This window comes from Acinetobacter sichuanensis (genome assembly GCF_003024515.2).
GTDB lineage: Bacteria > Pseudomonadota > Gammaproteobacteria > Pseudomonadales > Moraxellaceae > Acinetobacter > Acinetobacter sichuanensis.
This window is the reverse complement of the sequence record NZ_PYIX02000021.1, coordinates 1-57,671: the sequence shown is the minus strand read 5'-3', so window position 1 is coordinate 57,671 and position 57,671 is coordinate 1. Positions and strand designations below refer to the sequence as shown.

The 57,671-nt window shown below is 36.8% G+C and carries 52 protein-coding genes and 1 pseudogene; 32 read left to right on the top strand and 21 right to left on the bottom strand.

The genetic code is table 11. The annotated features are described in order from the left end of the window. The first annotated feature begins 229 nt into the window (after positions 1-229). From C9E89_RS12930 to C9E89_RS12920, 3 genes are all read left to right on the top strand, one after another. Positions 230-994: a glutathione S-transferase family protein gene (locus tag C9E89_RS12930; RefSeq protein WP_107008756.1), complete on the top strand. Its 765-nt coding sequence runs from the start codon at positions 230-232 to the stop codon at positions 992-994. 3 nt (positions 995-997) lie between these two features. Beyond that, positions 998-1,384: a hypothetical protein gene (locus C9E89_RS12925; protein ID WP_107008755.1), complete on the top strand. Its 387-nt coding sequence runs from the start codon at positions 998-1,000 to the stop codon at positions 1,382-1,384. Positions 1,385-1,585: 201 nt separating this feature from the next. After that, on the top strand, positions 1,586-2,056 hold the full coding sequence (locus tag C9E89_RS12920) for an Lrp/AsnC family transcriptional regulator (RefSeq protein WP_107008754.1): 471 nt from the start codon (positions 1,586-1,588) through the stop codon (positions 2,054-2,056). A 124-nt stretch (positions 2,057-2,180) separates the two neighbouring features. Here C9E89_RS12920 and C9E89_RS12915 read toward each other — a convergent pair whose 3' ends face one another. From C9E89_RS12915 to purT, 5 genes are all read right to left on the bottom strand, one after another. Beyond that, the gene (locus tag C9E89_RS12915; protein ID WP_107008753.1) at positions 2,181-5,297 is read right to left on the bottom strand and encodes an efflux RND transporter permease subunit; all 3,117 of its coding nucleotides are present in this window, start codon (positions 5,295-5,297) and stop codon (positions 2,181-2,183) included. A gap of 1 nt (position 5,298) precedes the next feature. Continuing rightward, on the bottom strand, positions 5,299-6,489 hold the full coding sequence (locus C9E89_RS12910; protein WP_107008752.1) for an efflux RND transporter periplasmic adaptor subunit: 1,191 nt from the start codon (positions 6,487-6,489) through the stop codon (positions 5,299-5,301). Between the two features lie 198 nt (positions 6,490-6,687). After that, positions 6,688-7,857, bottom strand: a complete 1,170-nt coding sequence (gene dapC, locus C9E89_RS12905) for a succinyldiaminopimelate transaminase (RefSeq protein ID WP_107008751.1) — start codon at positions 7,855-7,857, stop codon at positions 6,688-6,690. A gap of 42 nt (positions 7,858-7,899) precedes the next feature. Further along, positions 7,900-10,566 (bottom strand): [protein-PII] uridylyltransferase, encoded by a 2,667-nt coding sequence (gene glnD / locus C9E89_RS12900; RefSeq protein ID WP_107008750.1) that lies wholly within the window; start codon positions 10,564-10,566, stop codon positions 7,900-7,902. 26 nt (positions 10,567-10,592) lie between these two features. Beyond that, positions 10,593-11,810, bottom strand: a complete 1,218-nt coding sequence (gene purT / locus C9E89_RS12895; protein WP_171405130.1) for a formate-dependent phosphoribosylglycinamide formyltransferase — start codon at positions 11,808-11,810, stop codon at positions 10,593-10,595. A gap of 553 nt (positions 11,811-12,363) precedes the next feature. On the opposite strand from purT, the gene C9E89_RS12885 reads away from it, so the two are divergent. Further along, positions 12,364-12,894, top strand: a complete 531-nt coding sequence (locus tag C9E89_RS12885; RefSeq protein ID WP_107008747.1) for a GNAT family N-acetyltransferase — start codon at positions 12,364-12,366, stop codon at positions 12,892-12,894. A gap of 9 nt (positions 12,895-12,903) precedes the next feature. Next, the gene (locus C9E89_RS12880) at positions 12,904-13,227 is read left to right on the top strand and encodes a hypothetical protein (RefSeq protein WP_107008746.1); all 324 of its coding nucleotides are present in this window, start codon (positions 12,904-12,906) and stop codon (positions 13,225-13,227) included. Between the two features lie 126 nt (positions 13,228-13,353). On the opposite strand, the gene C9E89_RS12875 is transcribed toward C9E89_RS12880, so the two are convergent. The 8 genes from C9E89_RS12875 to C9E89_RS12840 form a co-directional block, all read right to left on the bottom strand. Then, positions 13,354-13,650: a cyd operon YbgE family protein gene (locus C9E89_RS12875; protein WP_107008745.1), complete on the bottom strand. Its 297-nt coding sequence runs from the start codon at positions 13,648-13,650 to the stop codon at positions 13,354-13,356. 4 nt (positions 13,651-13,654) lie between these two features. Next, the gene (gene cydX, locus C9E89_RS12870) at positions 13,655-13,756 is read right to left on the bottom strand and encodes a cytochrome bd-I oxidase subunit CydX (protein WP_002120988.1); all 102 of its coding nucleotides are present in this window, start codon (positions 13,754-13,756) and stop codon (positions 13,655-13,657) included. A gap of 30 nt (positions 13,757-13,786) precedes the next feature. Continuing rightward, complete coding sequence (gene cydB / locus C9E89_RS12865) at positions 13,787-14,932, bottom strand: cytochrome d ubiquinol oxidase subunit II (RefSeq protein WP_107008744.1); 1,146 nt, start codon at positions 14,930-14,932, stop codon at positions 13,787-13,789. Then, complete coding sequence (locus C9E89_RS12860) at positions 14,929-16,515, bottom strand: cytochrome ubiquinol oxidase subunit I (protein ID WP_107008743.1); 1,587 nt, start codon at positions 16,513-16,515, stop codon at positions 14,929-14,931. The genes cydB and C9E89_RS12860 overlap by 4 nt, the downstream gene beginning before the upstream one ends. Then, complete coding sequence (gene cydP / locus C9E89_RS12855; RefSeq protein WP_107008742.1) at positions 16,515-16,706, bottom strand: cytochrome oxidase putative small subunit CydP; 192 nt, start codon at positions 16,704-16,706, stop codon at positions 16,515-16,517. The genes C9E89_RS12860 and cydP overlap by 1 nt, the downstream gene beginning before the upstream one ends. Before the next feature lie 638 nt (positions 16,707-17,344). Further along, positions 17,345-17,953, bottom strand: coding sequence for an OB-fold-containig protein (locus C9E89_RS12850; RefSeq protein ID WP_107008741.1), 609 nt, complete (start codon positions 17,951-17,953; stop codon positions 17,345-17,347). A gap of 19 nt (positions 17,954-17,972) precedes the next feature. Beyond that, positions 17,973-18,284 (bottom strand): Rieske (2Fe-2S) protein, encoded by a 312-nt coding sequence (locus C9E89_RS12845; protein ID WP_107008776.1) that lies wholly within the window; start codon positions 18,282-18,284, stop codon positions 17,973-17,975. A 19-nt stretch (positions 18,285-18,303) separates the two neighbouring features. Next, the gene (locus C9E89_RS12840; protein WP_107008740.1) at positions 18,304-19,308 is read right to left on the bottom strand and encodes an adenosine kinase; all 1,005 of its coding nucleotides are present in this window, start codon (positions 19,306-19,308) and stop codon (positions 18,304-18,306) included. Positions 19,309-19,468: 160 nt separating this feature from the next. Here C9E89_RS12840 and C9E89_RS12835 point away from each other — a divergent pair, with 160 nt between their 5' ends. The 4 genes from C9E89_RS12835 (at position 19,469) to C9E89_RS12820 (ending at position 25,200) form a co-directional block, all read left to right on the top strand. Then, positions 19,469-19,939 (top strand): nucleotide triphosphate diphosphatase NUDT15, encoded by a 471-nt coding sequence (locus C9E89_RS12835; RefSeq protein ID WP_107008739.1) that lies wholly within the window; start codon positions 19,469-19,471, stop codon positions 19,937-19,939. Positions 19,940-20,048: 109 nt separating this feature from the next. Beyond that, positions 20,049-20,813: a COG4705 family protein gene (locus tag C9E89_RS12830; RefSeq protein WP_107008738.1), complete on the top strand. Its 765-nt coding sequence runs from the start codon at positions 20,049-20,051 to the stop codon at positions 20,811-20,813. A 265-nt stretch (positions 20,814-21,078) separates the two neighbouring features. Next, positions 21,079-24,018 carry an insulinase family protein gene (locus C9E89_RS12825; RefSeq protein WP_107008737.1) on the top strand — a complete coding sequence of 980 codons (2,940 nt, stop codon included), beginning with the start codon at positions 21,079-21,081 and terminating at the stop codon, positions 24,016-24,018. 24 nt (positions 24,019-24,042) lie between these two features. After that, complete coding sequence (locus C9E89_RS12820) at positions 24,043-25,200, top strand: phospholipase A (protein ID WP_107008736.1); 1,158 nt, start codon at positions 24,043-24,045, stop codon at positions 25,198-25,200. 50 nt (positions 25,201-25,250) lie between these two features. On the opposite strand, the gene C9E89_RS12815 is transcribed toward C9E89_RS12820, so the two are convergent. Beyond that, a complete protein-coding gene (locus C9E89_RS12815; RefSeq protein ID WP_107008735.1) occupies positions 25,251-26,603 on the bottom strand; it encodes a TrkH family potassium uptake protein in 1,353 nt (450 codons plus the stop codon). A gap of 1 nt (position 26,604) precedes the next feature. Next, positions 26,605-27,258 carry a potassium channel family protein gene (locus C9E89_RS12810; protein WP_107008734.1) on the bottom strand — a complete coding sequence of 218 codons (654 nt, stop codon included), beginning with the start codon at positions 27,256-27,258 and terminating at the stop codon, positions 26,605-26,607. Between the two features lie 378 nt (positions 27,259-27,636). Between C9E89_RS12810 and C9E89_RS12805 the strand changes: the two genes are divergently transcribed. The 18 genes from C9E89_RS12805 (at position 27,637) to C9E89_RS12720 (ending at position 48,319) form a co-directional block, all read left to right on the top strand. After that, the gene (locus tag C9E89_RS12805; protein WP_107008733.1) at positions 27,637-28,176 is read left to right on the top strand and encodes a hypothetical protein; all 540 of its coding nucleotides are present in this window, start codon (positions 27,637-27,639) and stop codon (positions 28,174-28,176) included. Between the two features lie 98 nt (positions 28,177-28,274). Then, entirely contained in the window at positions 28,275-28,757 is a 483-nt protein-coding gene (locus C9E89_RS12800; protein WP_107008732.1) for a hypothetical protein, read from the top strand. 60 nt (positions 28,758-28,817) lie between these two features. Then, entirely contained in the window at positions 28,818-29,318 is a 501-nt protein-coding gene (locus C9E89_RS12795; RefSeq protein ID WP_107008731.1) for a hypothetical protein, read from the top strand. A 103-nt stretch (positions 29,319-29,421) separates the two neighbouring features. Continuing rightward, positions 29,422-30,159, top strand: a complete 738-nt coding sequence (locus C9E89_RS12790; RefSeq protein ID WP_107008730.1) for a UTRA domain-containing protein — start codon at positions 29,422-29,424, stop codon at positions 30,157-30,159. A 151-nt stretch (positions 30,160-30,310) separates the two neighbouring features. Beyond that, on the top strand, positions 30,311-31,306 hold the full coding sequence (locus C9E89_RS12785; protein WP_378227309.1) for a putative 2-aminoethylphosphonate ABC transporter substrate-binding protein: 996 nt from the start codon (positions 30,311-30,313) through the stop codon (positions 31,304-31,306). 44 nt (positions 31,307-31,350) lie between these two features. After that, positions 31,351-32,562, top strand: coding sequence for an ABC transporter ATP-binding protein (locus C9E89_RS12780; protein ID WP_107008728.1), 1,212 nt, complete (start codon positions 31,351-31,353; stop codon positions 32,560-32,562). Further along, a complete protein-coding gene (locus tag C9E89_RS12775) occupies positions 32,556-34,268 on the top strand; it encodes a putative 2-aminoethylphosphonate ABC transporter permease subunit (RefSeq protein ID WP_107008727.1) in 1,713 nt (570 codons plus the stop codon). The genes C9E89_RS12780 and C9E89_RS12775 overlap by 7 nt, the downstream gene beginning before the upstream one ends. Positions 34,269-34,417: 149 nt before the next feature. Continuing rightward, positions 34,418-35,572, top strand: coding sequence for a TIGR03364 family FAD-dependent oxidoreductase (locus C9E89_RS12770; protein WP_107008726.1), 1,155 nt, complete (start codon positions 34,418-34,420; stop codon positions 35,570-35,572). A 56-nt stretch (positions 35,573-35,628) separates the two neighbouring features. Then, entirely contained in the window at positions 35,629-36,741 is a 1,113-nt protein-coding gene (phnW, locus tag C9E89_RS12765) for a 2-aminoethylphosphonate--pyruvate transaminase (protein WP_107008725.1), read from the top strand. A 57-nt stretch (positions 36,742-36,798) separates the two neighbouring features. Beyond that, the gene (gene phnX, locus C9E89_RS12760) at positions 36,799-37,614 is read left to right on the top strand and encodes a phosphonoacetaldehyde hydrolase (RefSeq protein WP_107008724.1); all 816 of its coding nucleotides are present in this window, start codon (positions 36,799-36,801) and stop codon (positions 37,612-37,614) included. Between the two features lie 298 nt (positions 37,615-37,912). Continuing rightward, the gene (locus C9E89_RS12755) at positions 37,913-38,920 is read left to right on the top strand and encodes a DUF6396 domain-containing protein (protein WP_107008723.1); all 1,008 of its coding nucleotides are present in this window, start codon (positions 37,913-37,915) and stop codon (positions 38,918-38,920) included. Between the two features lie 178 nt (positions 38,921-39,098). After that, positions 39,099-39,506 carry a cation efflux protein, CzcI-like gene (locus C9E89_RS12750; RefSeq protein ID WP_107008722.1) on the top strand — a complete coding sequence of 136 codons (408 nt, stop codon included), beginning with the start codon at positions 39,099-39,101 and terminating at the stop codon, positions 39,504-39,506. Between the two features lie 50 nt (positions 39,507-39,556). Beyond that, positions 39,557-40,915 carry a TolC family protein gene (locus C9E89_RS12745; protein ID WP_107008721.1) on the top strand — a complete coding sequence of 453 codons (1,359 nt, stop codon included), beginning with the start codon at positions 39,557-39,559 and terminating at the stop codon, positions 40,913-40,915. A gap of 1 nt (position 40,916) precedes the next feature. Next, positions 40,917-42,176 carry an efflux RND transporter periplasmic adaptor subunit gene (locus C9E89_RS12740; protein WP_107008720.1) on the top strand — a complete coding sequence of 420 codons (1,260 nt, stop codon included), beginning with the start codon at positions 40,917-40,919 and terminating at the stop codon, positions 42,174-42,176. Next, on the top strand, positions 42,166-45,324 hold the full coding sequence (locus C9E89_RS12735; protein WP_107008719.1) for an efflux RND transporter permease subunit: 3,159 nt from the start codon (positions 42,166-42,168) through the stop codon (positions 45,322-45,324). The genes C9E89_RS12740 and C9E89_RS12735 overlap by 11 nt, the downstream gene beginning before the upstream one ends. A 192-nt stretch (positions 45,325-45,516) precedes the next feature. Further along, a complete protein-coding gene (locus C9E89_RS12730; RefSeq protein WP_107008775.1) occupies positions 45,517-47,295 on the top strand; it encodes an amidohydrolase in 1,779 nt (592 codons plus the stop codon). Positions 47,296-47,362: 67 nt separating this feature from the next. Further along, complete coding sequence (locus tag C9E89_RS12725; protein ID WP_107008718.1) at positions 47,363-48,094, top strand: SMI1/KNR4 family protein; 732 nt, start codon at positions 47,363-47,365, stop codon at positions 48,092-48,094. A gap of 111 nt (positions 48,095-48,205) precedes the next feature. Continuing rightward, a complete protein-coding gene (locus C9E89_RS12720) occupies positions 48,206-48,319 on the top strand; it encodes a hypothetical protein (RefSeq protein WP_107008717.1) in 114 nt (37 codons plus the stop codon). 182 nt (positions 48,320-48,501) lie between these two features. On the opposite strand, the gene ilvA is transcribed toward C9E89_RS12720, so the two are convergent. Further along, positions 48,502-50,040: a threonine ammonia-lyase, biosynthetic gene (ilvA, locus tag C9E89_RS12715; protein ID WP_107008716.1), complete on the bottom strand. Its 1,539-nt coding sequence runs from the start codon at positions 50,038-50,040 to the stop codon at positions 48,502-48,504. Between the two features lie 115 nt (positions 50,041-50,155). Between ilvA and rpiA the strand changes: the two genes are divergently transcribed. The 3 genes from rpiA (at position 50,156) to C9E89_RS12700 (ending at position 52,828) form a co-directional block, all read left to right on the top strand. Further along, positions 50,156-50,827, top strand: coding sequence for a ribose-5-phosphate isomerase RpiA (rpiA, locus tag C9E89_RS12710; protein ID WP_107008774.1), 672 nt, complete (start codon positions 50,156-50,158; stop codon positions 50,825-50,827). Positions 50,828-50,992: 165 nt separating this feature from the next. Beyond that, on the top strand, positions 50,993-51,667 hold the full coding sequence (locus C9E89_RS12705; protein ID WP_107008715.1) for a M48 family metallopeptidase: 675 nt from the start codon (positions 50,993-50,995) through the stop codon (positions 51,665-51,667). A gap of 51 nt (positions 51,668-51,718) precedes the next feature. Then, the gene (locus C9E89_RS12700) at positions 51,719-52,828 is read left to right on the top strand and encodes a hypothetical protein (RefSeq protein ID WP_107008714.1); all 1,110 of its coding nucleotides are present in this window, start codon (positions 51,719-51,721) and stop codon (positions 52,826-52,828) included. On the opposite strand, the gene C9E89_RS23300 is transcribed toward C9E89_RS12700, so the two are convergent. After that, on the bottom strand, positions 52,806-52,958 hold the full coding sequence (locus C9E89_RS23300) for a hypothetical protein (RefSeq protein WP_171405128.1): 153 nt from the start codon (positions 52,956-52,958) through the stop codon (positions 52,806-52,808). The genes C9E89_RS12700 and C9E89_RS23300 overlap by 23 nt on opposite strands. A gap of 47 nt (positions 52,959-53,005) precedes the next feature. On the opposite strand from C9E89_RS23300, the pseudogene C9E89_RS12695 reads away from it, so the two are divergent. Continuing rightward, a pseudogene (locus tag C9E89_RS12695) lies at positions 53,006-53,315 on the top strand (YgjP-like metallopeptidase domain-containing protein); the annotation flags it as partial. Positions 53,316-53,524: 209 nt separating this feature from the next. Next, positions 53,525-54,775, top strand: coding sequence for a tetratricopeptide repeat protein (locus C9E89_RS12690; RefSeq protein WP_107008713.1), 1,251 nt, complete (start codon positions 53,525-53,527; stop codon positions 54,773-54,775). Positions 54,776-54,899: 124 nt separating this feature from the next. Here C9E89_RS12690 and C9E89_RS12685 read toward each other — a convergent pair whose 3' ends face one another. The 4 genes from C9E89_RS12685 to C9E89_RS23295 form a co-directional block, all read right to left on the bottom strand. Then, a complete protein-coding gene (locus C9E89_RS12685; protein WP_107008712.1) occupies positions 54,900-55,370 on the bottom strand; it encodes a hypothetical protein in 471 nt (156 codons plus the stop codon). 54 nt (positions 55,371-55,424) lie between these two features. After that, complete coding sequence (locus C9E89_RS12680; RefSeq protein ID WP_107008711.1) at positions 55,425-56,156, bottom strand: NAD-dependent epimerase/dehydratase family protein; 732 nt, start codon at positions 56,154-56,156, stop codon at positions 55,425-55,427. A 63-nt stretch (positions 56,157-56,219) separates the two neighbouring features. Further along, on the bottom strand, positions 56,220-57,140 hold the full coding sequence (gene argF, locus C9E89_RS12675) for an ornithine carbamoyltransferase (protein WP_107008710.1): 921 nt from the start codon (positions 57,138-57,140) through the stop codon (positions 56,220-56,222). 126 nt (positions 57,141-57,266) lie between these two features. Beyond that, on the bottom strand, positions 57,267-57,671 hold a 405-nt coding region (locus tag C9E89_RS23295; RefSeq protein ID WP_171405127.1), incomplete at its 5' end, for a TetR/AcrR family transcriptional regulator C-terminal domain-containing protein.

Here is a 57,671-nt window from a genome sequence, read left to right as displayed (position 1 = left end):
TATTCTGCTTATAAAAATAAAGATGACTGAATTAAAAGTGATTAACTTAATCACATTATTTATCAAATAAAATACAAATGGGCTTCAATAATAAATGAGACAGAATTGACTATTTACCAAAATTTTTGAACAAAAAGTACATTGTAATTTTTAAAGTGAAAAGTTAAAGTAGATGTAATCACTTGGATTTATCCTAAAGCTTTGATTAGAAAAATAATTTGGAGATTATATGCGCATTCTTTACCAATTTCCTTTATCGCATTATTGTGAAAAAGCACGTTGGTTACTTGATCATAAAGAACTAGATTTTGTAGCGCAAAATTTAATCCCTGGCGTACATCGTGCTTTTGCTCAACTGAAAACAGGGCAAAATAAGCTGCCTATTCTTAAGGACAGTGAACGTTGGATCGCTGATTCAACTGAGATCGCTTTATATTTGGATGATACTTATCCTGAACATGCTTTATTGCGTTTAGATCCACATTTGCGTCAACAAGCGTTGGAAATTAATACACTTTCTAATGAGTTAGGTGCACATGTGCGCCGTTGGGGGTTGGCACAAGCATTGTCAACCAGTGACGAGCCTTTAGAGATTATGTTGGGTGAAAAAGGTTATTTACGCCAATTTGAAAAAATATCTAAACCAATTTTAAAAACTTTAGTTTCAAAGAGTTATCAGTTAGATATTGAGAAAGTTTCTGAATCTAAGTCTAAAATGGATGAAATGATTCAACAGTTGAATGCAAAATTGATCGAAAATCATTGTCGATATTTGGTTGGAGATCGTTTGGGTTTAGCGGATATCGCCGTCTGTTCAATGCTCGCACCTTTATTGTATTTAAATGGGACGCCGTGGGAAGTGGAAAGTGAGTTACATGTTTCTGATGAGGTAAAACAGTACAAACAAAGTTTGTTAAATTTACCGATTGGACAGTATGTACAGCGTATTTATAATTCTGAGCGTAATGCTCGTGTTGACTGGCGTGGTATATAAGGTATGTCTGTAAGTTACCAATGTGCATTCTATTGTGAAACTCATCTTGTGCAATTGGTGGGGTATTTAAATGAGATTTTAGCGCTAAATTTAAAGGAAAACGAAAATAAAAACGCTTACTTTGGTATTTTAAATTTAAAAGAATTTGATTATGACTTTTTTTTAACTTATCAAGATCATCTAGAAAATGATCGTGATTTAGATTTTGAAAACTATAATGTCCTATTGAATATCACTTTGCTCAATAAATATGATTTGGAAAAACAAAAAGTATTAATGGTCGAGTTTTTTATGGAACTGCTTGAGCATTTAGTACAAAAAGATCAAACTTTAACACGCGCAATGACCGTTTATGATGTACAAGCAGTTTTGTTTAAATGGCATCGATAAAACGATTCGTTTTGGAAAAATTTACCAAAAAAATAAAATAATAAGAAAAAATTTCTCAAATATACTACGCTATACTTAACGAGAAAGAAGTCTTTCAATCCTTATTAAAACGCTTATTGTATTATAAGCAAAAGAATTGATCTATTTAGGTCAAGTTATGGATTTTATTATAAATATTGAATAGTTGTAGAGGAGCAGATAATGGAGCTTGACCGTTATGACAAACAAATTCTTGAAATTTTGACACATGAAGATATTAATCTTAATGAGTTGTCAGAACGGATCAATTTATCAGTGAGTTCTGTGCATCGACGTATTAAGCATCTTATTGAAACTAATATCATGACGAATTTAAAACGTGATATTAATTACGAAAAATTGGGCTTTAAACTGCATGTTATTTTACAAGTTTCTCTAAGTAAACATGATACGGATACTTTTGCAAAATTTTTAGAAGAATTGGAAAATATTCCCGAAGTGATCAATGCTTTTTTGGTGACAGGTCAGTCTGCCGACTTTTTAGTTGAAGTTGTAGCTAAAGATATGGAAAATTATAGTGAAATTTTGCTCAAACGTATTGGTAAAATAGAGTTTGTTGTGGCTTTACATTCAAGCTTTGTGATTAAAGAATATAATGTTTTTAATTGTAGTGGTTTATTGAGTCGAGTTTAGTTTTTGAAAATAAAACAAAGTTAAAAAATGCAATCTGTAAGAAAAAAAGAGAAGCGAACTTCTCTTTAAGGCGATGATGAGTGATCTTATAAACATGATTTTTAATGTTTATTACAGATAGTTTTTATCTTTTTAGACCTCGAATTTTACGATTGATATCGTCAATAAAGGTATAAACAACAGGAACTACCAGTAAAGATAAGAATGTACTGGTAATTAATCCCCCAATGACCGAAATTGCCATAGGTGCTCTAAAGCTTGGATCCGTGCCGATACCCAAAGCAATGGGCAACATACCTGCACCCATTGCCAATGTAGTCATGATGATTGGACGTGCGCGTTTATGACAAGCATCCAAAAGGGCATTGATTCTTGAATAGGACTTTTCATCTTTGGCAATAATGGCATAGTCCACCAACAATATAGAGTTTTTACTGGCGATTCCCATCAGCATAATTAAGCCAATTAAACTTGGCATTGAAAAACTGCTGTTCGCTAGAAGAAGTAGAACAAATGCGCCACCTAAAGCCAAAGGCAGTGCAACCAAAATGGTGATCGGTTGTAAAAAGTCTTTAAATAACAATACTAAAACTACATAGATACATAGGATACCAGTCAGCATCGCTAAACCAAAGCTTGCAAAAAGTTCCTGCATGACTTCTGCATCACCAATATTGGTATGTTTCACTGTAGGTGGTAAATTTTTCATCGTAGGGAGTTGGTCAACTGCTGCTGCAATATCCCCCAAGGGTTGATTGTTCAACTCAATGTTGAAGTTGATATTACGCAAGCGGTTGAAACGATCAATTTGTGATGGACCACTTTCAATATTGACATCGGCGATATTACCTAACATGATAGGACCTTTGCTACCTGTGATAATTAAGCGTTTAATCAAGTCTTGGTCTTGACGTGCAGAAAGTGGTAGCTGAATGACAATCGGAATTTGACGTTGTGATAAATTGAGTTTTGCCAAGTTTTGATCAAAATCACCTGCTGTTGCAATGCGAACAGTTTCAGCAATATTTTGTGTGGTAATGCCTAAGTCTGCAGCTTTGGCAAAGTCAGGACGAATCACCAATTCAGGACGTACCAGTGCTGCACTGGATGTAATACTGCCAATATTTGGAATGGTACGAATTTCACGTTCAAGTTGGCGTGCTGTACTAACTAAAGTCTCTGGGTCATCACCTGATAATGCAATTTGATATTGGCTATTATTACCCGCAATACCAACCTGAACGCGCGCTCCCGGTAAAGGTTCTAGGCGTTTACGTATATCGAGTTCAATGTCTTGTAGGCTTGTATCACGATCAGCACGCGCTGTTGTTTGAATGGTTAAAGTTGCTTTACGAGGTTCAGAGGCTGAACCTGCAAAAGGATCACTTCCTGCTGCACCGCCACCAATGGTGGTATAGACACTTTTAATATCAGGATTGTCTTTGATTAATTGGCGTGCGTATTCGGCTGTTTTTAAAGTTTCAATAAATTGTGAACCAGGTGCAAGTTCTAAACGTACTTGTGTTTGCCCAGTATCAGGGGGAGGTACAAAGCCTGTAGGAAGTAATGGAATGAGCATTAAAGAGCAAATGAAAAAGACAATAGCGCTTGAAATAGTCATCCAACGATGGTTTAAACACCAAGTGACCATACGCATATAAAGCTGCATGACACGTCCATCTTGGGCACGGTCTTGTGCTAATGCCTGATCACCGCCATCTTGTTGTGGTGTATCTGCAAGATGTGCATGTGTTTCAACTTTGCCAACCCAAGGTTTGAGTATATAAGCAGACATCATTGGTGTGAGTAATCGTGCAACCAAAAGTGATGTAAAAATAGCCAGTGCGGCAGTCCAGCCAAATTGTACGAAAAATTTTCCAGCAATACCGCTCATAAACGCAGTGGGAAGAAAAACTGCAATCAGCGTAAAGGTTGTGGCGATTACTGCTAAACCAATTTCATCGGCTGCTTCCATCGCAGCTTCATACGGCGTTTTCCCCATCCTGAGATGCCGTATGATATTTTCAATCTCGACAATTGCGTCATCGACTAAAATCCCAACCACTAAAGAGAGTGCAAGTAGGGTGACCATATTTAGGGTGAAACCCAGATAGTACATCCCAATCAAAGCAGGTAAGATCGATAAAGGCAGTGCAGTCGCTGCAATCAGCGTTGCTCGCCAGTCACGTAAAAATAGCCAGACCACTAAAATAGCTAAAATGGCACCTTCATATAGCAAAGACATTGAACCTTTATAGTTTTCTTCTACAGGTTTAACAAAGTTAAATGCTTCGGTAATTTTGATATCAGGATGATTGGCTTTGAGTTTATCTAAAGCTTGTATGACACCTTTTTCTACATCAACTTCACTGGCACCTTTGCTACGGGTAATTTCAAAACCAATTACCGATTGTCCGTTCAATAAAGCTGCTGAACGTCGCTCAGCGATTCCATCATGAATCGTAGCAACTTGATCGAGGCGAATATGACGACCATCACTCAGTGCGATATCCATCGCTGCAATTTCAGCAGCTGTTTGTACTGTTGCAATGGTGCGAATAGATTGTTCACTGCCTCCAATTTTGGTTTGACCACCAGATGCTTCTTGTTGGGTCAAACGCAGTTGACGAGTAATATCTGTAGCAGTTGCATTGAGTGCCAAGAGCTTTTCAGGGTCGAGTTCCACATCAATTTGGCGTGTTACACCGCCGACACGTGAAACAGCACCGACGCCTTTGACCTGTAACATGGCACGGCTAATGTCATAGTCAACAAACCATGACAATGCCTCTTCATCCATTTTTGGAGATTGAATGGTATAAGTCAGAATAGGAGAACCAGAAAGATTGATTTTACTGACAATCGGATCACGTAAGTCCGCAGGCAGATCGGAACGAATTTGTGAAACTGCATTACGTACATCATCGACGGCTTCTTGTAGCGGTTTTTCTAGTTGAAACTCTGCGGTAACAGTGACGACACCATCACGGATACTCGCATATTGATTTTTTAAACCTTGAATATTGGCAATCGAGTTTTCAATTTTGCGTGCTACTTCTGTTTCAAGCTGAGGTGGGGCAGCCCCCGGAAGAGATGCAGTCACAGTCACCATAGGCAGTTCAATATCTGGAAACTGCTGAACTTTCATCCAGTGGAAACAGAGAAATCCTGCCAAACCCAACATGATGAATAATAAAATACTGGGAATTGGATTGCGGATCGACCATGCGGAGAAATTCATCTTATTTCTCCTGATTTGGCATGAGTTGTTGTGTAAGTGGTGTATCAGGAATTGCTTGTCCAATTTTGACCAAATCACCATCGGCTAAGAAACTCGTTCCTGAAGCAACCAATTTGACATTATCAGCTAAATCTAATACTTCGATGCGATCATTCAAACGACGTGCTGTGGTGATTTTTTTCTGAGTGACACGATTGTTTTGATCAACAATAAAGACATAAGCAAAACCATCACGGAGTAACACAGCAGACTGAGGTACAGTGAGTGCAAGTTTTTCACCTAAATCAAATTCACCTTTAACAAACATGCCCATACGAACTGCATCTGTATTTGGTAAATCAACATAAACTAAGCCATAACGTGTTTGTGGGTCGATGACAGGCGCAATCATACGCACTGTTCCAACAACCTTCGCTTGATTCGGGTCAGGTGAGGTGATTTGTGCGGTCATACCTTGTTTAAGTTTATATAAGTCAGTGGCTGTGATTTCGGCACGCCACTCTAAACGATCATCACGAATCATACGAAACAGTTCTTGTCCTGTTTGTGCGAGAGAACCGACAGTTGCAGTACGTGCTGAAATTACCCCATGATCAGGTGCGACCACATGTGTTTGTGTTAGTCGTAATTGATTACTTTCAATCTGGGCTTTTGCTGCATCTAAACGTGCTTGTGCAGTATTTTGTGAAGTTTGGTATTGCATCACCTCACGTGCAGAGATTGCACCCGTGTCTTTTAGTTGTTGGAAACGTTTGTTATTGCTACTTGCCTCAGCCAGTGTGGCTTGTGCTTCAGCATAATTGGCTTGGGCAGAAGCCAAATCTGCACGAATACTCTCATTGTTAATTTCAGCCAGTACTTGCCCGCGTTTTACGCTGTCACCAACATTGACATAAACTTTGCTGATCCGTTGCCCTGAAAGTTCACTGCCGATAACAACTTCTTGCCATGCCGCTATATTTCCATTTGCAGTGAGTGTCTGTTTCCAATTTTGTCGTTCAGGTTGGATCACACTCACGGTAAGAGCAGCTTTTGTTTCAGTTGTTGAGGTTTTTTCTTGTGTAACTTTTTCTTTTTTCGCTACAGTCTTAAACAATAAAAAAGCGACAACCAAAATGAGTAATATGGCAGCAATGATAAACCAGTATTTTGAAGTGAAGCTTTTACGCTGCAAAGGGTCATGCGATTTCATTTTTATTTATAAATTCCTTGAGATGATTCAGTATGTCTAAGCCAACAATCATTGGCAAGATAGAAAATACATTCCCAAGTTATTTTCCATAAAATAAAGCCCATACAGTCAGCATGGGCTTTATATTGGATTTTATGTATTGCGATAGTTATTGCAGGTTATTTTGAAGAAAAATAACGGAATTAACTGCGTTACAATTTAGAGAATCGCTTTTAAGCGTTGAATTGCTTGTTCACATTGTGAAATATCTGCAACCAATGCCATACGAACATGTCCTGCACCAGGATTACCTTGCGCAGTATCACGAGATAAATATCGTCCCGGCAGTACTTTAATGTGTGCTTTTTCCATTAACATTTTGGCAAATTCTTCATCATGATCTACCTTTAACCAGTAATAAAAACCTGCATCTGGTTTTTGTAAAGGGAGAAGATGACCTAATTCACTTTGAAATAATTCAAATTTAGCACGATATAATTTACGATTTTCTTCAACGTGACTTTCGTCATTCCAAGCGGCGATTGAAGCCAATTGGTGTTGTACAGGCATCGCCGCGCCATGATAAGTACGGAATTTTAAATACGGTTTTAGTAGATTTGCATCACCCGCGACAAAGCCAGAACGCATGCCTGGTAGGTTTGAACGTTTTGAAAGTGAGTGAAATACGACACAATTTTTGTAATCATCACGTCCCATTTCGGCACAAACTTCGAGTAATCCGACCGGCGCTTCATCAAACCAAAGTTCTGAGTAACATTCATCTGAGGCGATGACGAAATTATATTGATCCGAAAGGGCAATCAGTTTTTTAAATTGTGCTTTAGATAAAACCGTACCTGTAGGGTTGCCCGGTGTACAGACAAAAAGTAATGCCGTTTTTTCCCAGACTTCGGCAGGAACTGCATCAAAATCGCCAAGATAGCCATTTTCTTCAGTGCAATTGATAAAGTAAGGTTTTGCGCCTGCCAGTAATGTTGCGCCCTCATAAATTTGATAAAAAGGGTTTGGCATGACGACATAAGGTGCATCATCACGATTAATCAAGGCTTGAACAAAAGAGAAAATACCTTCACGTGTGCCAGTCACAGGTAAAACTTGTTCTTCTGCGCTGATGGTGTTGAGTTGAAAGCGTTGTGTTAACCAATTTGCAATGCTTTGGCGCAGTTCAGGCAGGCCTTTACTGTTTGGATAAGTTGATAAGTGTTGAAAATTATCAATGATCGCTTGTTTCACAAACTCTGGTGCAGGATGCTTGGGTTCCCCAATGGATAGTGGAATTAAAGGGAAATCAGCAGGTTTTACATCCTTAAAAAGTTGAGCTAACTTCTCAAACGGGTATGGATGTAATAAAGACAAACTAGAGTTCATGAAACAATTACCATGATATAAAAATTAAGTTAAAACAAAGTATTAATGCTGGATAGAAATTTGATTTGAAGCTTCATCCAAAGCAGCTTTGAGTTGTGTGACAAAAATTTCTGATTCTGCATCATTTAAAGGCGTACCATCTTTTTTGGTCACAAAGAAAATATCTTCTGCTTTTTCACCTAATGTAGCGATACGTGCAGAATGAATATCTAAGCCTTGCATCATAAATAGACCACCCACACGTGCTAGTAAACCGGGTTGATCGAGTGTGGAGATTTCCACCATATTTTGTTGTAAAGCTTCATTCAAAGTGATATCTACAGTATTTTCAATATCAAAATGACGCAGTTGACGAGGAATGCGACGTTGCATTAAGCCCGGATATTTATCTGAATTACTGAGTGCGTTGATCAATGCCTGTTTTACAGTTTCTTCACGCTCAGGATCTGTAAGCAGTGTGCCGAAACGGTCAAGAACAACATAAGTATCCAAACTAAACGCTTTAGTTGCAGTGATAATACGAGCATCTTGAACATCTAAATTCATACGATCCAAAATAGCGACTGTCGTTGCAAATAAGTTCGGCTTATCTTGGGTATAAATAAAGATTTGCACAGCATCTTGTGCTGCTTTACGGTGCGCACGCATGAGCACTAATGGTGCAGGGTTGTCACCATGCTGCAAAATGGCGCGCGTGTGCCATGCAATTTCATCGGCGGATTCTTTTAAGAAATACTCATCCCCGAGTTCTTGCCAGACTTGTTCAACTTGATCGAGTGGAAATTCATCCACCAGTACTTCACTGGCTGAAAACTTTGTGTCCTCAATCAGCATTTGATAGTCAACGGGTCTTCCTAAACCAGAACGAATCACATCACGTGCATGCGTATACAATTGACGCATCAAAGACGCGCGCCAAGTATTCCAAAGTTTAGGATTGGTTGCATTAATATCAGCCACAGTCAGCGTGTAGAGATAATCTAAATGCTCCATGTCGCCCAGTTTTTCAGCAAACTCTTTCACTACATCTGGGTCGGAAATATCTTTTTTCTGCGCTGTAATCGACATCAATAAATGATTTTGAATCAGCCAAGCAACTAAATTACATTCACGTTCCGTAAAACCATGTGCACGACAGAATACAATCGCATCTTCAGCACCTAATTCACTGTGATCACCGCCACGACCTTTCGCGATGTCATGGAACAAAGCAGCAAGGAAAACAATATCTCGGCGTACTAAACGCTGAAATACAGAACTGACCACAGGATAGTCTTTTGCAAACTCTGGTGCTTTAAAACGATTTAAATTGCGGATGAGTAAAAGTGTATGTGCATCAACGGTATAGATGTGAAATAAGTCATATTGCATCAAGCCCATGATTTGACCAAATGCAGGAATGTAATTACCCAGTACACCATAACGTTTCATTGCCACCATGGTGTCGTAAAGACGATGTGGTGAACGAATAATTGCCATAAATAAGGCTTGGTGTGCAGGGTTATCACGGAAATTTTGATTAATACGTTTTGCTGCTAAAGTCAGTAAGCGTAAGGTACGGGCACGTATGCCTTCGATTTCAGGACGATTTGCCAATAAATAGAAAATTTCTAAAATTGCACTTGGTTTCTCTGCAAAAATTTTATGGTGTTGTACAGCAAGTTTGCCATCCACCAGTTTAAAATTCTCATTAATATTTTCAATTTTACGTTCGTAGTTTGGTAAACGTGGGGTAATGACCGACTCATTAAAATACGACAACAACATTTCATTCAGTGTAGAAACTTGTTGAGCTGTACGATAATAACGTTTCATAAATTGTTCAATCGGGTAATTGATGTGTTTACCTTCTTGTTTTTTATAACCAAAAATGTTGGCTATTTCACGTTGATAGTCAAATAATAGGCGGTTTTCATCTCGTTTGGTTAAACGATGTAAATGATGGCGAATCTCCCAAAGAAAATTTTCTGCATTTTCTAAAACAGCGAGTTCAAACTCAGAAATAAAACCCAAATGTACTAGGTCATAAATACGATTGACTCGAAAATGTCGTTTAGCAATCCAACCGATTTGATTAATATCTCGGATGCCTCCGGGTGCATTTTTAATGTCTGGCTCTAGGTTGCTTTCAGTATGATTATGTTGTGCATAACGGCGAGCTTGTTCGTCCATTTTTGCATCAAAAAAGGTTTTATCTGTCCATGTTTGTGAGACCACGCGGCGTGGCCATTTGGTCAATTGGGTATTGCCTGTAATCAAGCGAGCTTCAATCAAGGCTGTAGCTACAGTTAAGTCATTGGTTGCTTGTTCAAAACAACTTTGAATCGTACGAACACTGACGCCCGGTTTGAAATTACCAACATCCCAAAGTGAAGAGATAAAACTTGAAACCATCTGTTCTTGTTCTGTATTCAATTCAGACTCAGACAAGATCATAATGTCAACATCAGAATAAGGCAGCATTTCACGGCGACCATAACCGCCAACGGCAAATAAACTGAGATCAGTTTGATGCAGCCCAACATGTTCCCAAAGGAAAATGAGGGCTTCATCAATAAAGTTTGAACGACAATGAATAATATCTCGGATCGGCTGACCCTGATCAAATGCCTCTTGTAGCTGTTGTTCGACATCAGTACGCCATTGATTAATCGCTTTAATATCGTGGAGACTACTGACGTAGTTCAACAGAGGAGAGGTGTTGATCATAAAATTATTGTCCGCAAGTTTTAAAACTATTTATTCAATTGAACAGTGACTTTTGACGCTGCTTCATATGCTAATGTACGTGCTTGGTCTGTTGTTTCTGCACGTGCAGTTGCCACACCCATACGACGACGTGTAAATCCTTCAGGTTTGCCAAAAATTCGTAAATCTGTAGCAGGGTTTTGTAATGCAAGATTTAAGCCAGAAAATGATAAATTTGTGGCATCTACGCCTGCGTAAATCACGGCACTGGCTGCAGTACTATGACGTTCGGTATTTACAGGTAAACCTAAAATCGCACGTGCATGTAACTCAAACTCACTTTGAAATTGTGAAGCAAGCGTGACTAAACCTGTGTCGTGTGGACGAGGAGAAACTTCACTAAACCACACTTTATCACCTTTGACAAATAGTTCTACTCCGAAAATACCACAACCGCCTAAAGCCACAGTCACTTTATTGGCAATTCGTTGTGCTTCTGCTAAAGCTGCATTTGTCATGGCTTGTGGTTGCCAACTTTCAACATAGTCACCCGCATCTTGACGGTGTCCAATCGCATCACAGAAATGCGTTTCAACTTCGCCTGTTTCTGGGTTTTTAGCACGTACAGTCAGTAGGGTAATTTCAAAGTCAAAATCAATCTGTGATTCAACAATGACAGTACCTTGGTTAACACGACCACCTGTTTGCGCATATTCCCAAGCCGCATCAACTTCAGCAAACTCTTTAACACGTGATTGACCTTTACCTGATGAAGACATGACAGGTTTAACGAAGTTTGGATAACCAATATCGTCACATGCTGCACGGAAGCTTTCTAAACTATTTGCAAAACGATAAGCAGACGTTGGTAAACCGAGTTCTTCAGCAGCTAAACGACGGATTCCTTCGCGGTTCATGGTCAAATTCACTGCTTTTGCAGAAGGAATAACCGTTGCAATATTTTGTTCTTCAATCTCAACTAAAACTTGCGTTGCAATGGCTTCAATTTCAGGCACAATTAAATTTGGTTTGACTTGTTCAATCAATGCTTTTAATTGTTCAGGGTCTGCCATATTTAAGGCATAAGAAAAATGAGCAACTTGCATTGCAGGTGCATTTTCATAACGATCTGCGGCATGTACTTCAACACCTAAACGTTGTAAGGAAATAACAACTTCTTTACCCAGTTCACCAGAGCCTAAAAGTAGAACTTTAAAAGCAGAAGATTGGAGAGGAGTGCCAATAGTTACGCTCATGCGATTCATCCGTGCTTAGTCAATATATGAGCTTAAGCATAGCAGAACTGAGGCTTGTGTTAAGTCTTGATTGTAATAAATAAGCGAGTTTTTGTTAGACAAATTGGTCAAAATAAACCAGATCAAAATAGTTAAATTGAAAACAAAATACAGGGTTTATAAACATGGCATCTTGATCAAAGCATTATTTTTTCAAAATTTCATCAAAATTACGCTCTATATTTAAGAGATGGATCATGAAAGTAGATTTTGTTTTAATTTTGATATTCAGTTTAGCATTTTGTGGGCTGTGGGGATTTGCCTTAGCTCAAATCCGTACTTATCAGTGTATCAAAATGCTGAAAAGTGCTCATCCTGTGTGGGCGAAGGTCATTTTTATCATTTTAACCAGTGTGTATGTATGGTTGTGGGGCAGTACTTATTTTCATAGCGTTTTTAAGTGTTTTACAGGGCAAAGATGTCACGCAACTCAAAATGGAGAACTGATTTATTTAGCGATTTTAGGTTGTTACGTTGTGTTGTATGAAATACTATTTTGGTTTATACATAAAGTTTTAAAAAAATGAATGATTTAAATAAATTGAGTTTTTATCGTGCTGATCTCACGAATATTTCGTCTTTGGTTGATTTGATTAATGCAGCTTATCGTCAAAAAAATGAGAATACATGGACAACTGAAGCTGACTTAGTTTTAGGCGCGCGTATTTCATCTTCTCAGCTTTTACAACAGTTGCAAAATAGTCATTTTCATTTACTTGTTGCTGAGCAAAACAATCAAGTTGTGGCGTGTATTGGGTTAACTTTTGACACTTTATCAGTGGAAATAGGTACTTTTGCGATTTCACCTGATTGGCAAAATCAGGGTTTGGGAAAATTAGTTTTAGACTATGCTGAAAAATATGCGACAGATGTTCAGTCTGATTTGAAAACATATGTGATGTGGGTACTCAATGTGCGTACAGAATTAATCGCATTTTATGCAAGACGAGGGTATGTGCAAACAGGTGTGATGGAGGATTATCCATTGGATGCGGATGTTGGAATTCCACAGGTCAATTTATGTTTGATTGAAATGCGAAAAGCGGCTTCATGAGGCTTGAAAATGTATTCAATTTATAGTGGTACAGATCCATTTGAAAAATATGACCTTGTATTACAATTTGAATTAGAACAAGAAATGTATGAGCAACTATTTATTCATAATGTTCTTCTGAAAGATAATCGTTTTATTCAAGTAGAATTTTATGTAGATGAAGAGGAATCAACATTGACTTTTTTCAATGCTGAGATTCCATTGGTTTTAGAAAAATTAGCAGAATTACAGCATAAGACGATAGATCAAAACCAGAATAGTCTTTTAGCGCGATTTATTGAGATATTAAATGAGATATATCAACAAAATAAGAATTTCTATTTAGTCGTTTAGAGCCTTAGTTTTTTAAGGTATTAGAGGGTAAAAGATGTATTGGCGAGTTGACTGCATTGCTATATCACGAGATTAAAGATATAAGTTAAAAAACCCTGATTGATTCAGGGTTTTCTTTTTAAGTTATTAGGTTAAGAACCAAGTGTAATAGCCCCACAACATGAGAGGACATGCCACATAGGGACTAAATAACCATTTCCATAACCAAAATCGTGGCAGAAATCCTACGCCATAAATAAATCCACCTGAGATCCCGATCATGACCAACATTAAAACCGTATGGTTATAGTGACCATTGGCATCAAGCATCATTGCAGGATGGAGCAGTAAAACCGTAGCCAAAGGCAATGCCATTAAAAATGAAATTGCCATAGCAAATTTGTTAGGCTTCCGTTCTTCAGTTGTCATTGCGATTTCTGTCATGGTCTTATTCCTCATCTAAATCTTGATGATGTTCGATATATAAGGCACTCAGTACACCTGCAAAACATGCCATTAAAATGCCTAAAATCCAAGCAAAATACCACATTACGTTATTCCTCGTGTCAATGACACAGCCTTAGTATAGGCTGTGTGAATTTTCTTGAATGTGCTTGCTCGTGATCACACCCCACATTTTGTAATAACACCAAGTGGTGTAACACAAAATAATAGGTACAAAGATACATGCAGCAATCGTCATTACAGTGAGTGTGTTTTTACTTGAAACGGCATCCCACATGGTCAAACTTGCAACGGGGTTAATGCTTGAAGGCATAAGGAATGGGAACAGTGCAAAACCTGCGGTTAAGATTGCGCCTACAATCATCATTGAGGTTCCTAGAAAGCTCAAACCTGCCTTCGCCTTAGCCGCAGAAGCAATCACGATTAAGCTACCGAAAATTGCCATAATTGGTGCAATCATTGTGATTGGATAATTTGAATAATTATTCATCCAACCATGATTGTTATTGGTAATCACTTCTTTTGCTAATGGATTGGCAACGCCATTTGTGTCAAAGGGTTGCGCCAGTGTATAGCCTTCGATGCTACCAAAATATAACCATGCACCTGCACCTAAAAAGCACACCAGAAATATGATTGCCATGAATTGTGTTGCTTTTGCAGAACGTTGGTGCAAAGCACCATCTGTACGTAACATGAGCCAAGCTCCACCATGTGCATTGAGCATAGAAAGGCTGACCAAACCACAAATTAAAGCAAATGGACTAAGAAGTGCAAAAAAGCTTCCTGTATAGGTTGAACGTACAGTTTCATCTAAACTAAAAGGCACACCCAAAAACATATTGCCAAAAGCCACACCAAACACCAACGCAGGTACAGCCCCACCGATTGCTAAACCCCAATCCCATGATGTACGCCATTGCGTATTTTCAAGTTTAGAGCGGTAGTCAAAACCGACAGGTCGTAAAAACAGGGCAAAGAGAACAAGGAGTAACGCCCAATACATCCCTGAAAATGCTGTAGCATAAACCATTGGCCATGCCGCAAATAACGCCCCACCTGCGGTAATAAACCAGACTTGATTTCCGTCCCAATGTGGTGCAATGGTGTTGATTGCTGCACGACGCTCATCATCTGTTTTACCTACAAAAGGCATGATTGCCATTGCGCCCATATCGAAGCCATCGGTGAGAGCAAAGCCAATCAGTAAAACACCGACAAGTACCCACCAAATGATTTTTAAAAGTTCATATTCGATCATGATTGAACCTCACTCACTTGTGCTTCTTTTGCAGCAAGTTTTTCGAAATGATATTTGCCTGTATGTAATGAACTTGGTCCTAAACGAGAGAATTTAATCATGAGATACATCTCGATAATCAACAAGACTGTATAAAATGCAGCCAAGGCAATGATAGAACCCCAAACATCTGCTGTACTTAAACTCGATGCCGATAAATGTGTAGGTAAAACTTCACCGATCGTCCACGGTTGGCGACCGCCTTCAGCGACATACCAACCTGTTTGTGTTGCAATCCAAGGCAAAGGTAAGCCAAATAAAGCAAATTTTAAGAGCCACGGCTTATTTTCAGCATTACGTTTTGCGACAGCATAAGTTGCTAAAATAAACAATAAGAGCATTAAGAAACCAGATGCCACCATTGCACGGAATGAGAAGAACAACGCTGTGACATTGGGAATTGTATCTTTTGTTGCCGCTTGAATATGAGCTTCAGAGGCATCTACAACATGAGGTGTGTATTTTTTAAGAAGTAAGCCATAGCCTAAATCTTTTTGATTTTGTTTAAATGATGAGATTAATTCAGGAGAACGATCACCTGCACGAAGTTTTTCAAGTTCACTATAAGCGATCATACCATTACGAATACGTGCTTCATGTTGCACCATCAGGTCTTTGATCCCCGTAACTTCTTTATCTAAGGAACGCGTAGCAATAATTCCCATAACATAAGGAATACGAACAGCATAATCGGTACGTTGTTCTTCCTGATTTGGGATGCCAAATAAAGTAAATGGTGCAGGTGCAGGGTGAGTTTCCCATTCTGCTTCAATGGCTGCGAGTTTAGTTTTTTGAACATCACCTAGCTCATAACCTGACTCATCGCCCAGTAAAATGACTGACAATGTTGACGCTAGACCAAAAATAGCAGCAATAGCAAATGAGCGACGTGCAAAAGGTAAATCACGTTTTTTCAACATGTAATAGCTTGAAATGGCTAAAACAAAAATTGCACCTGTGACATAGCCAGAAGACACTGTATGCACAAATTTAACCTGAGCAACTGGGTTGAAAATGAGCGCGCCAAAATCGACAAGCTCCATACGCATTGTTTCAAAGTTGAATTCTGCACCGACAGGGTTTTGCATCCAGCCGTTGGCAACCAAAATCCATAATGCCGACATGTTTGAACCCAGTGCAACCAACCATGTGACGCCTAAATGCTGTACTTTTGAAAGGCGATCCCAGCCAAAAAAGAATAAACCAATAAAAGTTGATTCTAGAAAGAATGCCATTAATCCTTCAATAGCAAGTGGTGCACCGAAAATATCACCAACATAATGTGAGTAATATGCCCAGTTTGTACCAAATTGGAACTCCATGGTTAAGCCAGTTGTGACACCTAAGGCAAAGTTAATACCAAAGAGTTTTCCCCAGAATTTAGTCATATCCTTATAAATTTCTTTACCAGAAATCACATAGGTGGTTTCCATAATGGCAAGAATAAAAGCTAAACCGAGTGTTAAAGGCACAAAAATAAAGTGATACAACGCGGTCATTGCAAATTGGAACCGCGAAAGATCGACCACGCTTTCAGAAATCATCAACGTGTCTCCTGAGTTTGGGAAGGACTGCCAGCAATACGCTCAGCAACTTGGTTATCAAAATTTTTAGGAATTGTTGGTGCATCAAACCAGATATTCTTAATAATTAATAAAAGAATAATTTTCACGATTAAGATAATGGTGATTTCTCTAACTAATTTTCGGTTTATATCTTTAGGTTTTGAGCTCATTACATATGCCTATTTGAAAACTCTTTTTATATTATTAACCAAAAATAAACATAAAATAAATAGATAAAACAATTAAAATAAAAAATATATTGTTTTTTATATATAAAACAAATACTTATAATTAATTTAATTAAAAAATATACTAAAATTTATCATTATTTAAAGTTGATTAAAATACTTTGAATTAATAAAATAAATCTGACTAAAACACTTGTATATAATATATTAAAGTCGAGTAAAATACTTTGAATTATATTTTTTAAACCAACTAAAATACTTTGGATTATATTTTTTAATTTATAAATAATCTAAATGATTCTTAAATTGATTTTTAATTTAAATAAAAATTAAGTAGAGAAAAGATAAAAATTGACCGCGAGTTTTTTATTAAACGGTATGAGTGCATCGCTAAATGACGATGCATTTTTTAGATGAAAAATTTTTAAATTTGCCAAATTATGTCTTTTATCTCGAAAATTTTTAAAGACCTACGCTATTTCTTTTGACTTAAACAATATTCTTATTTTTTAGTTATAGACAGCACACATTCGAGATTTGAGCAGATCTAAAGATCAGGTGTTTTTGTATTTTGATCAATGAAAAATGATATTTTCAGTCATATCGGCTTTAAAAAAGACTTACTCTGAACTGAATAAATCATTAGACACTGAGATTTTTTTGGCAATGTAATGTGACTTACGAAAGCGGATCAAAATAATTTGTGCTTGGAACTCGAGTTCACCAAATTCAGGCTCGACTTGTACATAGTGCAGTTGACCAAATTCATCACGAACACGTGCTTGTGCTGAAAATCCTGGGCGTGCGTTACCACTAGAAACAGTCGCTAAACGTCCTAATAAATTTACAGTTGTTGGGGTAAATTTAGGTTTAATGACTTGGTCTAAGCAATGAATCATAAATACAGTAAAAAAAATCGCGATGACTGACGCAGGTAAAATGACATAATACCAAGGGAAAAATTGTTGCTGACTTGCAAAAATACACAGTTGTAAAAAATAGCCTGCAAAACTGAAATTAATCAGCAAAAATACAAAAATAAGAACTTTAGCAAATTTAACTTGTAGTAATGGGGCATTGGTTAGCCAGTCAGGAGAAATTCTTTTAAGAAAAGTACTGGGTCTTAACCCAAAATAATAACCAATAGTTTCAGCCATGCTTAATAAAATTAGCGCTAGAACACTTAAATGAAAAGGCATTAAGTCATATTCTAAAAAAAACGCAAGCATGGCTGTCCCTAGTCGTAAATTATGCTTCTACGATGTAAATACCACCGTCAGAATGTACTTTGATATTGACCTTTTCAAGTGTATCACCTAAGCAAGGTCCAGAAATACATTCACCTGTTTCAACATCAAACAAAGCACCATGTGTTGAACATTCAATATATTCACCATCGCGATCTAAAAACTGATTTTCTAAAAACTCAAGCTCAGTTTGTAGGTGAGGGCATACATTTTGATAGGCGTAAAATGCACCATCACGTTGAGTGATAAAAATAGTATGACCTGTCATGGTATCAAATGCACGTGCTTCACGTTCTGGAATTTCTTCCGTCATAGCAATTTTTTCTGACATTTTATGCACATTCCTTTTTGAAATTTTCTAACAAGAGCGTGTAATCTGCAAGGTCTAAACGTGGTCCAAAACGTGATACCACTTCACTTGAAATCAAAATTGCCAATTGCGCTGCATTTTGTAGTGATTCTCCAGCATTTAAAGCATACAAAAATGCACCTGCAAAAGCATCACCAGCACCATTGGCATCGACAGCAACAACTTTACGACCTTGAACATGAAGTTGTTGTTCTTGATTAGCAACCAATGCACCTTTAGCACTCAATGTAATGACAACGTCATGACTTAGTAATTTCAATTTTGCCATAGCTGCATCAACAGAATCAGTTTCTGTATACATCATTGCTTCTTGTTCATTACAAAAAATGAGGTCTACACCATCATCAATTAATTCATTTAAGCCTGTACGTGCATATTGCACCATAGCTGGGTCAGATAATGTGAGTGCGATTTTAACACCATTTTCACGGGCAATTTGTCGAGCAATTTTGACTGCTGCACGTGCAGAGTCACTTGTTGATAAATAACCTTCAATATACAGCCATTTTGCTGTTTTTAAGGGTTCAAAATCCATTTGCACATCTGATAATTCAGCCGTGATGCCTAAATAGGTATGCATAGTACGTTCAGAGTCTTCGCTCACTAAAACCATGCAGGTTCCTGTTACACCTTCGCTGATAGACTTTTCTGAGGTTTGAATATCTGCTTCATTTAAACCATTTAAGTAAATCGCACCGAGTTCATCATTTCCAACACGGCATGCATAAAATGCAGAAGCACCTAAGGCACTAAATGCCACAGTTGTATTGGCAGCAGAACCACCAGAAGCTTGACCTTTATAAACTTGACTAGCTTTTAAATTATTATAAAGTTGAGTTTGGGTTTCACCATCGGTGAGTTGCATGGTGCCTTTTTGCAAATTTTGTTCAGCTAAAAATGTATCAGATACTGTAAATTCTTGGTCAATGAGTGCATTACCAATTGCAAAAAGATCAACTGTAGCCATGTTATTCATCACATCTAGGGTTTTAAAAAGCTAAAGTTTACACGAATGCTCAGTTTTACCATAGTTTGTTGAAGAAAATTCAGCTTAAAGGTCAGATTTCATTAACTTTACAAGGTTTTATGATAAAACCAATATACGTTCATAAAGTAGGTAGAGAAATATGCCAAAAATGCAACAAGCTCTGATTGGTGTGGGCGTCATGCTTATAGATGATGCACAGCAAGTTTTATTAGGTAAAAGAGTTAAACAAGATGAATCAGTCACATGGTGTTTTCCCGGTGGAAAAGTCGATGAACATGAGTGTTTTGAAAAAGCCGCTGTCAGAGAGTTATTTGAAGAAACTCAATTGAAACTTACTGCCGAACAGGTACAAGTTTTTATGTTAATGAATGATGTGGAACGTAATTATTTAAACTTGACTGCTGGCGTGGTTTGTCAGCTTGACAGTTCGCAGCATGATTTAATACAGTCTATTCAAGTGACTGAACCTGAAATATTCGAGTGTTGGCAATGGTTTGCTTTGGATACTTTGCCTGAAAATCTATTTCCTGAAACACAAGTGATGGTGGATTATTGGTGCAAGAAACCCATTGATGCGAGATTTACTGTGTATAAACTTGCCAATGTTTAACTTGAGTGTATTACGCTAAAAATAAAAATGTTTACGCTGTGAAAGCCTTAAGCTCAAATTAAGCTGCTTAGCGAATGATGAGACTTTCTTCGATATTTAGCATGCTGTCATGGAAAATCTCAAATCCGAACTTATTTCAAAAGTTCCTCAAGTCACTTTGCTGTTTTGGATCACTAAAATATTTGCCACAACATTTGGTGAAACCGCAGGTGATGCTGTGTCGATGTCCATGAATTTGGGCTACTTGGTCAGTACTTTTATTTTTGCATTTATTTTCATTGCTTTTGTATTTTTTCAAGTCAAGGCTAAAACTTATCAGCCATATTTGTATTGGTTTACCATTATTGCCAGTACGACAGTGGGAACGACTTTAGCGGACTTTGTTGACCGTTCATTGGGCATTGGCTATTTGGGAGGCAGTACTTTATTACTCAGTTTAGTGCTGATTTCATTATATAGCTGGTACAAAGTTGAAGGGACAATTTCTCCGCATTCGATTGATCGTCCTCGTACAGAACTATTTTATTGGTTGACCATTACCTTTTCACAGACTTTAGGTACAGCTTTGGGCGATTGGTCATCAGATACAGCAGGATTAGGATATACAGGCGGTATTTTCTTATATGTGGGTTTATTGGCAGTGATTGTGGCTTTATATTTTTGGACGAAAGTATCACGGACTTTATTGTTTTGGGCAGCTTTTGTACTTACACGTCCTTTAGGTGCAGTTGTTGGCGATTTCTTAGATAAACCATTAGATCATGGCGGTTTGGATTTAAGCCGTTTTGCTGCATCTGCGGTGCTGTTAGTTGCGATTTTATTCTGTATTTTCTTATCAAAAAAATTCAATCAGGCTCAAATACAGCATTCTTAATGTTGTGTTTAAAGTTTTGTTATGATCGAGCTTTCCAAAGTGAAAAGCTCGATATGTTAAAAATAATTCAAATTACGATGATTTCCATTCTGATATTAGCCATTTTAAAATTCTCGTGAAAACTTGAAAGGTCAATAAAATTAAAATACCAAGTGAATAAGTCGGAATTTTTGCTATGGTATGTTGTTTATTAGATGAATTAGATTGAAATCTGCATGTATAATGTCATATTAGGTCTTATATTTCATATTATTTAGGAGATCACATGACTGTAGATGTCACTGAAACCTTAGCCCAAACTGTCCATCCTGCGTTTCAGTTGGTACGTCAACACCATGTTGAAGCTTTAGATATTTTCGTTTCAGAATATAAACATAAAGTGACAGGTGCTGTGCATTTTCACTTAGCAACTGAACATGATGAAAATGTATTTTTAGTTGCGTTTCGTACGCAACCGATGGATTCTAAAGGTGAGGCGCATATTTTAGAGCATACTGCATTATGTGGTTCTGAAAAATTCCCTGTACGTGATCCATTCTTTTTGATGATTCGCCGTTCACTCAATACTTTTATGAATGCGTTTACCGCAGCAGATTGGACGGCTTATCCATTTGCAACACAAAATAAAAAGGACTTCCAAAACCTTTTAGAAGTGTATATGGATGCTGCATTTGCAGCGAATTTGAATCCATTAGATTTTGCACAAGAAGGCATTCGTATTGAGCTAGAAAATGGCGAACCTGTATATAAAGGTGTTGTTTTTAATGAAATGAAAGGAGCAATGAGTTCTCCTTCAGATCAGCTTTATCATCAGTTGGCACATCATTTATTTCCAAAAACCACCTATCACTACAACTCAGGTGGTGATCCAAAAGACATTCCAGATTTAACTTATGATGAATTGGTGACTTTCTATAAATCACATTATCATCCAAGTAATGCTGTATTTATGACCTTTGGTAATCATTCTGCTTATGAGTTACAAGAGCAGTTTGAAAAATTAGCCTTAGCAAAATTTAGCAAAGGTGAAACTTTATATTCAAAACCAGAGCAACGTTTAACAGCACCAATTACCGTGCAAGAAAGTTATGCTTTAGATGGTGATGATTTAAAAGATAAGACTTATCATGTACTTTCATGGTTATTACCTGAGGCGAGCAATATCAAAGTTCGTTTAGGTATGCGTTTAGTCGAAGGCGTCTTGTTAGAAAATTCAGCATCACCTTTACGTCATTATTTGGAAACGTGTGGTTATGCACAGTCTACAGGTCCATTTATGGGGGTAGATGACTCAAATTTTGAAATGACTTTCTATTGTGCAGTACAAGGTTCAAATCCTGAACATACAGAAACATTTAAAAATGGCGTATTGAGTATTTTACAAGAAGCTGCGTCTAAACCTGCTGATCCTGAGATTGTTGAAGCAATTTTGCATCAAATTGAATTACATCAGCGAGAAATTGGTGGAGATGGTACCCCTTATGGGTTGTCGTTGATTCTCAATGGTTTAGCAAGTGCAATACACCATAATGATCCAGTACATGTTTGGGATGTAGATACTGCAATTGCTGAAGTGAAAGAAGAACTCAAAGACCCAATGTGGTTGTCAAACTTGATTCAAACTTATCTTTTGGATAATCCACACCGTGTACAACTGACTTTAGTGCCTGATGCACATAAATCTGTACAAGATGTTGAAGAAGAAAAAGCACGTTTAGCAAAAATCGGTGCAGCATTAACAGAGGCTGAAAAAGCAGAAATTATTGCACAAACAGAAGCATTAAAAATCCGTCAAGAAACCCCTGATGATTTAGATTTATTGCCAAAAGTCGGTTTAGAAGATGTACCCGCAGATTTGACGATTGTGCAAGGTCAACTTCGTGAAATTATTTGTAATCAAGTTGATACACCATTAAATTTATATCATGCAGGAACCAATGGTATTTATTATCAACAAGTATTGATTCAAATTCCTGATCAAATTGTAAAATCACCCTATTTTAACTTGTTATCAGTTTTGATGGGTGAGGTTGGTGCGGGTCAATATGACTATTTAGAGCTGCAACAATTACAAACTGCGGTCAGTGGTGGTTTGGGAATGGGGGCTTCATTACGTTCTAAAGCTGATGATAAAGGCAAAATCACAGCATGGTTAACTTTAACAACCAAATCTTTAGCTCATAAATTAGACGCAATTCAATTACTCAAGTTGGCATTTGAAAAATTACGTTTTGATGAAAAAGATCGTATTTTAGAGTTATTACAACAGCGTAAAACACGTTGGGCAGCGCGTTTATCAGGTTCAGGTCATAGCTATGCGATGCAAATTGCATCACGAAATATGAGTGCTTTGGCAAAACGTGATTATGATAATACAGGACTAGGTGCATTAAACTGGTTGGTAGACTTAGTTACACGTATTGAAAAAGATGAAGTTGCATTTAATGACTTTATTGCAGAATTGAAAGCAATTCATCGTGGCTTAATGCTTGCACCAAAACAGTTTTTATTGGTATGTGAAGAGCAACAATCTGATCGTTTATTGGAAGAGATTCAAACGGTTTGGGATAAATTAGATGTAGATCATTCAACAGTTTTATTAACAGAAGTTGAGCCGTCATCGAGTGACAATGATGAAGCATGGTTGATTCAAGCCAATGTACAATTTTGTGCCTCTGCATATCAAGCAGTGGAAGTTGCACATCCAGATGCTGCACCATTAATGGTGCTTGCAGGTTATTTACGTAATGGTTTCTTACATAGTGCCATTCGTGAGAAAGGTGGTGCATATGGTGGCGGTGCAAGTTATGATGGCAATGCCTGTGCTTTCCGTTTTTATAGTTACCGCGATCCACGTTTAGCAGAAACATTTGCAGACTTTGAAGCGAGTTTAGATTGGTTGATCAATACTGAACAGCAACCGCACCAACTTGAAGAAGCGATTTTAGGCTTAGTGTCGAGTATGGATAAACCAGGTTCACCAGCAGGTGAGGCAATTACAGCATGTTATGCCTTATTGCATGGTCGTACGCCTGCTTTTAGACGTCAAATGCGTGAACGTTTATTGCGTGTGACGTTGGATGATTTAAAACGTGTTGCACAAACTTACTTAATCGGTCAAAAGCCAACAAAAGCAGTGGTTGCGCCATTCGCCAAAAAAGAGGCTTTAGAGCAATTAGGTTTTGAAATCAAAAAAGTGAATTAAAACCAATATTTTTTGGAGAATTTTATGTCGTTCAAAAATTTTGAACGCACACCATTGAATCTGAGCATCTTTATGATGCTCAGTTTTGGTTGGGTGGCATCTGCTTGTGCCGATGATACGGCATCCATTAACCCTGCAAGTACTCAAGCTTGTGTCGCATTAGAATCAAATGCAGATCGTTTAGCTTGTTATGATGCAATTTTTAAGGTAGATACTGCTTCATCTGCACAGGCACCTGTGGTCGTATCTGAGCAGCGAGCAGCAAAAGAATTACAAGTTGTAAAAGAAGAACCACAGGGACTGAAAGCTAAAATTGAAGATAAGGTCGAAAACTTATTTTCAGTACATGGTGCAAAAATTGACCCTAACAGCTCATTATTAGATAAACGATGGGAACTATCGCCAGACAGTAAACTGGGTACATGGAATATTCGTGCGCATCAACCTGTATATTTACTGCCAGCCTATTGGTCAAGTAATAAAAATGAATTTCCACACAGCCCAAATCCACAAAATACTGTTGATGAAGCTCAAGACCTAAAGTCAACTGAGGCAAAATTTCAGATTTCTTTAAAAACCAAAGCAGTTGAAAACTTAATTGGTGATAATGGTGATGTGTGGTTAGGTTATACACAGTCTTCACGTTGGCAAGTGTATAACGAAGATGAGTCACGTCCTTTCCGTGAAACAAATTATGAACCAGAAGCCAGTTTAATTTTTAGAACCAATTACGATATTTTAGGTTTGCATGGACGTTTGCTTGGATTGACATTTAACCATCAATCTAATGGTCGTTCTGATCCATTATCTCGAAGTTGGAATCGTGTCATGTTAAATCTTGGCTTTGAAAAGGACAATTTTGCCCTAATGGTGCGTCCTTGGTATCGCTTAGATGAAGATGCAAAAGATGATAATAATCCTGATATCAAAGATTATGTTGGACGTGGCGATGTAACCGCATTTTATCGTTGGAAAGAGAATGAATTTTCTTTGATGTTACGACATTCTTTAAAAGGTGGTGATGACTCACATGGTGCAGCACAGTTTGATTGGGCATTTCCAATTAAAGGTAAACTGCGTGGGCATTTCCAACTCTTTGATGGTTATGGTGAAAGCTTGATCGATTATAATCATCGTGCAACCTATGTTGGTTTAGGTGTATCGCTCATGAATGCTTATTGATGATCAGCATGATAAAAAACCACTCAAAAGAGTGGTTTTTTATTGCCATTTTAGCCCACCTGAATTTCAGCGGTTGGATGGCTAACACGACTTTTCTTGGGTGTTGCGATTAAATAAGCAAGAGTTAAAGGACCTAAACGACCTGCAAACATGAGAAACATTAAAGCAATTTGGCTGCCTGCATGTAAATCTTCGGTAATACCACGTGATAATCCCACTGTACAGGCGGCAGATACTGCTTCAAATAATAAATCTAAAAAGCGTTTATTGGGTTCTAAAATAAGAAGTGTAAAAAAGCCAATTAAAATGAGCATCGAAGTAATGGCGATGACTGCTAAGGCTTTAAATGTCGCTTGATAGGACACAGAGTGTTTAAAAATTGTTAGCTCATCGGAGCGTCTTAGAAAGGTAATAACACTTAAAACCATAATGGCAAAAGTTCCAACTTTAATACCACCAGCCGTACTTAAAGATCCTCCACCAATAAACATTAAGACCATTGTCACTAAGGCAGAAGCATTACTCATATTGCCAACTTCAAGGCTATTAAAGCCAGAGGAGCGCGGAACGGTAGCATGGAACCATGCATTTAATGCTTGATCACCGATCGACATTGAAGCGAGAGTGAGCGGATTACGTGCTTCTAATAACCAAATCACAATAAAAGCAAAAAGATTTAAAATTGCGATAGTCGAAAGAATTAACTTGCTATTGGGACTGAGTTTTTTCCAACGTTTTGCACGTTTAATATCCATTAAGACTAAAAAGCCTATTCCTCCAATAATATAAAGCATACTAATGGTAAAAGTGACCATATATTGGTTGGAAAAGCTCATTAAGCTATTGGGAAATAAGGAAAATCCACCATTGTTAAAGGCTGAAATACTATAAAAAACAGCATAAAATAATGCATGTTTAAACTCATATTGCCCTGTCCAAGCAATGGTTAAAATAATTGTGCCAATCAATTCAAAAAATAATGAATAGATCAGTACACCTTTTACAGTAAATGTTGCTTTTGCAAGACTGGTTTGCCCAATGGTTTCTTGTGCCATGATTTGCTGTTTCAGCCCAATTTTCGGTGAAAGACTCAGTGCTGCCAAAATCGCAAAAGTCATAAAGCCTAAGCCACCACATTGGATGAGCAGCATAACCACAATTTGCCCAAATAGAGTGAACGTATCTCCGATATTGACCACAGAAAGCCCTGTAATCGTGACGGCAGAAGTTGCTGTAAATAAAGCTTTAATCCACGGCAAATCACCATGATGCGCAAATGGTAATTTAAGTAAAAGTGTCCCAATCAAAATAAAACTTAAAAAACCAAGTGCAAGTAAACTTGGTGGGCTTAAGTTAATTTGATTGTGCTTTTTATTAATAAGTTCTTTTTTATAAAATTTCATTTTATAAGAAACGATTTGAAAGTTGTCTTAACTGTTCTACAGGACCTTCGACAATTAAAATGTCTTTTTCCTGTAAAATTGTCCCTGGTGCAATCTGATACAATACATGAGAACCACGTTGTAACAATAACGTATGAATTTCATTATTGCTATCATCCATCAACGTTTGAAATTGAGCACCTTGTAAATTTGAAGCAATTTCAATTTTGACAATGTAACGTTCATTATTGAGTGCCATATAACGACGAACCATAGGGTAGCTTAATGATTGCGCAATTCGTATTCCCATATCTTCTTCAGGATGAATGATTTGTTCAATTCCTAAATGAGATAAAATCATATGATGCGCTTTAGATTTAGCTTTCACTAAAATTTGCTTGATACCTAAGTTTTTCAGATGCAGTACACATAAAATACTGGCTTCAATATCATCACCAATGGCAACGACAACAGCATCACAATTTTTAATATTCAGTTCGGCAAGTACATGTTCATCAGTTGCATCAGCAATAACCGCATGACTAATTTGATCTGCAATATTTTCGACATTTTTTTTCAGTGTATCAATGCCAATCACATCATGATTTAACTGCGTAAGTTCGAGCGCAACTGTGCCACCAAAACTACCTAAACCAATGACCGCAAACAGTGCCATAATTTAACCTATCCTTACCATTGCAGATCAATTATTGAGAATAATGAATAAAATGGATTTTTAAAATATCGACAATTTTCTATTTTCACAGGCTATTTTATATTTAAAGCCAAGTTCAGCCAATGTATAGATCATGATAAAGCAGTAAACACCTAAATCTGATATTGATATTTAAATAAAAAATATATAAATATCAATTGATTGAATTTATTTTTTAATATTATTTTTAAGTTTTTCTTATTAGATTAAGTCGTTTATACACAATCATTCTGCAATTTTAAAGCGTATTCGTGCTTCAGATCATTTAAATGTCATCAGATTTAAAACATTTTTTGTTAGCTTGGTTAGGCTAGAAAGTCAGAAGAAGAGTACATTAAAATGGATGATAAAAAAATTTATAAAATTTTACAGCATTGGTTTCCTTTACTTCGCAATGCAGAAGTTCCGAAGAAAAAAGATCGTCAAAGTTTTGAAACTTTTTTGCAGTGGATAGATGCTGCTGTTTTTGGAAATCAGTGTTATTTAATGAAAATGAAACCTGATCATTTTTTTGATAATGAGCTTGAAAAATCGACTATTTTTCAAGATGAGCGAGTAGACATTGAGTGCTTAAAACAAAAAATTATCGCCAAAGCTCAGCCTATTTTAGAGCACTATGAGCAACATAAAAATGTGATTGGACGTTATTATAATGTTCATGATCAAGTATTAGATATTGTTTTAGAAGAAATTTTAGACTTGGCACAACAGTACAAATTTGAATTGCTGTTGATTTATGCTGAAGATTATTATTGGTTACTTGTCCCTGATGATGAAGCAAAAATAGAAAAATTTTGTAAAGCATTTAGTAAGCAATTTAAGCATCAAGAGATTAAAATTGAGCATTATGAAAAGTATCAATGTAGCCGCTCTACTTAAATTAAAGTTTTTACAAAAAGATGACTGTTTTCTTTCATGTAAGTTTGTTTAATTAAGACTTACTTTTTATTTATCTATTGATTTAAAAGAAAAAAATGATGACCCAAAATATTTATGAAATTTTTCAAGAGATTATTCCTGAATTAAAACAGCAAGATTTACCTGATGATTTAGATGATTATTATACGTTCAGCGAATGGATGAATGAATCTATCCAAATTTGGCACTACATTGAAATGAAAGAATTTTATAATCATGACATTGAAGATAACCATTTTTTAATAGAAAAAAATGTGGATTGTCATGTGATTGATCAGAAAATTTCTCAGGCGGTTGATCAGTTAATTGAACAGAATAAAGGAAATAAATATATCGATTTACTGGATGAAACCTATGAAATTTTCTTCAATACTTTGCAAGAAACTGCAGAACAACAACAATTGTCTTTATTGGTTGTGGTCAAAGAAAATCCAGATTGGATATTTATTCCAAAACAAAACGATGAAAAATTAACTGAAATCGCCGAATTGTTTAATGCAACATTTGATGAAGATGGCGACCTAACAATGTTTGTCTATTAAACGCGATTCGCTCTTTTATTTTCGCTATTGATTACAAAATTTTTTAGTAAAGAAAAAATTATGACCCAAAATATTTATGAAATTTTTCAGAACATTTTTCCTGAATTAAAACAGCAAGATTTACCTGATGATTTAACAGAATTTACCGTTTTTAGAGATTGGTTGAATCAAAAGCATTCTTTTATTCAATATGTTGAAATTAAAGAATATGATGCCAATGGTATTGATGAAAGTACGATATTTAAACAAAAACAACTGGATACAGAAGCATTAAATCAAGCGATTGAAAATGAAGTAGATCGCTTATTTGAGTCATTTGAATATGATGATGAAGATGACGCTGCAAATGATATCGTGTGCCAACAACAAAAAGTTGAAGAAATCTTATTTGATCAAATCAAGCTTTTTGCTGAGCAAAAACAATTGTCATTACTGGTTATTTTTCGAGAAAATCCGTATTGGTTGGTGGTGCCAACGCAAGATGAATTGCAACTACAACGGATTGTAGATGTATTTAATCAAAGTTTTAAAAACGATGATCTCACGATGGGGATGTATTAATTTTTGTATTCACTATAGCCTTAAAATCTAAAATAAATATTTTGAAAATTTCATCGCTTGGACATGATATTTGAGTATATTAGAAGAAATTTTCAAAAAATAAATGTTTATGTCTGTTCGTGAAAACACTGCTGCACGTATTCCTAAGTACATTGCCATTCGAGATGCGATTGCCCATGAAATTGAGTCTGGGCAATTAACTGCTAATACTAAACTCACTTCTGAGCGTGTGCTTTCTGAACAGTTTGTAACGACACGTGTTGCAGTTCGGGAAGCACTTTTAGCCTTAGAAATGGATGGTTTAATCTATCGTTTAGACCGCCGTGGTTGGTTTGTACGTGCGCCACGAATTATTTATCGTCCACAATCAACTAAAAGTTTTAACCAATATGTGACAGAGCAAGGCGGCATACCGAGCACTGAGTTGATTTCAGCAGAGTTACTACCAGCCACACAGTGGGATGCAACACATTTAAATATTGCAGTCGGTGATGAGATCTATTCGATTTGGCGTCGACGTAGTATCAACGGTCGTCCTGTTGTTGTTGAGCATTTGCGTGTAAATGCGTGTTTATTTCCTGATTTTTTAACACAATCATTAGAAGATTCGATCACCATCTTGATGGCTGAACATTATCAGCGTCAATTAACACGTGCGCATATTAACCTATATCCAACCGCATTTTCAGAGCAGCAAGCAAAAGCTTTGCATGTCAATGTCGGCAGTATGGGCTTATATATTTGCCGTACCAATTGTGATCAAAATGGTGTAATTACAGATGTCGATCAAGAATATTGGTTACATGATGTGCTTGATTTGCATTTTGAAGCATCAGAATAATGTATAAAAATAATTAATCTGGTTTAAACCAGATTAATTAAACTGTCACAAACTTTTGTTGAAATACGCTTTATCAAGAAGCAGCATTCGTTAGGAATGTCACATGATTCAGTATTTCAAACAGCATCAAAAAAAGTTTTTTAGCTTAACGATGAGTCTTACAGCAGCGTGTTTAGCGGTTGCTTGTACCACCTCATCAAGCTCAAATGATGTTGAGCAAATTACCGTTTATACCGCAGTGGAAGCGGATCAGCTTAAGCGTTATCAATGGGAATTACGCAAAGCGCATCCTGAATTAAAAGTAAAATGGGTGCGCGATTCTACAGGTGTTATTACGGCTAAATTATTAGCCGAGCAGAAAAATCCGCAAGCTGATGTGGTCATGGGTTTGGCATTGACCAGTTTATTGGTTATGGAAAAAAATGACTTATTACAGCCTTATCGCCCTAAAAATGTCGAACAATTAAAAACAGATTTTTATAGTCAAAAAGAGATTCCAACATGGACAGGAATGACCGCTTGGGAGTCAGCAGTATGTGTCAATACCGTTGAGCTTGCCAAGAAAAAATTACCAATTCCATATACATGGCAAGATTTAACCAAACCGATCTATAAAGGTTTAATCATCATGCCAAATCCTGCATCAAGTGGGACAGGTTATTTAGATGTAACGGCATGGATGCAAATTTTCGGTGAAAAACAAGCGTGGCACTATATGCAAGCGCTCGATAAAAATATTTCCCAATATGTACATTCAGGTTCTAAGCCTTGCAAAATGGCTGCACAAGGTGAAGCGGTCATTGGAATTTCATTTGGTTATCCTGGCTTTAAGCTGAAATCACGCGGTGCACCTTTAGCAATTATTTATCCTACAGAAGGTTTAGGTTGGGAAATGGAAGCTTCAGCGATTTTGAAAGGGACGAAAAACCGCAGCAGTGCAGAAAAATTTATTGATTGGACAGTGAGCCAAGCAGCAAATGAAGCCTATGCACAAAATTTCTCCATGGTTGCGCATCAAAATGTGCAAAGTCAAAACCAAGATTTCCCTAAAAATCTTGCTCAGCAGTTGGTAAAAAATGATTTTTATTGGGCAGCCGAGCAACGTGAATCCATTCTAAAACAATGGTCAGCACAATTTGAAAAGTAATTGAACCATTGATACAAAATAAGGTCTTCAGTCTTAGGTGCAATATGCAAATCCCATCGCATTTACAAAAGAGTCAAACAGGGCATGTCATGCCAAACACAGCAGGACATCTGCTTGCAACGCTTAGAACATTTAAAATGACAGAATCAAAAACAGTGCTTGAAGCGGTTGATATTCAAAAATCTTTTGGGAAAACCAGAGTTTTAGAACATATTAATTTAGATTTAAAAGCAGGTGAGTTTGTTAGTTTTTTAGGACCTTCGGGCTGTGGAAAAACCACACTATTACGCATTATTGCGGGGCTAGAACAGCCTGATTATGGCAAAGTCATTAAGCAAGAGATTGACATTACTCATTTTAATACGGCAAAACGTAAATGTGGCATTGTTTTTCAAAATTATGCGTTATTTCCAAATTTAACAGTTGCGGAAAATATTGCATTTGGTTTGCATAAAAAACAATGGTCTAAACCGCAAATTCAGGCACGGATCACTGAACTGCTCGATTTGATTGAGTTGCCAAACATCGCTGAGAAATATCCCAACCAATTGTCAGGTGGACAGCAACAGCGAGTTGCTTTAGCGCGCGCGATTGCACCAAAACCTGATTTGTTATTGTTGGATGAGCCTTTGTCTGCTTTGGATGCCTTGGTACGTTTAAACTTACGTCAAAAAATTCGAAATATTCAACGGCAGTTAAATCTGCCTGCGATTATGGTCACGCATGATCAAGAGGAAGCTTTAAGTATTTCTGACCGTGTTGCAGTGATGAATAAAGGTGTGATTGAACAACTGGATACGCCACATAATATTTATTACAAACCACAAACGCGTTTCGTGGCGCAGTTTATTGGCAGTATGAATTTTATGCAGGCAGTAGCAGTAGATGCACATTGTTTAAAAATTGCAGCGCAAGATGTACTGGAGTTTCCACATTTAACATGTGTTCAAGGTGAACATTTTGAAATAGCATTTCGACCTGAAAATATAACGTTATTTACACAGCATGATCTTACTGATTTGCAGCAACAAGCGACAGGTTTAAAAATGCCCATTCGTATATTAAATATGGAATTTTTAGGGGCAAAACGTCGTTTATTTTGTGAATTAAAAAACCAAAATTTACAAGAAAAAGCGACTGTCATTCAGGTCGATATTGATCATCAGCACATGGCAGCGATCGCAGATGATATGTATTTATATGTGCCTATGCATGCTTTACATGTGTTTGATTCACGAGGGCATGCAAGATGTTAAATCAGTCTGCGGCAGATGCTTTGTTAAAAAGTCAAACAGCACATCGTTCTCGTTATTCCTTGCGTTCAAGTATGGTGCTTGCGGTTGCTGCTATTTTATTGACTTTGAGTTTAATTGCACCGTTATTCATGCTGATGCAAAGCGCATTTTTAAATGAACAACGACAATTTGTAGGCTTAGAAAATTTTATTCAATATTTTGCCAATCCTGCCTTAATATCATCCATTTTTAATTCAATATGGGTGTCCTTGACGGCGATGTTGATCACAGTCAGTTTGGCAAGTATTTATGCTTTTGCATTGACCAATTGTAATATTCGCGGCAAAGCTTTTTTTAAAACCGTGGCATTTTTACCGATCCTTGCACCCTCTATTTTGCCATCTTTGGCATTGGTGTACTTATTTGGGCAACAAGGTGTTTTGAAAGGTATTTTAGGCGATGTCGAAATTTATGGTCCGCTTGGTATTTTAATCAGCTATTGCTTTTGGTTATTTCCAGCCATGGTCATGTTAATGATGGGCGCATTTCGTAATATTGATCAGCGTTTAATTGAGGCATCGCATTCTTTAGGAAAAAATACGTGGCAAACGCATAGGGCAGTGACTTTACCTGCGATCCGTTATGGTTTGGTCAGTGCCTGTTTGGTGGCATTTACCTATGTCATCACCGATTTTGGTATTCCTAAAGTCATTGGTGGCTCATTTAATATGATGGCTTTGGATGTTTATAAACAGATCATTGGTCAACAAAATATGAATATGGGCGCAGTGATTTCAATTTTATTGTTATGTCCTGCGGTGTTGGCATTTATTTTTGATCGTTACCAAAGTCGCCGTCAAGAACGTTATCAAAATTTTCAAATCCAACCTTATCGTATGCACAGTCATCCTACACTTGAAAAAGCTTTAATGGTGTTCTGTAGTTTGATTTCTGGCGGCATTGTACTGATTATTGTGACCGCAGTTTTGGCATCTTTTATTCGCTATTGGCCATATGATTTGTCTTTAACATTCAGTCATTACCGTTTTGATTATGTTGATGGTGGTGGTTGGGCGAGTTATTTTAATTCGATTAAATTGGCATTGTTAAGCACTGTAGTCGGGACGATTTTAATCTTCATCATTGCTCTATTTACGGAGCGTTTTAAAAGTCATCCGATGTTAAAAAATTATGTGCAAATGTTGGTGCTATTGCCTTTGGCTGTACCTGGTTTGGTACTCGGGATTGCCTATATCTTATTTTTTAATACACATGAAAATCCATTGTCATGGCTATATGGCAGCATGATGTTATTGGTGATTTCAACCATTATTCATTATTACACTGTGCCACATTTGACTTTGAGTAATGCCATTAAACAAATTCCGACACAGCTTGATCATGCTGCACAAAGCTTGGGGACTTCACATTGGAAAATGTTTCATAAAGTGTATTTACCACTGACTTTCCCTGCTTTATGTGATGTATCGGTGTATTTATTTGTCAATGCCATGACCACGGTTTCCGCAGCAATTTTCCTGTACTCGCCTGATACCAATTTGGCTTCAGTGGCGGTGCTCAACATGGATGATGCAGGGGATACCGTAGCTGCAGTGGCAATGAGTATTTTGATTCTTGTAACCTCTTGTGTGGTTAAACTTTTACATTGGTTTTTTACACGCAAAATGATGCAGTCAAGTCAGCGTTGGCGTGAACATTCACATTAGAGCTTATATGAATATTAGATTTAAGTTGCTTATTTTAAACATCTTTTAAAGCGATTTTTTAAGCATTTTTCACAAAAAATTAATCACTTTCTTTCGAGGGTTTAGCAGACTTCACCCTGAAAAAAGTAGATCAGTAGAGGAATACGTATATGCAAACAGCAAAAACAGATCTGATCATTGTTGGCGCAGGTATTTTGGGTTTATCGGCGGCAATTCAAGCGGCAGAGCAAGGACTAAAAGTAAAAGTCTTTGAAAAAGATGCACAACCTGTTGGCGCAACTCGTCGTAACTTCGGCATGGTTGGCACATCAACACTGAGCCGCCCAGATGCAAAATGGCGTGAATATGCTTTAGCAACACGTGAGTTTTATCAACGGATTCAGGCACAAACGGATATTTCATTTCAACAACGTGATGGTTTATATGTGGCAAATACAGCACTTGAATGGCAAGTCTTAAATGAGTTTGCACAAGCTGCACCACATTATCAGATTCCAGTGACTTTATTATCAAAACAGCAACTCTTTGAAAAATATCGCTATTTTAATCCTGAAACAGCAATTCGTGGTGCTTTACTTTTTCATGAAGATTATTCAGTAGAGCCGCATTCGGTTGGATTAAGTTTATTGCAATATGCAGAAAAACTGGGTGTAGAGATTTATTGTAATGCTTGTGTGCTACAGACCCAATCTTTGCAAGGCACAGCACATATTCGTTTGGCAACAGGGCAAACATTCACAGCAAATAAAGTTTTAATCTGTCATGGTGAAGTGACTCAATTACTTTATCCCGATCTATTACAACAAAAAGGGTTGTTGCGCTGTACTTTGCAAATGGCGATGACAAAACCTTTAAAAGTTACTTTAAATTCTTCAATTTATTCAGGTTTATCAATCTCTCGTTATCCTGCTTTTGAAATTTGCCCAAGTCATCAAGATTTAAAAAATCAATCACAAACAGGCTTAGTCGAAACATACGGTATTCATATCCTCATTAAGCAAAATCAATTTGGACAACTTATTTTGGGCGATAGTCATGAATATTACCCGATTGATGAAACGCCACAATTTAATCAACGAGAAGAAATTAACCAATTTATTTTGCAATATTGTAAAGAAAATATTGGCTTAGAACTGCCTGAAATTGAGTCACGTTGGAATGGTTATTATCTAACGCATCCTACTGAATTGGCATGTGTGACTGAGGCTGAACCGAATATTTTCTTGGTGAGTGCGATTGCAGGTAAGGGCATGACCACAGGTGCAGGATTTATGAAAGAAATGTTAGAAAATTATGTTTTGTAATCTGGTTTAAACCAGATTGTATTATACTGTATTCAATTGAACAAAGGTTAAGCGAAATGAACGCAAATATTGAGTTGGAAAATAAATATTTATTATTAACACCAGGACCATTGTCGACATCTGCAAGTGTCCGCCGTGTCATGCAGCGAGATTGGTGTACGTGGGACAAAGAATATAATGGATTGGTGCAAGACATTCGTCATCGTTTGGTCGCATTGGCAACACAACATACTGAAAAATATAGCGCAGTATTGATGCAAGGCAGTGGCAGTTTTTCAGTTGAAGCGGTTTTAGGTTCCGCTATTCCACACAATGGTAAAATTTTAATTATCAATAACGGTGCTTATGGCGCACGTATGGTGCAAATGGCGCGTTGTTTAAAAATTGATGTGGTTGAATTGGCATATGCTGAAACACAAATTCCAAATTTAGCAGACATTGAAAAAGTACTAGAAGATGACAGCATCACGCATGTTTCGTGTGTGTATTGTGAAACGACAACAGGTTTACTTAACCCGATTCAAGAGATTGGTAAAATTGTCAAAGCGAAAAATAAAGTGTGGATCGTAGATGCGATGAGTTCATTCGGCGGCGTGCCAATGGATATTGCAGATTTAGAGATCGACTTTTTAATTTCCAGTGCCAACAAGTGTATTCAAGGTGTACCAGGATTTGGTTTTATTATTGCAAAAAATGAACAATTACAATCATGTAAAGGCTTAGCGCGTTCAGTCAGTTTAGACTTATATGATCAATGGAACACCATGCAACAGCATGATGGAAAATGGCGATTTACGTCACCTACACATGTGGTACGTGCATTTTATCAAGCACTTTTAGAACTTGAACAAGAAGGTGGTGTGGCTGCACGTTATCAACGTTACACAAATAACCAACAGCGCTTAGCCGCAGGAATGCAGGCATTGGGCTTTGAATTGGTCTTAGATTCAAACCAACCTCAATCACCGATTATCACCACATTTTTATATCCAAATGAAGCAGATTTTAGCTTTCAAGCCTTGTATGAAAATCTGAAACAAGCAGGTTTTGTGATCTATCCAGGTAAAGTCACTGATTTAAATTGTTTCCGTATTGGCAATATTGGTGAGGTTTATCTAGATGATATTGAAAGACTTTTAAACGCAGTTGAGCAATATCGTCAGGCTTAATTTTATTTTTTACTTATTTATTGATCAATTTAAGGCATAAACTTTTAGGACAAACTTATGAACACTTCAAATTCAGTATTACAAGCCGTCGTTTTTGATTGGGCTGGTACAACAGTAGATTTCGGATCACGCGCACCAATTTTGGCATTTATGGCATTATTTGCAGAGAATAAAGTTGAAATTTCAATTGAAGAAGCACGTGCGCCGATGGGTTTAGAAAAACGTGATCATATTGCCGCTGTGTTAAAAATGCCACGTGTTGCAGATGCATGGCAACAGGCACATGGCGCAGAAGTGACAGTGGCAGATATCGACCGTTTATATCAAGATTTTATTCCATACCAATTAAAAACTATTCCACAATGTTCACAATTGATTTCAGGTGCATTAGAGGCATTTGCAGATATTCGTGCGCGTGGCGCAAAAATTGGCAGTAACACAGGTTATGCGTCGATGATGATTGGTCAGTTAGTTCAAGATGCTGCTGATCAAGGTTATGTACCTGACTGTATTATTACTGCAAGTGATGTGAAGCATGGTCGTCCATATCCTGAAATGCTTTGGAAAAATCTCATTGAACTTGATGTGTCTGACATTAAAACTGTGGTAAAAGTTGATGATACCGTAGTGGGGATTGAAGAAGGCTTAAATGCTGGTTGCTGGACAGTCGGCTTGGCAGTCAGTGGTAATGAAGTCGGTTTAAGTTTTGATGAGTGGTCAGCGCTTTCTAGCGCTGAACAAGCAAACTTAAAAGAAAAAGCCTATGCAAAAATGAATGTATCAGGTGCACATTATGTCATTGATAGTATTGCTGATCTACCTGCGGTATTAGATGCAATTGAGCAGCGCCTAGCAAATGGTGAAAAGCCTTAATGCAGTTTTTGTATAAAAAATACCAGTCTTGATGGCTGGTATTTTTGTAAATGAAGCTTTAGTCATTTTTATAATCACAGTATAGTTTTATTTTACTGATAAAAATAATTTTGTGATGCTAGATAAAATCATAGTGGGTATTTTGATCATCTTTGTTTGTTTGATCATGATTAAAGGGTGTGTATTGAACGCTTTAAAATGTGCACATATATCATTAGGAGACTCGATACCATCAACAGAATGTGATCCTGAAAGACAAAAACAAATGAAAATATCGAAGGAAATGAGTCATGTCTTTATGAAAAAACATTCATCATTTCAGTGCCGTGCCGAAATCAAGCCCAAGATACAAGCACAGATTGATCAAATTTATCAATATGCCTATTATCAAGAACTCAAAAATCAAGACAGTGAAGACCCTAAAGTTTGGAATGAAATTGCAAGATATTATCGTATCGCGGCAGAATATGGCGATTATCGTGCGAATGAGCGTTTACAGTTTTTAATTAAACTTGAAAAAATTTCAATAGATCAAATGTCCCAAGCAGAGGCATTAAAAACCTTAATTGATCGTTTAGCGCAAGATTTGCCTGCACGTGCAAAATATTTACATTATTTATCAAACACAGCGCCAGATCCTAAATATCAACTGCTACCTGATGCAGCACTTTTAGGTGACGCCGATGCTCAGCAGTATTTTTCTGGAAACTTACTGGGCTTTCAGGAGGATGAAACTATAACGAAACGGATGAAATTGTTTGATCAAGTACGTCTATGTGCTTCTAAAAATGGCAATTGGACGGCAACAAACGGTTTGGAAGATGAAACCAATAGTCAAATTTTGTATGCTGACAAAGAAAATCCTGCGTTGTTGGCACAATCTTTAGCTTATAAACAATTGGCACTTAAACAAGGGGATACGGCAATGGCGATCACCTTAGCAGACGCTTTTAATTTAACTAAACCTGAAACTGAGCAGGATCAATTTGATTATAAAGAAAAATATTTAGGTGTGGAAAATGATCTAGAACGTAGCCAACGCTATATAAAAATAAATGAAATTTTAAATAATGCCCCTTATCAGGGTGAAGAAATCGTCCTTTCTGATTTAGATGAAATCGTTCCTTTACCGCCTAAAAAATTACCAAAATGGGATGGTAAACTCGCGATTCAACGTTGGTATGAAGATCAAACGCATGAAAAACCAAGTGAAATATTGATCATGAAACTCGCCCAAGAAAAAGGTTTAGCCCCCAAAACAGGAAAACCTGTGGTCGTTTTGCAGTCGGTGAAAAAGTCACAATAAGCAAATCTTTAATGGATTTTATGATGGAAAATATTTTAATCAGTCTTAGTCTTTTTAAGTGTTATTGTTTTATTAAGTATTATTCTGTATTGAAAAGTGAACTAATTTCACATTTGTAATTTTATAACAAGGCGAATTTCGCTATGCTATAGCGGTTTATGGGTGCATTGATCTAAAAATGTTGAAACGAAGTGGTTGGATTACATTGCTCTTTGCTTTGCTGACGTTCCAAAGTCTTTGGAATGTTGCGGCGGCATTTTGCGTGCATGAAGAAACCACAGTCAGCCAAAGTTCAACGCAACATTTTGGTCATCATCAAATGACTCAGTCTTGTCAAAGTGAATTTAAAATCTCACATGCACCTAGTCATCTTTCCAGTGATTTTTCATTTTTAGAGGATGATCATCAAGATCATTTACCCTCATTTAATGCCATGATTTTGGTCGAAGAACAAGACCATTTTATATTTTCAAATAGCCAAATTATTGCATTAGTCAATGCATTGCCTTGGTATAATTTTTATCAATCGCCTGATCTGACATTAAATAACCCGCCTCCAATTTTAGCCCCACTACAGGTGGGGTAGTCGCAAACAGCCCACCACTTTTCTTTATTTTTTAAAAGTGGGGCATGTTCATGTCAAAAAAATATTTTCAACAACAATCACATGTTGTTGCACAACAATGCTTTAGGCTTAAACATATTGCTTGTAGTGTCGCTTTATTTACATTCGGCTCGTGGGTCAATGCTGCACCAATTTCATTGCAACAAGCACTTGAAAAGACACAGGCTTATCAAGCATCACAGCATATTTGGACGATACAAAGCAATATTGATACTGCCAATATGAAGCAAAGTCAGTTATGGAAAAACCCTGAGCTGAGTATAGAACAAACAGGTTTTGATTCTAATCAAGAACAAGAGCTATCTATTGGTATTTCACAAGAACTGGATGTGTTTGGTGTCAGAAAAGCCAATCGTCAACTGGCGGTATTGGCACAAGATCAAAGCGCATTACAGCAGCAGATTTATCAGGCACAACTGGAACTCGCAGTAAAATATCTATGGTCACAATTGGCGGTTGCTGAGTTAGAAAAGCAGATTACACAAGCTCAATTGAGTGTCAGTGAGGCAAATGTCAATGCGATTCAAAAAAGGTTTCAAGCAGGCAGTGTTGCAGAAGTTGATTTAAAGCGTGCAAAACTCAGCCATAGTGAAAATATACGTTTATTTAAACAAGCAGATTTACAAGTTCAATTGGCACAGCAACAACTGTCCAGTGTGTGGGGCGAGTCAGATAAAACATTAAGTGTGAGAATGCGTCCATCATTGTTGTGGCCGAGTGCAAGTCATGACAATGTTCAACGTTATTTGACAGAAAATTATATTGAAAAATCTCGTCAATTACAGCTAAAAATCTCCAATGCACAAATAGAACAAAGTAAAGCAGCCAGTCGTCCAAATCCCACAGTCAGTTTTGGTGTGAATCGTAGTAAATCACCCGAAAATTCAAGTGAAAACCAAATGATGTTAGGACTAAGTCTGCCACTTAATATTTTTGATCGTCAACAATATCGCGTGCAGGTTCAACAACAAAAACAAGAGGCGCTTACCCAACAACAGTCTTTTTATACACAGCAAAATGCTTTACGCATTGGGACTTTATTGACCGAATTACAAGGTTTAGAAGTGCAGTTTAAAGAGATTGAACACACTCAACTTGTGCTTGCCACTGAAGTACAGCAAAAAACTCTACTGGGATTTAGTGCAGGAAAATTTGCTTTAACAGATGTACAGCAAGCGACTTTGCAACTGCAAGAGATTCGTCAACGTAAAGTTGAATTGTTAAAACGCGCATGGCAAAACGCAATCACGGCTGAAAGTTTAAGTCTTGGTCTAGAACCCAGTGCTGTCATGTCAAATGATAGCTTAGCTGGAATTAATCAAAACCTTTGGGACAATATTCAGTCATTGCCAACGGTAGGGGGAAACTAAAATGATCAAACAAAAATTAGATTTAAATACACAATCAGGAAAAGTTTCTCAGTCTATTTTGATCCTCATTGCTGTCATTAGTACTGCAATTTTAGCTGCGGCATTGATGTGGTGGACGAAAGATCAAGCCAAAACAGATGAACATGGGCATGGTGCAGAAGAATCACATGCGGAGGAAAAAGAACATGCACATGAAGAAGATGAACATGCAGAAGAAGGGCATACAGAAAGTATTGCTTTAACTGCACAACAGTTGGTTGAACAAGGTATTCAGTTAGCTAAAGTTGAACAAGGCAATGTAATGAAGTTGGCAACTTATCCTGCAAAATTGACGGTGAATACTGACCAGCAAGCCCATGTTTCACCTAATTTTAGTGGTCATGTCGAGGCAGTTTATGTGCAGTTGGGACAATCTGTTCAGAAAGGGCAAGTGTTGGCAACTTTACTTGTTCCCGATTTGGTTGACCAACAAGCTAACTTAAAATTAGAGCAAGCCAATTTACAATTAGCAAAACAAGATTATGAGCGTGAACGTCAACTTTGGCAGCAAGGTATTTCTGCTAAACAAGATTATCAACGTGCATATAACGCCTATCAACAAGCACAAATTCAAGTACAAGCAGCTCAATCTCGCTTAAGTGCTTTTGGTACGGCGAGTTCCAGTCGTGGGCAATATCAGCTTAAAGCACCTATTTCAGGTGTGATCAGTAAAAAAGATTTGGTCGTGGGTGAAAATGTGCAACTTGCAGATCAGCTTTTTGTGATTGATCAGTTGAATCAATTATGGCTTGAATTTATTGTGCCGCATGCCGATGTGCAACATTTTAGTCCAAACCGAAAAATTAACTTTAAATCATTACAGTCAGGCAATCATTTTCAAGCAGAAGTGCAAAGTTTAAATACTGAAGCAGATGCACAAACAGGACGTTTACAAGTCAGAGCTAAAGTCTTGTCACAGTCGGTAGAGTTGAAGCCCAATTTAATGGTCAATATTTTATTAGAACAAGGCACGACACAAGGCATTCGTATCCAAAAAAGTGCAATACAGCAAGTTGAAGGACAAAGTGTTGTATTTGTTGTGAAAAATCATGATCAAAAAATAGAGTTTAGCGCCCAGCCTGTACAATTAAATACTGAAATTGATGACCCTGAATGGGTCAGTGTGATTTCTGGCGTCAGTGTCGGACAACAATATGCAGCGCAAGGGAGTTTCTTACTAAAATCAGAATTAGAAAAAGGAGAGGCGACCCATGAACACTAACTCGCCTCAAAACGGACATCATTTACCCAAGCCCGAAGGCTGGTTTGACCGTATTATTCAGTTTTCTATTCAAAATGCGATTTGGGTCATGCTCTTTGTGGTGGCGTGGATTGGTGTAGGAATTTATAGCTATCAAAAATTACCCATCGATGCTGTTCCTGATATTACCAATACGCAAGTGCAAATTAATACCCAAGCCAATGGTTTTACGGCTTTAGAAACTGAGCAACGCATTACCTATCCGATTGAAAATGCGATGTCAGGTTTGCCAAAACTCGAACAAACACGTTCTATTTCACGTTATGGTTTATCGCAAGTCACTATTATTTTTGAAGATGGAACCGATATTTACTGGGCACGGCAGTTGATTAATCAACGTTTACAAGAAGCTGCAAGTGAAATTCCTGTCGGTATTCAGCCCACGATGTCCCCGATTTCTACAGGCTTAGGTGAAATTTATCAATGGGTGATTAAAGCTGAGCCAAATGCAAAAAAACCAGATGGAACGCCCTATAGTGCAATGGATTTACGCGAAATCCAAGATTGGGTGGTACGTCCACAGTTACAGCGAGTTGCTGGCGTTGCTGAGGTCAATAGTATTGGTGGCTTTAATAAAACCTTTGTTGTAGCCCCTGATTTAACACGTTTGCAGCAATTACAAATTCCATTAAGTGATTTACAAACAGCTTTAACTGAAAATAATGAAAACCGTGGTGCAGGTTATATTGAAAAAAATGGGCAACAACTCACTGTTCGTGTACCTGGAACACTTAATAGCCTAAGTGATATTGAGAATATCAGTATCGCCAATAAAAATGGTTACCCAATTCGTGTTGCAGATATTGCGACAGTTTCTGTTGGGCATGACTTACGCACAGGTGCAGCAACCTATAATGGCGAAGAAGCTATACTCGGGATCGCCATGATGATGATGGGAGAAAATAGTCGAACTGTTGCCCAAGCGATTGATGCGAAAGTACAAAGTATTCAAAGCAGTTTACCCAAAGGTGTGATCATCGAAACCGTTTATGATCGTACTCATTTGGTTGATCGTGCTATTAAAACTGTACAAAAAAATTTGGTTGAAGGCGCAATTTTAGTCATCATCATTTTGTTCTTATTTTTGGGAAATATTCGAGCAGCGTTAATCACCGCATGTGTTATTCCTTTATCCATGTTGTTTACCTTGTCAGGCATGGCAGAACAAAAAATTAGTGCCAACTTAATGAGTTTAGGGGCATTGGATTTCGGGATTATTGTGGATGGTGCGGTGGTCATCGTCGAAAACTGTATTCGACGCCTTGCTGAAGCACAAAAACATCGAGGGCGTTTATTGACACGTTCAGAACGTTTTACTGAGGTTTTTTTAGCAGCGAAACAGGCACGACGTCCTTTAATTTTTGGTCAATTGATTATTCTTGTCGTGTATTTACCGATCTTTGCTTTGTCTGGGGTTGAGGCAAAACTCTTTCATCCGATGGCAATGACGGTGGTTTTAGCCTTACTTGGTGCAATGATTTTATCCGTCACTTTTGTTCCTGCGGCTGTGGCATTATTTGTCAATGGTGCTGTAAAAGAAACTGAAAGTCGTTGGATGCATGGTTTAAAAACACGCTATGAAAAAATGTTGGATTGGGCGTACGAATTTCGAGGTTTTGTTTTAACAGTTGCATTATGTATTTTAGTTTTAACGGGAGTTTTAGCCACAAAAATTGGGAGCGAGTTTGCACCACAACTGAGTGAGGGAGATTTTGCAGTACAACAAATGCGCTCACCGAGTACAGGGCTAGAGCAGTCCTTACGGATGCAAGAAAATACAGAAAAATTATTGTTAAAAAAATTCCCTGAAATAAAAGCAATTTTTGCCCGAACAGGAACAGCAGAAGTTGCAACGGATGTTATGCCACCCAATATTTCCGATGCTGTCCTATTGTTAAAGCCACGTGATCAATGGTCAAATCCAAAAGAAAGCATTGATGAATTACGTCAACGTATGATTGCATTTTTGGACACTTTACCCGGAAATAACAGTGAGTTTTCACAGCCGATTGAGCTACGTTTTAATGAGCTGATTTCAGGTGTACGTAGTGATGTCGGAATCAAAATTTTTGGTGATGATATGGAAGTTTTGAACCAAGAAGCCAATCGTATTGCACAAAAAGTTCGTGCTATTTCAGGGGCAACTGCCGTCAATGTTGAACAAACCAGTGGGCTTCCTTTATTAAATATTGATATCGATAATACCAAAGCTGCACAATATGGTTTATCTGTAAAATCTATTCAAGACTTAGTGGCAATGAGTATGGGTGGACAAAGTGTGGGCATGATTTTAGAAGGAGACAAACGCTTTGATTTTGTAGTGCGTTTGGATGAAGCACAACGCACACCTGAGCAATTGGCACAACTTCCAATTCAACTACCCAATGGTGGTTTGATTCAACTGCAAGATGTCGCAAAAGTTGAAAATATTTTAGGAATCAACCAAGTCAGTCGTGAAAATGCCAAACGTCGTGTGGTGGTGACTGCCAATGTAGAAGGGCGTGATTTAGGCTCTTTTGTCAAAGAACTACAGAGCACTTTAGCCAAAGATACCTTACCCAGTGGTTACTGGTTAGATTATGGTGGTCAATTTGAAAATCTGATGTCAGCAAAAGCACGTATGCAATTGGTTGTACCTTTGGCTTTGATCACGATTTTTATTTTATTAATGGCTGTATTCCACAGTATAAAAGAAAGTCTTTTAGTGTTTTCAGGTGTGCCATTTGCATTATGCGGTGGGCTTGTTGCACTTTGGCTCAGAGATATTCCATTATCAATGTCGGCAGGGATTGGTTTTATTGCTTTATCGGGTGTAGCCGTGTTAAATGGTTTGGTGATGTTGACGTTTATCAAAGAATTACGTCAACAGTTTGATATTCATCATGCCACATGGCAAGGTGCAGTGATGCGTTTGCGCCCTGTATTGATGACGGCTTGTGTCGCATCTTTAGGTTTTGTACCGATGGCATTGGCAACGGGTACAGGTGCCGAAGTACAACGTCCATTGGCAACTGTCGTGATTGGTGGAATATTGTCATCTACAGCATTAACTTTAGTACTTTTACCTGTGCTTTATCGTTGGATCAATGAAAGAAAAGTAATGAGATAAGTCTTTGAAATGTTTAAAAAGAGCATAAACGAGGGTTTGTGCTCTTTTTCTTTATACATTTAAATTTATTGATCATGAAATAAATATAAAAAATCATTTGATAAATCAAGTTTATTTTCTACATGAAAAATAAAAAATATGTCTATAATCAATCAAGCGATAAAAAATGATAATGAAATGAGGATGAGACAAATGATACAAAATAAATTTTCTCTAGGTTTAAGTGCTTTATTATTTTCACATGTTGCATTGCTCAGTGCATGTAGTTCCACATCTTTTCAAACACAGCGAGATTCGCCACATACTTTATCAGACCAACCGCAAAATCATGACACAAGCTCGTTACTTGTCTATGGTGGTTCTATTTTAACCATGCAGGGTGATCAGCCGCAGTATGTAGAAGCTATGTTGATTGAAAATGGAATCATTCGTTTTACTGGAAAATTAGTTGATGCTGAAAAAATAGCAGCCCAAGCACAACGTTTAGATTTAAAAAATAAAACCGTGATTCCCGGCATTATTGATGCACATAGTCATTTAAACTCAGTGGGTATGCAACAAACTGTCGCAAACTTATATTCACCTCCTGATGGTAATGTGGTTAATATTACGACTTTAGTTCAGGCAATGAAAAACTGGGCAGCACAAAACCCTGATTTTATTCAAGCAACTTCAGGCTGGATCATTGGTAATGGTTATGATGATGCACAATTACAAGAAAATAAGCATCCTACAGCAAGTGATTTAGATCAAGTTTCAACCACACAGCCTGTTTTGATTTTACATCAATCAGGTCATCTTGCTTCTGTGAATCATAAAGCTTTAGCATTGCTCAATATTACTTCTGCGACGAAAAATCCAGATGGAGGTGTCATTCGTCGTGTACATGGTACAAATGAACCGAATGGCGTATTAGAGGAAAGTATTGTCATTCAAGCGATGATGCAAGCATTTAAAACTGTGCCTCCACAAATGATGGAAAAAATGGCATTAAAAGCAGTCAACACCTATGTGGAAAATGGCTATACCACTGTACAAGAAGGACGTGCAGATCATGGAACCACTGAGTTATGGCGTAGTCTAGCTAATCGAAATCAATTACCAATTGATGTGGTGTCATATCCAGATATCAGTTCTGAACAAAGTTATATGTTACAACACGGTAGCAGTAAAAATTACCAAAATCATTTTCGCATAGGTGGGGTGAAAATCAGTTTAGATGGTTCACCACAGGGTAAAACAGCATGGTTGACGCAGCCTTATATAATTCCACCTGAAGGGCAAGATAAAAATTATCGGGGCTATCCTGCATTTGCACAACAACAAGATGTACAGAAAATGATTGATTTAGCATTTCAACATGATTGGCAAGTTTTAGCACATGCCAATGGTGACGCAGCGATTGATCAATACCTCAGTGTGATTACAAATTCACAGAAACATTTTCCAACAGCACAACGCCGTGATGTGATTATTCATGCACAAACGATGCGTGAAGACCAGTTAGATCAAGCTAAAAAATTAAAGCTTATTCCTTCATTTTTTTCACTGCATACTTATTATTGGGGCGATTGGCATGTCGCACAAACCTTAGGTGAGCAACGTGCCTCACGTATTTCGCCTACAGGTTCAGCACTTAAACGTGGCATGATCTTTACTCAACATCATGATGCACCTGTGATTCCGCCAAAAAGTATGATGGTGTTAGATGCGACGGTCAATCGCACGACACGGAGCGGTAAAGTGTTAGGTGCAGAGCAGCGAGTGAGTCCCTATATTGCCTTAAAAAGTGTGACAGATTGGGCGGCATATCAATATTTTGAGGAAAAGCAAAAAGGTACATTAGAACAAGGAAAATATGGTGATTTTGTGATTTTAAGTGATGACCCATTGAAAATAGACAGTCAAAAAATTAAAGACATTCAAATTTTGGCAACGTATAAAGAAGGTAAGCTGATTTATCAGCGCTAACTTTATATTGAACGAGTTAGAGTAGGTTATAATATTTGCAGCGATATTGACTAAAATGGATGGCATGATGTCGGTTGTTTTACCAAAAGATTTAATTGATTTTTTAGCTATGCCGTTTGAAATGGAAATGATGTGTCTACCTTGTCATTATCCAGATATCGCTTCATTTTTGGATTTTCAAGAGGGCTATCGATTTTGTGGAAACTCAGAAAATGATTTAACTGGACATCAAGCAGGGGATTGGCATCCAGATGCTTATGTTATCGCAGTGAATTATTTTGCTGATCCCTTTGTGATTTATTTGACAGCGTCTGCACAAGGTTTCCCTGTGTATTATGCTCAACATGGCGCAGGGCGTTGGGATTTTGAGAAAATTGCTGAAAATTTAGATCAGTTTCAGCAAGATTTAAAATATTTTCAAACTTTAGAACAAGATAAACTAAAGTTTGCAGAATATATTCAACAACATAAAGATTTAAAAATAGAACTATGGAATGAGTTATATTGCTCATTGCAAAATACTCAAACTTCACAGTTAAATGAAAATACTGTTGTTGAAGAATATACACCTTTGATTTACGGAAAATTAATATTAACTGAAATAGGTCAGCATAAATTAAAAGTCGTGAGTTTTATCAAACAGCATTTGAAGCTAACAGGTGCCGAAGCTTTACATTGTATTCAGCAACTTCCTTTAGAGATCGAAACAGGTTCACAGCGACATTGTCAACGTATACAAATACAACTCGAAAATATCGGTGCGACGACTAAATTTTTAGCCAGTGAAAATCAAGTTTAAATGGATATTTTTATATATGATAATGAAATATAACGTTTTTATTTTTAATGTTGGCTTTTTTTAAAACAAATAGTTAGTATGTTTATGCTAAATTTAAATTTGGATTGTAGTATGAATTTTTTTAAAAAGAAAAATAAAGCCAGTTTTGTTTTTTTCATTATTACGCTTTATTCATTTCTTGGTTTTGCTTTGGGGTATATCATTTGGGAATTTGTCTTACAGTAAAATAATATTTGAAGTTTGAGTTTCTCTCCCGAGCATCAAGCTAAATTAAAATGAGTGTATTTCAATATGCTCATTTTTTTATTTTATAAATTTAATGACAATACATAAAAGAAATCAATAAAAAAAGCCAGTCTATGATCTATAAACTGGCTTTAATATTTAGACTAATATTTAGACCAATATTATTTCAAGAAACGCTGATAACCTAAGTTATTGGTAATTTCTACATAAGGATAAGTAATTGTTTCCAATGTTTCGACTAAACCATCTGGGTTTTGCTGTGCATCTTCTGCTTCTAAGCCAACTAAAACACGTCCTTCTGCTGCACCGTGGTTACGATAGTGGAATAGGGTGATGTTATGGGTTGGACCCAGACGCTCTAAGAAAGTCAATAATGCACCCGGACGTTCAGGAAACTCAACGCGGAATAAACGTTCATTTGCAATGTCGGCATGACCACCGATCAAGTAACGGATATGCAGTTTTGCCACTTCATCATCAGATAAATCATCTACGTCATAATGAAGTTTTAAAGCTTCATAGATGTCGTGACGTTCTTTTTCACCTGATTTTAAGCTGATACCGACAAAAACTTGTGCTGCACTTGCATCACTTGCACGGTAGTTAAACTCGGTGATATTACGCCCTTGTAAGGCACGGCAGAAATTCAGGAACGCGCCTTTTTCTTCAGGAATAGTCACTGCAAAAATCGCTTCTTTACGCTCACCCAGTTCAGTACGTTCAGCAATGTAGCGTAGACGGTCAAAGTTCATGTTTGCACCGCAAACAATTGACACCATATTTTTGCCAACAAGTTCATGTTGTTCGACGTATTTTTTAATACCTGCTAAAGCCATTGCACCAGAAGGTTCAACGATGCTACGACATTCATCATAAGTATCTTTGATTGCTGCACAGATTTCATCAGTATTGACCAATACAACTTCACGTTCAACGATTGGACCTGAGTTATCTGATTTTTGTAATTGAATGACTTCAAAAGGTTTTTCGCCAATTTGAGCTACCGCCGTACCATCAGCAAATAAACCAACCTGAGGAAGAATCACGCGTTCATTGGCTTCAAACGCTGCTTTTAAACATGCTGACTCATCATATTCCACAGGAATAACTTTGACATGTGGGGCAACATCACCCAAGTACGCTGCAACACCTGCGATGAGACCGCCACCGCCAACCGCAACAAAGACATAATCAACATCACGCCATTGACGTAAAATTTCATTGGCAATGGTACCTTGTCCTGCCATGACCAGTTCATCATCATACGGTGGAATAAACGTCATGCCTTCTTCAGTCGCCCGTTGGATGGCATATTTATTGGCAACATCAAATGAGTCACCATGTAAAACCACTTCACCGCCTAAGCGTTTTACAGCTTGGACTTTAATGTCAGGTGTAGTTTTTGGCATCACAATAATGGCGCGAATACCCAACTTTTGTCCAGATAATGCCACGCCCTGAGCATGGTTACCCGCAGAAGCAGTAATAACGCCACGTTCCAACTGAGATTTCGGTAATTGACTGATACGGTTATAGGCACCGCGCAGTTTGAAGGAAAAGACAGGTTGCAAGTCTTCGCGTTTAAAGCGAATGTTGTTGTTTAGTTTTTCACTAATTCGTGGCGCTGCTTCGAGTGGGGTTTCGATTGCAACGTCATAGACCGTTGCCTGTAATATTTGTCGAACCAAACGAGACAGCATGTTAATTTTCCATATAACAGTTTAAAATGAGCTTTGATTGTAACAAACCCCTGCACATTTGCGTTTTTAAATTATGCAAAATGTGCAGAAATTTGAAAATTTATTGAGAGAAGTCATGAGCCTTTATGCATCCCAAGATGAGAAAAAACAAGCAGCAGCCAAAGCAGCTTTAAAACACTTGCCAAAAGGGGGCATTTTAGGAGTCGGTACAGGTAGTACTGTTAATTTTTTAATTGAACTTTTACCTGAGCTGCAACTTGAAGCTGCGGTGGCGAGTTCAGAAGCAACGGCTCAACGTTTGAAAAAACTTGGCATTGAAGTTGTAGACATGAACCATGTTGGTGGTTTGGATGCCTATGTCGATGGTGCAGATGAAATTGATCGTCATATGCACATGATCAAAGGTGGTGGTGCTGCGCTTACGCGTGAAAAAATCGTGGCGTCTATTGCTAAGAAATTTGTGTGTATTGTGGATGATTCTAAATGGGTTGAGCAGTTAGGACGTGAATTTCCGCTGCCAATTGAAGTGATTCCAATGGCACGTTCTGCCGTGGCACGTAAAATTGTGTCTTTAGGTGGTGACCCTGTCTATCGTGAAGGCGTTGTGACTGATAATGGCAATGTGATTCTTGATGTTCACAACCTGAATATTTTGAATGCTTTAGAGCTTGAAAAAACCATCAATGATATTCCGGGTGTGGTGTGTAACGGTATTTTCGCCATTAACAAAGCAGATATTGCGGTTGTTGCAACTGACAATGGTATTGAAGAGCGTACAGCGGTTTAATCCGTTATAAATTCCCTCTCCTTTTAGGAGAGGGTTAGGGAGAGGTCTATCAAAGTCCCCTCATCCTAACCTTCTCCCTGAGGGAGAAGGGACTCCCAATACATTTTTGAGAATGAATCAAAGTTCAATGTTTTGAATTTTTATAAACTTTCAAGAAAATAACACATGACCCCAAACCTTCCCGAAATTCAAATTACACATCATGCACGAGCGACGCGACTGCGCTTACGTGTCGAACCGACGCAGATTCGTTTAACTGTGCCTCATTTTTGTACAAAGCGTCAAATTGCAGATTTTTTAAAAGAATCCGAGCAATGGATGATTGAAACTTGGCAAAAACAACAGGAAAAAGTCGGACAAGTAGATAGAGAACTCCCGACTGAATTAAAATTGTTTAATTTAGATCGTCCTTTACAGGTTATTTACCAAGTTCAGAAAAATTCTTATGTTTTTGATGAACAAAGTCATCAACTTTTCATCAGTGATCGTGATTCTGCACGTTATTTAAAAGCCTTTGTGATCGCTTATGCAAAGCATTATTTACCGATTTATTTGAAACAAGTTAGTTCTGAAATTGGTTTAAAATATGCTGAATGCGCTATTCGCCAGCCAAAAACTCGTTGGGGTAGTTGTACATCCAAACATGACATTATGTTGAATAGTGTGCTAGTTTTAGTCGATCAACAGATTACACGTTATGTCTGTGTGCATGAGTTGGCGCATACACGGCATTTTGACCATAGTCCTGCGTTTTGGGCAGAAGTTGAAAAACATGATGCAAATTATAAAAATCATCGTAAAATTTTGAAAAGTGGTGTGATGCCGTGGTGGTGGAGTTGAATTATAAGTTATGTTAGATTGACTTTTAATTCAAATTATTAAAAATGAAGAATGTTAAAGAATTTTTTTTTATTTATTGGGGTACAACTCATTATACAGCATACATTTGCTGAAACTGTAAATGAATCTCTCGGATTAATTGAGTCAAAGTATTCTTATACGTTTGACTTTTTCAATTCCCATTATGGATCATATGCACCTAATCAAAAAATAATAAATCAACAAGGTAATTTGGTTTTATATAATTATGAAGGTACTTATACTGATAAAAATAATTATGTACATAATAATCCAGAATTTGGAGTTTTTGAGATTACACTTCCAGATGATCTAAAGAAAAAAGTCAAAATAATGAATATAATACTAGAAGAAATTGTGATTGAACGTTCCTATCCGAATGGATTTGATTTCCAAAAATTTAAGTATCATTATTCGCATATAAATGGTTTTTCCAAAGGTATTAATTTTGATAGTCGTGCATTTGACGATAAGGAAGCACCATTTTATAAGAACCTAAATATTGTTAGTAACACTTTAAGTGAGATGGCAAGTTTAAAAAATATAGAAAATAAGAAAAAAATTGACACATTAATTAGTTATTTGAATTATGATTTTCAAGAAAGTGGATTGTTTGTAAAAGTAACGTTTCTAAATCCGAGTAAATATAGAAATACAGTGGCAACGCCACTAGATTGGAAAGATAAACCAACAAGTAGTAGAGAGGATGGTTTTGATAATTGGTTTGAACTGAATGGTGCAATATATACGAATCAACAATATACTTTTGTGATCAATCTCATACCAAAATATCTTGTACAAAACACAACAAAAAGTAGTGACTCTAATCGAAATTTTGATTCAAAATATTTATATTTACTCAAAAATGAAGATAAAAATATTGACTTTTTTATTCCTTATAAAGATATTGTTTTTAAAGACACTCATGAATCAGTTGTGAAAATTGATAAGATGAATAAGTCAGCTATAAAAGCTGAATTCTTAAGTGGTTATTTTTATTTAAATTTAGGGCTAGCAAATTTTGATTCATACGTGAATAGGATTGTTAGAAAGCAAGGTGACGAAGCTAATCAAGAAAAATTATTTAATATTCAAAATATAGATGAAAATAAAGATTTATCTATATTACATATAACCCCTTAATCAACTCCATCACTTCATCAGTCTGTTTAATCCAAACTGCATGTTGGTTGCCTTTAAGTTGTTGTCTTAAATCCAAAGTTTCAACTTTTGGATGTTGAGAATAACGATTTGAACTGAGTATTGAACTCATTGGGGTAAAATGATCGGCTATTGATCAGTGACGGAGAGCTAGCACATTATTTACCAATTTATTTGAAACAAGTCAGTGATGAAATTGGTTTAAAGTTTGCTGATTGCTCGATTCGTCAGCCCAAAACCCGTTGGGGGTAGTTGTACAACTCGACATGATATTATGCTCAATAGTGCTTTAGTTTTAGTCGATCAACAGATTACACGTTATGTCTGTGTGCATGAGTTAGCGCATACACGGCATTTTGATCATAGTTCTGCATTTTGGGCAGAAGTTGAAAAACATGATATAAATTTTAAAAATCATCGTAAAATTTTGAAAAGTGGTGTGATGCCGTGGTGGTGGTTGGAAAAATAAAAAAGAGAATCGCATCATAGTATTGCTATTAACTTTATCAATGAGATGACCATAAAATCGCTTTAAAGCTGGATGTATAATGATGAGCAGGTTCATTACATTGAACAATTAACATTATTAAGTCATGATATTGTTTATAAATTTTCGTTATTCTAAATCTATTTTAAAAATATGAATGTTTGAATTATTCAACAGAAATGGAGTGAAAGTTGGAACAGATTCAGAGTACTCTTGCCGATTTAAATCAACAAAGTGAATCAGCATTTGCTGTTAGAAACTATCAAAAAGCCCTTGAAATTAATCAACAAGCTTTACTTATCGACCCACAAATGATAAATGCGCTTTCTAACATCGCATTTTGTGAATTAAGACTAGGCTTATATCAACAAGCATATACACATTATAATGAAATGTTGATTTTAAGTCAGGATCAAATGAGTCTTAATTTTTATGATGGTATGGCTGAAGTATGTTATTTCTTAGATAAAAAAGATGAACAACTTAAATATGGAAAATTAGCAATCGCGAAAAGAATAGAAAGTATTCATCATCAATTTTATACGCCACATAATTTTAGTGAAAGACCATGTTTTAGACCTGAAAATAAGACAGAAAATATTATTAGTTATTCTTTATTTGGTGAGCAGCCTCGTTATTGTGAAACAGCATTTTTAAATACATTACTCGCAAAGGAGATTTTTCCTGAGTGGACGATTCGTTTCTATGTGGATGAGACAGTTCCACAGCATGTCATTACACGTTTGAGTCAGTTGGGTGCTCAAATCATATATGTTTCTGAAGAACAGCGTAAAATTTCAGGGCTATTTTGGCGATTTTTTGTGGTTGATGATCCAAATGTAAAATATTTTTTAATCAGAGATGCCGATTCATTTTTATCATATCGTGAAAAAGTAGCAGTCGATGAATGGTTAAAATCATCAAAATGGTTCCATATAATGCATGATTTTTCTTCACATACTGAGTTGATGTTGGCTGGAATGTGGGGCGGTTGTCATGGAGTATTGAAAAATATATTCAATACGATTTTAAATTTTCAGCATTCAGGGTTAATGACGAATGCGAGAATTTCAGATCAAATTTTTTTAAGGCATTGTGTTTGGTCTGTGATAGAAAAAAGCTGTTTAAATCATGATAGTCAAGGTTATTTTGAGCATGCCAGTAATTTCCCTTTAGCTTTGAAAAAAGCGAATCATGAACATCGAGAAGATTTTCATGTTGGTGTAAACGAAGCAAATTTATATTATCAAATTGAATTATATGATAAAAATATAGAAAAAATTCAGTGGTCATTATTTGATGAAAATGAGAAAGAAGTGTGTCATTACTCAGTCAATCGAAAAAAAGATGAAAAGTTTTTTGAAGTTTTTTTACCTTATGAATATGCTGAAAAAATAAGATTAAATTTGTGGAAATTTATTTATCGGGGCGTGGAATCATGATACTCAGTTTAAGTCAGATATGAGTAAATATTTACCTATAAATCTGCATTTAAAATGCAGATTTTTCATGTGAATTTTTTTGATATAACGATAAAATTTAGTCAGCTAATCGCACTGTTTAAGCTTAAAACTGACATTGTGAATTTTTTAATTCAACAGAATATTGCTTTTCATCAGTCGATAATTTCATGCGTACTTCATACGGGTTTACACGTTGAAATTGATGTTCAAAAAGTTGATCACAGTTTTTAATTAAATTATCAGTAAATAGTTTTTTGATGTCTTGTGTATTTAGACTCTGAGCAAATTGTTTAAAATCAGGTGAGGTAATAATGCCTTCAATTTCAATGTGGTTTGGGTATAAACGTAACTTTTCAATCAACGTATTCTGATCAATTTGTAAAGGTAATGTCCGTGAGTCCTCATCACTGAGATAGGTTAAAACTTCAGTCAATTTTTTATTGTTTTTAATTTTATAATCTGCACTTATTATTTTTTGTTGAATGAGATAATCATCCAGTTCAGTGGCTTGAGTTATTGCGCACATTGAACTGAGTAAAAGGCTAGAGCTGAGTAAAAGTTTTATTAATTTCATGATTAAGTCTTATAAAAAGTATGGTTTTAGTATACTGAAAATTGGTGAAGATTACTAAAATTTCCAACGGTAATGTTCATCAAAATTTAGCTCTCTTTGTGCTTTTTCATTGCAATAAAATTTGTCATTTTCAACGATTTGATATATTCCATGACCTGAATGAATGGCGAGAAATGCTGCATAGGCTGCTGCATCAACATGAATTTTTCCATACTCTGAAGGCTGACAACCTGTTGCAGCACCATAGAATTTGCCATAACGTAAAATGGCATGATTTAGACCACTATTAGTGATTTGAGTTTCCATATTTTGAATACTTTCTGCATTTTTTCTGAGTATTTCATGCTCAGAGTTAATTGATAACGCTGATTCTTCATTTAAATAAATTTGTTCAGGAGCATAAGCAAAAGCAATACTTTGAGCGATAAATTTTTTGCACTCAATTTTTTGTGCTGCTAACAGTAAATTTTTTGTGCCTATATCTCGAATATGAGCATTGCGCACACGTGCTTCCTGCATCAATTCTGGTGCTAATGCATAAGGAAGATCAGTTAATTGGTGGATTATAATTTCAGGAGAAATATGACGAATGTGCTCAATGAGTAGTTCTTGATGAAATACATCCATAATTATGGAATGAACACCTATTGCTTCTAGATATTGAGCTTTGCTGTATGAACGTGTAGAGCCAAAAACTTGATAATGATGTTGTTTTAAAATTAAACATAATTTGAAGCCAATGGCTCCAGTTGCACCAGCAACAAAAATTTTGGGATTTTGTATCATAGAAACCACCTATACATCTGATTATTTTTCTTAAAAATAAAAGATGTATAGGTGAAATTCAAATTAAACTTTCTTTAAATTTTCATTAATTAAAAATTCAACTAAAGCTTTTTGTGCATGTAAACGATTTTCTGCTTCGTCCCACACTACAGCATTTTTGTGATCAAGCATATTCTCAGAAATTTCTTCACCGCGATGTGCAGGGAGGCAATGCATGAATAAGCAATCAGGATGAGCCAAATCCATTAATTTTTCATTGACTTGATAGTCTGCAAATGCTTTTTCACGGATTTTTTGTTCTTCTTCTTGTCCCATACTTGCCCAAACATCAGTGACAATCAGGTCAGCATTTACAGCAGCATCTTCAGCAGAATCAACAAGTTCAACACAATGCCCAAATTCAGATAAAAATTCAGATTTAGGTTCATAACCTTTTGGTGATGCAATTTTTAATTTAAAACCCCACATATGTGCAGCTTCCATATAAGAATTACACATATTATTGCCATCACCGATCCAAGCAACAGTTTTGCCTTGAATAGAACCACGATGTTCTACAAAAGTTTGTACATCTGCTAATAATTGACAAGGATGATGGTCATCAGTCAATGCATTAATCACAGGCACTGTTGAGTATTCTGCAAAGCGCTCCACAATATCATGACCAAATGTACGGATCATAATAATATCAAGCATACTTGAAATCACACGAGCTGAATCTTCAATCGGCTCACCGCGACCTAATTGTGTATCACGTGAAGAAAGAAAAATAGCACTACCACCAAATTGGCTCATACCTGCTTCAAAAGAAACACGTGTTCGCGTACTCGACTTTTCAAAAATCATGCCCATGACTTTACCAACAAAAGGCTGGAAAGTTTCATTGTTATGTTGTTTTCGCTTCAATTCTTGCGCACGCTCAATAATGCGGTTCAGTTCAGCAGTTGATAGGTCACGTAGTGTTAGAAAATGTCGTAGAGCCATGGTTACTCCACAATAATTGTATAGTCAAAACCAATAAGGGGATTGACCAACAATTCATTGTTGGTTGATTAAAAAACGAAAAAAGAATCTTCTAATATACTATAACAGTATTGAAATGCAAAAAAACTAGACTTTTTGATGACCTTTTAGAAAATGATCGACACAATATTCAATATATTTGATGACTTCTTGTTCAGGTTGATCAATTTCCAGTCCCATAATAATGCGCCATTCATAATCTCTGAGTATTCCAAAATACATCATGGCAGAGCCTAAAGGGTTTTGACAATCGACCAAGCCTTGTAAATGTGCGCATTCTAAAGCTTTAGCGATGGTAATTTGAATAAAATGAGCGCCTTTTTCATGAATATATAAAGCCAAATCAGGATTTTTTTGTGCCTGTTCAATAATTAGGCGGATAAAAGCTACATTTTCAGGTTTTTTAAGATGGAGATAAAAGTTGATTAAAGTTTGTACTAAATAGCTATGTAAATGATCTTTTTCTGAGTTATAGCAAGAACAAATATCTTT

Coding starts and splice junctions, on each gene's coding strand:
- argF (WP_107008710.1), bottom strand. CDS start 57,140: ATGGCTCTACGACATTTTCTAACACTACGTGACCTATCAACTGCTGAA.
- C9E89_RS12885 (WP_107008747.1), top strand. CDS start 12,364: ATGAATGATTTAAATAAATTGAGTTTTTATCGTGCTGATCTCACGAAT.
- C9E89_RS12720 (WP_107008717.1), top strand. CDS start 48,206: ATGAATTTTTTTAAAAAGAAAAATAAAGCCAGTTTTGTTTTTTTCATT.
- C9E89_RS12850 (WP_107008741.1), bottom strand. CDS start 17,953: ATGCTTGCGTTTTTTTTAGAATATGACTTAATGCCTTTTCATTTAAGT.
- C9E89_RS12705 (WP_107008715.1), top strand. CDS start 50,993: ATGACCCCAAACCTTCCCGAAATTCAAATTACACATCATGCACGAGCG.
- C9E89_RS12915 (WP_107008753.1), bottom strand. CDS start 5,297: ATGAATTTCTCCGCATGGTCGATCCGCAATCCAATTCCCAGTATTTTA.
- C9E89_RS12680 (WP_107008711.1), bottom strand. CDS start 56,156: ATGATACAAAATCCCAAAATTTTTGTTGCTGGTGCAACTGGAGCCATT.
- C9E89_RS12685 (WP_107008712.1), bottom strand. CDS start 55,370: ATGAAATTAATAAAACTTTTACTCAGCTCTAGCCTTTTACTCAGTTCA.
- C9E89_RS12875 (WP_107008745.1), bottom strand. CDS start 13,650: ATGACAGAAATCGCAATGACAACTGAAGAACGGAAGCCTAACAAATTT.
- ilvA (WP_107008716.1), bottom strand. CDS start 50,040: ATGCTGTCTCGTTTGGTTCGACAAATATTACAGGCAACGGTCTATGAC.
- C9E89_RS12880 (WP_107008746.1), top strand. CDS start 12,904: ATGTATTCAATTTATAGTGGTACAGATCCATTTGAAAAATATGACCTT.
- phnX (WP_107008724.1), top strand. CDS start 36,799: ATGAACACTTCAAATTCAGTATTACAAGCCGTCGTTTTTGATTGGGCT.
- C9E89_RS12825 (WP_107008737.1), top strand. CDS start 21,079: ATGACTGTAGATGTCACTGAAACCTTAGCCCAAACTGTCCATCCTGCG.
- C9E89_RS12830 (WP_107008738.1), top strand. CDS start 20,049: ATGGAAAATCTCAAATCCGAACTTATTTCAAAAGTTCCTCAAGTCACT.
- C9E89_RS12795 (WP_107008731.1), top strand. CDS start 28,818: ATGACCCAAAATATTTATGAAATTTTTCAGAACATTTTTCCTGAATTA.
- C9E89_RS12800 (WP_107008732.1), top strand. CDS start 28,275: ATGACCCAAAATATTTATGAAATTTTTCAAGAGATTATTCCTGAATTA.
- C9E89_RS12805 (WP_107008733.1), top strand. CDS start 27,637: ATGGATGATAAAAAAATTTATAAAATTTTACAGCATTGGTTTCCTTTA.
- dapC (WP_107008751.1), bottom strand. CDS start 7,857: ATGAACTCTAGTTTGTCTTTATTACATCCATACCCGTTTGAGAAGTTA.
- C9E89_RS12790 (WP_107008730.1), top strand. CDS start 29,422: ATGTTTATGTCTGTTCGTGAAAACACTGCTGCACGTATTCCTAAGTAC.
- C9E89_RS12700 (WP_107008714.1), top strand. CDS start 51,719: ATGTTAAAGAATTTTTTTTTATTTATTGGGGTACAACTCATTATACAG.
- C9E89_RS12775 (WP_107008727.1), top strand. CDS start 32,556: ATGTTAAATCAGTCTGCGGCAGATGCTTTGTTAAAAAGTCAAACAGCA.
- C9E89_RS12730 (WP_107008775.1), top strand. CDS start 45,517: ATGATACAAAATAAATTTTCTCTAGGTTTAAGTGCTTTATTATTTTCA.
- C9E89_RS12920 (WP_107008754.1), top strand. CDS start 1,586: ATGGAGCTTGACCGTTATGACAAACAAATTCTTGAAATTTTGACACAT.
- C9E89_RS12810 (WP_107008734.1), bottom strand. CDS start 27,258: ATGGCACTGTTTGCGGTCATTGGTTTAGGTAGTTTTGGTGGCACAGTT.
- C9E89_RS12755 (WP_107008723.1), top strand. CDS start 37,913: ATGAAAAAACATTCATCATTTCAGTGCCGTGCCGAAATCAAGCCCAAG.
- C9E89_RS12785 (WP_378227309.1), top strand. CDS start 30,311: ATGAGTCTTACAGCAGCGTGTTTAGCGGTTGCTTGTACCACCTCATCA.
- purT (WP_171405130.1), bottom strand. CDS start 11,810: ATGAATCGCATGAGCGTAACTATTGGCACTCCTCTCCAATCTTCTGCT.
- C9E89_RS12835 (WP_107008739.1), top strand. CDS start 19,469: ATGCCAAAAATGCAACAAGCTCTGATTGGTGTGGGCGTCATGCTTATA.
- C9E89_RS12750 (WP_107008722.1), top strand. CDS start 39,099: ATGTTGAAACGAAGTGGTTGGATTACATTGCTCTTTGCTTTGCTGACG.
- C9E89_RS12930 (WP_107008756.1), top strand. CDS start 230: ATGCGCATTCTTTACCAATTTCCTTTATCGCATTATTGTGAAAAAGCA.
- C9E89_RS12820 (WP_107008736.1), top strand. CDS start 24,043: ATGTCGTTCAAAAATTTTGAACGCACACCATTGAATCTGAGCATCTTT.
- cydP (WP_107008742.1), bottom strand. CDS start 16,706: ATGAGCTCAAAACCTAAAGATATAAACCGAAAATTAGTTAGAGAAATC.
- C9E89_RS12815 (WP_107008735.1), bottom strand. CDS start 26,603: ATGAAATTTTATAAAAAAGAACTTATTAATAAAAAGCACAATCAAATT.
- C9E89_RS12845 (WP_107008776.1), bottom strand. CDS start 18,284: ATGACGGAAGAAATTCCAGAACGTGAAGCACGTGCATTTGATACCATG.
- phnW (WP_107008725.1), top strand. CDS start 35,629: ATGAACGCAAATATTGAGTTGGAAAATAAATATTTATTATTAACACCA.
- C9E89_RS12740 (WP_107008720.1), top strand. CDS start 40,917: ATGATCAAACAAAAATTAGATTTAAATACACAATCAGGAAAAGTTTCT.
- C9E89_RS12770 (WP_107008726.1), top strand. CDS start 34,418: ATGCAAACAGCAAAAACAGATCTGATCATTGTTGGCGCAGGTATTTTG.
- C9E89_RS12910 (WP_107008752.1), bottom strand. CDS start 6,489: ATGAAATCGCATGACCCTTTGCAGCGTAAAAGCTTCACTTCAAAATAC.
- C9E89_RS12780 (WP_107008728.1), top strand. CDS start 31,351: ATGCAAATCCCATCGCATTTACAAAAGAGTCAAACAGGGCATGTCATG.
- cydB (WP_107008744.1), bottom strand. CDS start 14,932: ATGATCGAATATGAACTTTTAAAAATCATTTGGTGGGTACTTGTCGGT.
- glnD (WP_107008750.1), bottom strand. CDS start 10,566: ATGATCAACACCTCTCCTCTGTTGAACTACGTCAGTAGTCTCCACGAT.
- cydX (WP_002120988.1), bottom strand. CDS start 13,756: ATGTGGTATTTTGCTTGGATTTTAGGCATTTTAATGGCATGTTTTGCA.
- C9E89_RS12725 (WP_107008718.1), top strand. CDS start 47,363: ATGTCGGTTGTTTTACCAAAAGATTTAATTGATTTTTTAGCTATGCCG.
- C9E89_RS12745 (WP_107008721.1), top strand. CDS start 39,557: ATGTCAAAAAAATATTTTCAACAACAATCACATGTTGTTGCACAACAA.
- C9E89_RS12735 (WP_107008719.1), top strand. CDS start 42,166: ATGAACACTAACTCGCCTCAAAACGGACATCATTTACCCAAGCCCGAA.
- rpiA (WP_107008774.1), top strand. CDS start 50,156: ATGAGCCTTTATGCATCCCAAGATGAGAAAAAACAAGCAGCAGCCAAA.
- C9E89_RS23300 (WP_171405128.1), bottom strand. CDS start 52,958: ATGAGTTCAATACTCAGTTCAAATCGTTATTCTCAACATCCAAAAGTT.
- C9E89_RS12860 (WP_107008743.1), bottom strand. CDS start 16,515: ATGATTTCTGAAAGCGTGGTCGATCTTTCGCGGTTCCAATTTGCAATG.
- C9E89_RS12840 (WP_107008740.1), bottom strand. CDS start 19,308: ATGGCTACAGTTGATCTTTTTGCAATTGGTAATGCACTCATTGACCAA.
- C9E89_RS12925 (WP_107008755.1), top strand. CDS start 998: ATGTCTGTAAGTTACCAATGTGCATTCTATTGTGAAACTCATCTTGTG.